General features: G+C 47.0%; 50 protein-coding genes and 2 pseudogenes (1 of these 52 running past the window's edge). 17 read left to right on the forward strand and 35 right to left on the reverse strand.

Going from position 1 to position 57,671, the window contains the following annotated elements; translation table 11 throughout:
• On the reverse strand, nt 1–507 hold a 507-nt coding region (locus J5I83_RS02175), incomplete at its 3' end, for a TlpA disulfide reductase family protein (RefSeq protein ID WP_304052943.1).
• Between the two features lie 219 nt (nt 508–726).
• Nucleotides 727–1,332 (reverse strand): cytochrome P460 family protein, encoded by a 606-nt coding sequence (locus J5I83_RS02180; protein ID WP_304052944.1) that lies wholly within the window; start codon nt 1,330–1,332, stop codon nt 727–729.
• 201 nt (nt 1,333–1,533) lie between these two features.
• Between J5I83_RS02180 and J5I83_RS02185 the strand changes: the two genes are divergently transcribed.
• Nucleotides 1,534–2,136 carry a nitroreductase family protein gene (locus tag J5I83_RS02185; RefSeq protein WP_304052945.1) on the forward strand — a complete coding sequence of 201 codons (603 nt, stop codon included), beginning with the start codon at nt 1,534–1,536 and terminating at the stop codon, nt 2,134–2,136.
• 87 nt (nt 2,137–2,223) lie between these two features.
• Here J5I83_RS02185 and J5I83_RS02190 read toward each other — a convergent pair whose 3' ends face one another.
• From J5I83_RS02190 to J5I83_RS02210, 5 genes are all read right to left on the reverse strand, one after another.
• Nucleotides 2,224–2,892: a tetratricopeptide repeat protein gene (locus tag J5I83_RS02190; protein WP_304052946.1), complete on the reverse strand. Its 669-nt coding sequence runs from the start codon at nt 2,890–2,892 to the stop codon at nt 2,224–2,226.
• Nucleotides 2,893–3,038: 146 nt separating this feature from the next.
• Nucleotides 3,039–3,794 (reverse strand): ankyrin repeat domain-containing protein, encoded by a 756-nt coding sequence (locus J5I83_RS02195; protein WP_304052948.1) that lies wholly within the window; start codon nt 3,792–3,794, stop codon nt 3,039–3,041.
• Nucleotides 3,795–3,878: 84 nt separating this feature from the next.
• Nucleotides 3,879–5,000 (reverse strand): deoxyguanosinetriphosphate triphosphohydrolase, encoded by a 1,122-nt coding sequence (locus J5I83_RS02200; protein WP_304052950.1) that lies wholly within the window; start codon nt 4,998–5,000, stop codon nt 3,879–3,881.
• Nucleotides 4,993–6,102: a 3-dehydroquinate synthase gene (aroB, locus tag J5I83_RS02205; RefSeq protein ID WP_304052952.1), complete on the reverse strand. Its 1,110-nt coding sequence runs from the start codon at nt 6,100–6,102 to the stop codon at nt 4,993–4,995. The genes J5I83_RS02200 and aroB overlap by 8 nt, the downstream gene beginning before the upstream one ends.
• Nucleotides 6,103–6,228: 126 nt before the next feature.
• Entirely contained in the window at nt 6,229–6,813 is a 585-nt protein-coding gene (locus tag J5I83_RS02210; RefSeq protein WP_304053039.1) for a shikimate kinase, read from the reverse strand.
• Nucleotides 6,814–7,304: 491 nt separating this feature from the next.
• Between J5I83_RS02210 and iscR the strand changes: the two genes are divergently transcribed.
• Genes iscR through J5I83_RS02250 form a run of 8 tightly spaced genes read left to right on the forward strand, consistent with a single transcriptional unit; the run spans nt 7,305 to nt 14,056 of the window.
• Nucleotides 7,305–7,772, forward strand: a complete 468-nt coding sequence (gene iscR, locus J5I83_RS02215) for a Fe-S cluster assembly transcriptional regulator IscR (protein ID WP_304052954.1) — start codon at nt 7,305–7,307, stop codon at nt 7,770–7,772.
• 34 nt (nt 7,773–7,806) lie between these two features.
• Nucleotides 7,807–8,160: an iron-sulfur cluster assembly accessory protein gene (locus J5I83_RS02220; protein WP_304052957.1), complete on the forward strand. Its 354-nt coding sequence runs from the start codon at nt 7,807–7,809 to the stop codon at nt 8,158–8,160.
• Nucleotides 8,161–8,162: 2 nt separating this feature from the next.
• Entirely contained in the window at nt 8,163–9,599 is a 1,437-nt protein-coding gene (sufB, locus tag J5I83_RS02225) for a Fe-S cluster assembly protein SufB (RefSeq protein WP_304052959.1), read from the forward strand.
• The gene (sufC, locus tag J5I83_RS02230) at nt 9,596–10,393 is read left to right on the forward strand and encodes a Fe-S cluster assembly ATPase SufC (RefSeq protein WP_304052961.1); all 798 of its coding nucleotides are present in this window, start codon (nt 9,596–9,598) and stop codon (nt 10,391–10,393) included. Before sufB ends, sufC begins: the two co-directional genes overlap by 4 nt.
• Nucleotides 10,390–11,694 carry a Fe-S cluster assembly protein SufD gene (sufD, locus tag J5I83_RS02235; RefSeq protein ID WP_304052964.1) on the forward strand — a complete coding sequence of 435 codons (1,305 nt, stop codon included), beginning with the start codon at nt 10,390–10,392 and terminating at the stop codon, nt 11,692–11,694. The genes sufC and sufD overlap by 4 nt, the downstream gene beginning before the upstream one ends.
• A gap of 3 nt (nt 11,695–11,697) precedes the next feature.
• Entirely contained in the window at nt 11,698–12,960 is a 1,263-nt protein-coding gene (locus tag J5I83_RS02240) for a cysteine desulfurase (protein WP_304052966.1), read from the forward strand.
• Entirely contained in the window at nt 12,960–13,442 is a 483-nt protein-coding gene (sufU, locus tag J5I83_RS02245) for a Fe-S cluster assembly sulfur transfer protein SufU (RefSeq protein WP_304052968.1), read from the forward strand. Before J5I83_RS02240 ends, sufU begins: the two co-directional genes overlap by 1 nt.
• A gap of 53 nt (nt 13,443–13,495) precedes the next feature.
• On the forward strand, nt 13,496–14,056 hold the full coding sequence (locus J5I83_RS02250) for a NifU family protein (protein WP_304052970.1): 561 nt from the start codon (nt 13,496–13,498) through the stop codon (nt 14,054–14,056).
• A 232-nt stretch (nt 14,057–14,288) separates the two neighbouring features.
• On the opposite strand, the gene J5I83_RS02255 is transcribed toward J5I83_RS02250, so the two are convergent.
• From J5I83_RS02255 to J5I83_RS02290, 8 genes are all read right to left on the reverse strand, one after another.
• Nucleotides 14,289–15,668 (reverse strand): NAD(P)(+) transhydrogenase (Re/Si-specific) subunit beta, encoded by a 1,380-nt coding sequence (locus J5I83_RS02255; protein WP_304052972.1) that lies wholly within the window; start codon nt 15,666–15,668, stop codon nt 14,289–14,291.
• On the reverse strand, nt 15,669–15,977 hold the full coding sequence (locus J5I83_RS02260) for a proton-translocating transhydrogenase family protein (RefSeq protein ID WP_304052974.1): 309 nt from the start codon (nt 15,975–15,977) through the stop codon (nt 15,669–15,671).
• Between the two features lie 70 nt (nt 15,978–16,047).
• Entirely contained in the window at nt 16,048–17,175 is a 1,128-nt protein-coding gene (locus J5I83_RS02265) for a Re/Si-specific NAD(P)(+) transhydrogenase subunit alpha (RefSeq protein ID WP_304052976.1), read from the reverse strand.
• Nucleotides 17,176–17,414: 239 nt separating this feature from the next.
• On the reverse strand, nt 17,415–20,951 hold the full coding sequence (locus J5I83_RS02270; RefSeq protein WP_304052978.1) for an FAD-dependent oxidoreductase: 3,537 nt from the start codon (nt 20,949–20,951) through the stop codon (nt 17,415–17,417).
• A 160-nt stretch (nt 20,952–21,111) separates the two neighbouring features.
• Nucleotides 21,112–22,386, reverse strand: a complete 1,275-nt coding sequence (gene cysN, locus J5I83_RS02275) for a sulfate adenylyltransferase subunit CysN (RefSeq protein WP_304052979.1) — start codon at nt 22,384–22,386, stop codon at nt 21,112–21,114.
• A 69-nt stretch (nt 22,387–22,455) separates the two neighbouring features.
• Nucleotides 22,456–23,361, reverse strand: a complete 906-nt coding sequence (gene cysD / locus J5I83_RS02280; protein WP_304052982.1) for a sulfate adenylyltransferase subunit CysD — start codon at nt 23,359–23,361, stop codon at nt 22,456–22,458.
• A gap of 33 nt (nt 23,362–23,394) precedes the next feature.
• On the reverse strand, nt 23,395–24,099 hold the full coding sequence (locus J5I83_RS02285) for a phosphoadenylyl-sulfate reductase (protein ID WP_304052984.1): 705 nt from the start codon (nt 24,097–24,099) through the stop codon (nt 23,395–23,397).
• Nucleotides 24,100–24,128: 29 nt separating this feature from the next.
• Nucleotides 24,129–26,225 (reverse strand): nitrite/sulfite reductase, encoded by a 2,097-nt coding sequence (locus tag J5I83_RS02290; RefSeq protein WP_304052986.1) that lies wholly within the window; start codon nt 26,223–26,225, stop codon nt 24,129–24,131.
• A gap of 356 nt (nt 26,226–26,581) precedes the next feature.
• Here J5I83_RS02290 and cysB point away from each other — a divergent pair, with 356 nt between their 5' ends.
• Nucleotides 26,582–27,544, forward strand: coding sequence for an HTH-type transcriptional regulator CysB (cysB, locus tag J5I83_RS02295; RefSeq protein ID WP_304052988.1), 963 nt, complete (start codon nt 26,582–26,584; stop codon nt 27,542–27,544).
• Nucleotides 27,545–27,595: 51 nt separating this feature from the next.
• Here the strand turns inward: cysB and J5I83_RS02300 are convergent, their stop codons facing one another.
• Both J5I83_RS02300 and J5I83_RS02305 read right to left on the reverse strand, forming a co-directional pair.
• Nucleotides 27,596–28,789 (reverse strand): cytochrome c, encoded by a 1,194-nt coding sequence (locus tag J5I83_RS02300; RefSeq protein ID WP_304053040.1) that lies wholly within the window; start codon nt 28,787–28,789, stop codon nt 27,596–27,598.
• A gap of 89 nt (nt 28,790–28,878) precedes the next feature.
• A complete protein-coding gene (locus J5I83_RS02305) occupies nt 28,879–29,592 on the reverse strand; it encodes a cytochrome c4 (RefSeq protein WP_304052990.1) in 714 nt (237 codons plus the stop codon).
• 23 nt (nt 29,593–29,615) lie between these two features.
• On the opposite strand from J5I83_RS02305, the gene J5I83_RS02310 reads away from it, so the two are divergent.
• The gene (locus J5I83_RS02310; protein ID WP_304052992.1) at nt 29,616–30,110 is read left to right on the forward strand and encodes a DUF3293 domain-containing protein; all 495 of its coding nucleotides are present in this window, start codon (nt 29,616–29,618) and stop codon (nt 30,108–30,110) included.
• Between the two features lie 12 nt (nt 30,111–30,122).
• On the opposite strand, the gene ftsH is transcribed toward J5I83_RS02310, so the two are convergent.
• The 3 genes from ftsH to J5I83_RS14470 form a co-directional block, all read right to left on the reverse strand.
• Nucleotides 30,123–31,937: an ATP-dependent zinc metalloprotease FtsH gene (gene ftsH, locus J5I83_RS02315; protein ID WP_304053041.1), complete on the reverse strand. Its 1,815-nt coding sequence runs from the start codon at nt 31,935–31,937 to the stop codon at nt 30,123–30,125.
• 722 nt (nt 31,938–32,659) lie between these two features.
• Entirely contained in the window at nt 32,660–33,274 is a 615-nt protein-coding gene (locus J5I83_RS14465; RefSeq protein WP_369683381.1) for a hypothetical protein, read from the reverse strand.
• Between the two features lie 133 nt (nt 33,275–33,407).
• Nucleotides 33,408–33,662, reverse strand: a complete 255-nt coding sequence (locus J5I83_RS14470) for a hypothetical protein (protein WP_369683382.1) — start codon at nt 33,660–33,662, stop codon at nt 33,408–33,410.
• Here J5I83_RS14470 and J5I83_RS14475 point away from each other — a divergent pair, their 5' ends adjacent.
• Entirely contained in the window at nt 33,663–34,316 is a 654-nt protein-coding gene (locus tag J5I83_RS14475; protein WP_369683383.1) for a hypothetical protein, read from the forward strand.
• A gap of 148 nt (nt 34,317–34,464) precedes the next feature.
• On the opposite strand, the gene J5I83_RS02325 is transcribed toward J5I83_RS14475, so the two are convergent.
• From J5I83_RS02325 to J5I83_RS02340, 4 genes and pseudogenes are all read right to left on the reverse strand, one after another.
• Nucleotides 34,465–36,237 carry a hypothetical protein gene (locus J5I83_RS02325; protein ID WP_304052996.1) on the reverse strand — a complete coding sequence of 591 codons (1,773 nt, stop codon included), beginning with the start codon at nt 36,235–36,237 and terminating at the stop codon, nt 34,465–34,467.
• Nucleotides 36,238–36,549: 312 nt separating this feature from the next.
• Nucleotides 36,550–38,214, reverse strand: coding sequence for a cation:proton antiporter (locus J5I83_RS02330; RefSeq protein WP_304052997.1), 1,665 nt, complete (start codon nt 38,212–38,214; stop codon nt 36,550–36,552).
• A gap of 87 nt (nt 38,215–38,301) precedes the next feature.
• Nucleotides 38,302–38,612 (reverse strand): annotated as a pseudogene (locus J5I83_RS02335) (transposase); the annotation flags it as partial.
• A 130-nt stretch (nt 38,613–38,742) separates the two neighbouring features.
• Nucleotides 38,743–38,946, reverse strand: a complete 204-nt coding sequence (locus J5I83_RS02340) for a hypothetical protein (protein ID WP_304052998.1) — start codon at nt 38,944–38,946, stop codon at nt 38,743–38,745.
• Between the two features lie 534 nt (nt 38,947–39,480).
• On the opposite strand from J5I83_RS02340, the pseudogene J5I83_RS02345 reads away from it, so the two are divergent.
• The 4 genes and pseudogenes from J5I83_RS02345 to J5I83_RS02360 all read left to right on the forward strand — a co-directional run.
• Nucleotides 39,481–39,579: pseudogene (locus J5I83_RS02345) on the forward strand (IS5/IS1182 family transposase); the annotation flags it as partial.
• Nucleotides 39,580–39,614: 35 nt separating this feature from the next.
• A complete protein-coding gene (locus J5I83_RS02350) occupies nt 39,615–39,860 on the forward strand; it encodes a hypothetical protein (protein WP_304052999.1) in 246 nt (81 codons plus the stop codon).
• Nucleotides 39,806–40,093: a hypothetical protein gene (locus J5I83_RS02355; protein ID WP_304053000.1), complete on the forward strand. Its 288-nt coding sequence runs from the start codon at nt 39,806–39,808 to the stop codon at nt 40,091–40,093. Before J5I83_RS02350 ends, J5I83_RS02355 begins: the two co-directional genes overlap by 55 nt.
• Nucleotides 40,094–40,117: 24 nt before the next feature.
• Nucleotides 40,118–40,450 carry a transposase gene (locus tag J5I83_RS02360; protein ID WP_304053002.1) on the forward strand — a complete coding sequence of 111 codons (333 nt, stop codon included), beginning with the start codon at nt 40,118–40,120 and terminating at the stop codon, nt 40,448–40,450.
• 104 nt (nt 40,451–40,554) lie between these two features.
• On the opposite strand, the gene J5I83_RS02365 is transcribed toward J5I83_RS02360, so the two are convergent.
• The 7 genes from J5I83_RS02365 to J5I83_RS02395 form a co-directional block, all read right to left on the reverse strand.
• Entirely contained in the window at nt 40,555–42,045 is a 1,491-nt protein-coding gene (locus J5I83_RS02365; protein ID WP_304053004.1) for a tyrosinase family protein, read from the reverse strand.
• Between the two features lie 42 nt (nt 42,046–42,087).
• Nucleotides 42,088–42,303 carry a hypothetical protein gene (locus J5I83_RS02370; protein WP_304053005.1) on the reverse strand — a complete coding sequence of 72 codons (216 nt, stop codon included), beginning with the start codon at nt 42,301–42,303 and terminating at the stop codon, nt 42,088–42,090.
• A 144-nt stretch (nt 42,304–42,447) separates the two neighbouring features.
• Nucleotides 42,448–42,924: a hypothetical protein gene (locus J5I83_RS02375; protein WP_304053006.1), complete on the reverse strand. Its 477-nt coding sequence runs from the start codon at nt 42,922–42,924 to the stop codon at nt 42,448–42,450.
• A gap of 205 nt (nt 42,925–43,129) precedes the next feature.
• Entirely contained in the window at nt 43,130–43,903 is a 774-nt protein-coding gene (locus J5I83_RS02380; RefSeq protein ID WP_304053007.1) for a Kazal-type serine protease inhibitor domain protein, read from the reverse strand.
• A gap of 274 nt (nt 43,904–44,177) precedes the next feature.
• Nucleotides 44,178–47,129: a galactose oxidase-like domain-containing protein gene (locus J5I83_RS02385; RefSeq protein WP_304053008.1), complete on the reverse strand. Its 2,952-nt coding sequence runs from the start codon at nt 47,127–47,129 to the stop codon at nt 44,178–44,180.
• Nucleotides 47,130–47,306: 177 nt separating this feature from the next.
• Complete coding sequence (locus tag J5I83_RS02390; protein WP_304053010.1) at nt 47,307–47,762, reverse strand: Kazal-type serine protease inhibitor family protein; 456 nt, start codon at nt 47,760–47,762, stop codon at nt 47,307–47,309.
• Between the two features lie 276 nt (nt 47,763–48,038).
• A complete protein-coding gene (locus tag J5I83_RS02395) occupies nt 48,039–49,523 on the reverse strand; it encodes a sodium:solute symporter family protein (RefSeq protein ID WP_304053012.1) in 1,485 nt (494 codons plus the stop codon).
• Between the two features lie 271 nt (nt 49,524–49,794).
• Between J5I83_RS02395 and J5I83_RS02400 the strand changes: the two genes are divergently transcribed.
• Nucleotides 49,795–52,512 (forward strand): AMP-binding protein, encoded by a 2,718-nt coding sequence (locus J5I83_RS02400; protein WP_304053014.1) that lies wholly within the window; start codon nt 49,795–49,797, stop codon nt 52,510–52,512.
• A 37-nt stretch (nt 52,513–52,549) separates the two neighbouring features.
• Here J5I83_RS02400 and J5I83_RS02405 read toward each other — a convergent pair whose 3' ends face one another.
• From J5I83_RS02405 to J5I83_RS02420, 4 genes are all read right to left on the reverse strand, one after another.
• A complete protein-coding gene (locus J5I83_RS02405; RefSeq protein ID WP_304053016.1) occupies nt 52,550–52,903 on the reverse strand; it encodes a YdbL family protein in 354 nt (117 codons plus the stop codon).
• Between the two features lie 30 nt (nt 52,904–52,933).
• Nucleotides 52,934–53,245, reverse strand: a complete 312-nt coding sequence (locus tag J5I83_RS02410) for a YnbE family lipoprotein (protein ID WP_304053018.1) — start codon at nt 53,243–53,245, stop codon at nt 52,934–52,936.
• Nucleotides 53,246–53,251: 6 nt separating this feature from the next.
• Nucleotides 53,252–56,032 (reverse strand): YdbH domain-containing protein, encoded by a 2,781-nt coding sequence (locus J5I83_RS02415; RefSeq protein ID WP_304053020.1) that lies wholly within the window; start codon nt 56,030–56,032, stop codon nt 53,252–53,254.
• Nucleotides 56,033–56,151: 119 nt separating this feature from the next.
• Nucleotides 56,152–57,671 carry the 3' portion of a glycoside hydrolase family 15 protein gene (locus J5I83_RS02420; RefSeq protein WP_304053022.1) on the reverse strand. The gene runs 811 nt beyond the window's last position, so only the last 1,520 of its 2,331 coding nucleotides appear in the window; its start codon lies beyond the right edge, outside the window; the stop codon is at nt 56,152–56,154.

The raw sequence follows: 57,671 nt of genomic DNA on the forward strand, positions 1-57,671 counted from the left end.
CTGCGCGAGCTCTGCTTCGCCGACCTTTTCTGCAAGCAATGTTGCAATGGATACGCCCAATATAAAATCATTGACATGACCAAATTTGTGTAAGCGTAAATGGCCGCTTTTATCGATCAGGATGGTCGTAGGTGTGCCCTGCATCTGATAAGTCATCATGGTGTGCGGGATGACATGATGCTCATTCGGTTTATCAATTCCGATCGGAAAGCGTAAGCGATATTCATAGGCAAATACTTCAAGTGCTTCCCGCCCCATTACTGAATGATGCTCAAAGACTGTATGGAGGCCAATCACGGCAACTTGGCCTGGATCAAATTCCTCGAATATCCGTTGCGCCTGAGGAATACTCATCTGGACACAACCCGGGCACAGCATCTGAAAGGCATGAAGCAGCACCACTTTGCCACGCAAGGAAGCTAGCGAAATCGGCTCGGACGTATTGAGCCAGCCCGTGGTTTGAAGCTCTGGCGCCAGAATTTTTTTAACAGCCTGATCATTCTTCATTAATTAATGTCCTCTTGGAAATACTAGCAAGTTAGCTATGGATACGAATATAAATAGTCCGATGAACAACTCAGTGAATTTTAGCAAAAAGAAAGGGCAAGTTATTCTGCGCTGCGAAGCGCTGGAAATAAATTGCCCCCATTATTCTAGAACTTGAAGATACTATCGTAGTTTTGGCAAGCTCTCTCTCCTGTTTATCAACTTACCATGATACTTTGTTCATTTTCCGGGTTTGCCAGCACGCAATACCGGGTAGTATTGGGTAAAGACGTTGTCTTCAGCAGCATTTTCTTTATGACAAGCGTTGCAAGATTCATCAGCTTGCGGAGCCGCACTCTTGCTTGCATAGCTTTCATAGCCAAAGTATGCCCAATGGTTGGGTCGATCAGCAAAACGCTTCGAATCCTTGACAGTAGCAGCTATGCCAAGATATTCACCCTGAAAGTAACCTTTACCACTTGCCGCTTCTTTGGTACCGACACTCACCAATTCCTTGACGATAATCGTACCATCACGGAACTTTCCAGTTTGTTTCCAGTGCGCCCAGCTTACAGGATCGATATAAACATTGTGAAACTCAGGAAATGCTGGATTGCCGTCATTCATATCTTTTGGTGTCACAGGCGAGCCAACGAAAATCCATTCACGATAATTTCTTGGAGTCAACAACTCTCCATCCTTGTTGAAATGAGCATATGTTGTTCTTCCCTGCTCATGATGACCATCATGCTGACCAGCAGTAACAGAAGTTGCCTGGCCAACCAACAGACCTGATAACAATAATGGCGATAAACCACCTAACAACGTTCTTTTAAACTGTGACATAATCAATCCCTAAAGTAATTAAATTAGAATGACGCACGGAAAGCAGTTATCAATAAAGTCCGCTCTCTTTTTTATGGTAGACAGAGCAAGGTGCTACGTCAAGGCAAGAATCTTATTACATTTACCGCATTCATACCGAGTTTGAGCAAATTTTATTGATCAGCTTTCCCATATATCTACAAATGGCAAATTAGAAAAAGCATGAATGTAACAACAGCTATTCGTTTACGTAGATCGATTAAAGCTTTCGATCCCGGACACAAAATAAGTGACGCTGAGACAACGCATTTAATGTCACTCGCACTGCTTTCTCCAACCGCTTTTAATATCCAGAACTGGCGTTTTGTGCTGGTGCAGGATCCTGATTTGCGACGTCAACTACGTGCAGCAGCCTGGGACCAGGCGCAGATCACCGATGCTTCACTATTAATCATATTAGCTGCCGACTTGAAATCCTGGCAAAAAGAACCCTCGCGTTACTGGAAAAATGTGCCGCAAGCTATTCAATCGTTTCTTATTCCTGTCATTGATCAATATTACAATGGTCGGGAACAGGTACAACGCGATGAAGCGATGCGTTCATGCGGAATAGCGGCAATGACGCTTATGCTGGCGGCCCAAGAAATGGGTTATGCTTCTTGCCCTATGGACGGCTTCGATTTTGAAGCAGTGGCAAAACTGATTAACCTGCCTGAGAATTATGTGATCTCAATGTTTGTTGCTATTGGCAAAGGAATCAAAGAAGCATGGCCCCGTGGGGGACAACTCCCTTTAGAAGAAATCATCATTTATGATAAATTCTAGCCTCTTTGTTCATGCTTCTTGTAATGTTTGGTAACTAAAACTTCCCACCATAAAACAACAGAAAGCGGCAATAAACGAAAAATTAACCTAATTTCCTGCGGCTCGTATTGCCTCAAGATTTTCTTTAGCATCTTGATTTCCTTGAGCTGCGGCTTTCTCGAACCATTCTATCGATTTTTGAGTATCTTTCGCCACACCCTCGCCTATCAAATACATCACACCGAGGTTATTTTGGGCATCCACATTACCTTGCGCAGCAGCCTTGGAAAACCATTCCACAGCTTTAGCAGAATCTTGGGGAACACCGTGACCTTCTGCATACAATAGCCCCAGATTAAATTGAGCGCCCGGGTGTCCTTGTTCAGCGGCACGATAAAACCACGCTGCAGCTGTTTCTAGATCATAGTCCATAATCTTTCCCGTCGCATCCTTGGATATGGCCTCTCCAGAATAGAACAAGGAACCAAGCGCATTCTGCGCTTCGGCATCACCGGCCTCTGCATCCTGGCGTAATTTTTGGAACCGCTCCTCAGGCGTTAAACCATCATTCGCTGTCGGCATGATTTTTTTTAGCAGATCAGCCTTTTCTTCTGGCGTCAATCCTTCCTGTAATATCGATGGCAATTCATTGATAGCAGTAATCTCATCCGGTAGTTTTTTCGAGGATCCGTCTGTCTTGGATATTTCTGAGGATGTATCTTCACCGCAACCAGCAAGCGCTAACAACGCAAATAATATAAAAGCACGCATATTCATCAAATAATTTCGCTCTTCTTATCGAACAAGTCGTAAAATCAATAAAAATTATAACATTTTGTGTTGCATCACAGTCGGATATAGTCAGTAAATGCCAGCGGCCAGATTAACAAGAAGTTCATAAAATGATGATTCAGATACTAACACTATTTAGCACCTGCCTTTTGTAGCAAATCAATGACGCCCTTATGATCGTATTTTCTTGCCAACAATAATGCAGTCGCCCCGTTTTCTGCTTCGGTATTAATTTTCGCACCACCGGCAAGCAGCGTCATAGTTGCCCCCTGATGACCATTTTGTGCAGCCAGCATCAGTGCAGTCACACCATTTTTTGCCTGACTATTAACTTCAGCGTTTGCTCGGAGCAAATACTGGATTACGACTTGGTTACCCATCTGTGATGCCAGCATGAGCGCTGTAATGCCTTCATTAGTCGTGGCATTGACATCAGCATTTGTGGCAAGCAATAAACGCACCATCTCTATGCGATTTCTTTGGGATGCCAGCATCAATGCAGTCATCCCATTATTGCTAGTCGCGTTTATATCGGCTTCAACAGTAAGCAATGCCTGAACAACCCCTAGACGATCATCCTGTGCAGCAAACATAAGCGCCGTGTATCCTTTATCTGCCTTCGCATTTGCATTTGCCCCCGAGGCAAGCAAAAATTTGACTATATTTTCATGACCATTCTGCGCAGCAGTAATTAATGCCATATCCTTATCACGTATTTCATAATTCTTTCCAGAAGCTGAAAGTAGCTCTTTAACTTGGGATAAGTTACCACGAGCAGCTGCATTGACCAGATCGCTGTTTTCTAGACTGGCCCATACATTATTTGGTAGATGCAGCCATCCTATCAGGGCACATAAAACATATAAATGATTCCTTGACCAGCGCATTTTACTTCTCCTTCTTCTATGTAGTATTTACCCAATAATCGGCTCATTCCATCTAACATCCGGCACCCACCAAAGGAATGGACTTTAGCTTTCATTGATGACAAACAGTCGCTGGTATTCCTTGATTGCAAAACGATCAGTCATGCCTGCAATATAATCAGCGATAGCCTGATGTCCATATTGAGAAAATTTAATTTGGTAAGCTGCAGGTAGCAACCGAATATCTGAATTAAACGCATTGAATAACATTTTAATCGTATGTTGTGCTTTATTACTCATGCGTATCACTTGAAAATGCCGATAAAGATTCTCATGCAAAAAGCTTTTTAATTCTTGCTGCTCTTGTTTAATCTTTTCGCTGAATTCAATCAGACAAGGCGCTGATCGCACCGCAGCCGGACAAGTTGGCCGCACGTTTTCGATATTGATTTTGCTTTGCAGAGTTAAATCGGTAGCGAGAGTATTGATCATGCCACGTATCGTTTCATGAATTAAACGTCGGCCTGCTATACTTGGATAATCCTTTTTTACCTGATGCAGATGCCTGGAAAACATCTCCACTTGTTCCAGTTGTACTAAGGCAATTAAACCAGAACGCAAACCATCATCTACATCGTGATTATTATACGCAATTTCATCTGCAAGATTGGCGAGCTGCGCTTCCAGTGAGGGCCTTTGATTGTTTAGAAAACGCACTCCTACCTCACCCAGCCTCTTAGCATTTTTCCTAGAAGCATGCTTGAGGATACCTTCACGTGTTTCAAAACATAAATTCAAACCATCGAAAGCACCATAACGCTCTTCAAGAACATCAACTACCCTTAAAGACTGTAAATTATGCTCAAAGCCGCCATACTCCTTCATGCAATGATTCAGGGCATCCTGTCCTGCATGACCAAAAGGTGTATGCCCCAGATCATGTGCCAGCGCTATCGCTTCAACTAAATCCTCGTTCAGCTGTAAGTTACGCGCAATAGAGCGCCCAATCTGGGCTACTTCCAGGCTATGTGTCAGACGCGTGCGAAACAAATCTCCCTCATGGTTAACAAATACTTGCGTTTTATACTCAAGTCGACGGAAAGCCGTGGAATGAATCACTCGATCACGATCACGTTGAAATTCACCGCGACCAGAAGGTGCTGTTTCTTTGATGGAACGCCCACGCGAATTACTAGGGGATACCGCATAAGGCGCCAGATCACTCATTTGCCGTACAAGTTAGCAGCGTCTCTGTCAAAATCGATGCGGGAACATCATGACTCATCACTGCCTCACCAATACGCTTCAGCAGAATGAAATGCATATTTCCCTCCTCCACCTTTTTATCAAGCCTCATCAAGCTCAAATAATCATCTGGAGAAAATTTGGGCGCAATGACCGGCAGATCTGCCATTTGAAATAGTCGACGTATGCGCCCGAAATCGCTTTCACTAATTAGCTTTAGTTGTTTCGATAATTCTGCGGCCATGATGGTGCCGGCAGCAACCGCTTCGCCATGTAACCATACACCATAACCCATTGCGTTTTCAATTGCATGCCCAAAGGTATGGCCAAGATTGAGTAATGACCGCACACCACTTTCACGCTCATCCGCTGCAACAATCTCCGCTTTGATCTCGCAACTGCGGTAAATGGCCTTACTCAGAGCATCTGCATCACGCGCAATCAACCTGGTCATATTTTGTTCCAGCCAATCAAAAAAATGGGCATCACGTATGAGACCGTATTTGATCACTTCAGCAATCCCTGCACGCAACTCTCTGTCCGGCAAAGTGTCAAGCGTTGCACTATCTGTCAGCACCAGTCGCGGCTGATAAAATGCACCTATCATATTTTTGCCAAGCGGATGGTTGATGCCCGTCTTACCGCCCACCGAAGAATCCACTTGTGCAAGCAATGTCGTAGGAATCTGAACAAAGGGCACGCCCCGCAAATAGGTTGCTGCCGCAAACCCTGTCAGATCACCAATAACTCCCCCACCTAACGCAATGAGTGCAGTCTTTCGCTCACAGCGTTGCTCCAGCAAAGCATCAAAAATCAAATTTAATGTTTGCCAATTTTTATGATCTTCACCATCAGGTAAAACAATTGATACCGAGAGGATCCCATGTTTCTCAAGCGCCGCACGCAATCTATCCAGATAAAAAGGCGCTACAGTAGTATTAGTTACAATTGCAACCCGTTTTTGCAGCAAATGAGGCAATAATAAATCTACCCGCTCTAATATTTCCTTCCCAATGTGGATAGGATAACTTCGATCCTGCTCGGCAGAAAATAATGCCACTTTAACAGTCTGTATGTCATTCATATGAAGTAATTAATTTCAGAAAAAAATGACTAGCCAGAATTTCTCATTGATTTGATTGATAAACCGCGATCATACTTTTTTTGAGTTAAATTGCCTCCGGCAAAGCCGGGGGATTACCTCGTTTATTTACCGCTTCGGCCTTAATTTTTTTAATTTGAAGAAAAGCAGCTTTCGGGCTAGCCGCTGCACCAAAGAACGTACCCCCTGCTTTCCGCTATCGATAATGATATGCGCTGTCTCACGGTAAAGGACATCACGTTGCGCATGAAGCTCTGTTAATCTGGCATGCAGATCCTCGGTCTGAAGTAATGGTCTGTTTTTATCAGAGCGCGTCCTTCGCTGCAACTCATCCACGGAAGCACTCAAGTAAACCACGATACCATGCTGTCTTAATAAGGCGCGATTGTCAGCACTCAGCACTGCGCCACCACCAGTAGCCAGCACAATATCCTCTGCCTGCACCAATTCTTGCAGCACCTCAGTTTCCCGTCTCCGAAACCCAGCCTCTCCTTCAATTTCAAAAATCAAAGGAATCTTAACACCAGTACGCTGCTGAATTTCATGATCGGAATCAACAAATGTTTTACCTATATAGTTTGCCAGTAATTTACCAATCGTGGTCTTACCGGCACCCATCATACCTATAAGAATAACATTCCCCTGTAAAAATTTTACTTCGTTATTTTTTTTAGTGGTCTTGATTAATTGCATAAATGCAATTGTAACGGAAATACCCCCACCTACGCAGGGATTCCAGGCAGCGCACAAAAAATTCATTCTCTTTATACCCTTACCAGTAGCCGTAGTCATTTTCCAGCAAACCAAGAAACAATAACCTCATCACATCCACTTTCAGAGAAAAATGAAAAGCTTTTTATTTGAATTTAAACAATTATTTTGAATCTTAAATTATTATAGTTGACTAGTTCAGTAGGGTATTATATAGTTGATAAAAATAATCAAGTATTATTTACAAACTTTTATTATTTATCTATATAAATAGCGCAGGTTCGCAAATAGAGTGAATTTCATGTGTTCTTCGGATCTGAAAACGCACGGAAAAAGACGATGCAAGAAAGCACAGTCCGGCGATATATCGCGAGGACACCAAAGCTTACTTCCAAGATCCCTTCGTCAAATATACCACCTGAAACTATTTGTGGATCCGATCAACAATTTTTTATTGTACTAAGGAATCTAGTATGAGACTGACAACGAAAGGACGATTTGCAGTGACGGCACTTTTGGATCTGGCGATGCAGCATAGCAACGGGCCTGTCACACTCGCTGACATCAGCCAGCGTCAGAAAATTTCACTGTCATATCTTGAACAATTATTTGCAAAATTACGCCAGCGTGAACTTGTCGACAGTGTGCGCGGTCCAGGCGGAGGTTATTGCCTAGCTAAGAGTTTAGAGCAAGTATCTATTGCAGATATTATTCTCGCTGTCGATGAGCCGATTGATAACACGCGATGCGGTGGCAAAGAAAATTGCCTGAATGATGGTAAATGCATGACCCATGACTTATGGGCAGAACTCAATGACATTATTTTCAATTATCTTGGCGGCGTAACATTAAAGCAGTTAGTCGATGAACAAAAACAACGTGAGCAACAACGTGAGCAAGCTGTTGTCAAATTGTATGACATGCGTGAAGCAGCATTTTAATGCTAACTAACTGATTAACTGATAGAGAAAAATCATGGCGATCACATTGACTGAACGTGCAGCCAAACAAATCCAACAGCAACTGGCAAAACGCGGTAAAGGATTAGCTTTACGAATCAGTATAAAAAAATCCGGATGCTCTGGTTTCACTTATATCTTTGATTATGCTGATGAGATGCAAGAAGATGATGAGCTTTTTGAGTCATACGACGCAAAAATCATCGTGAACCGCGATAATCTATCTTATTTCGATGGCTCGGAGATAGATTTTGTTAAGGAAGGTCTAAATAGTATTTTTAAGTTTAACAACCCCAATATTGAAAATACTTGTGGCTGCGGTGAAAGCTTCAGTCTCAAAACATCTGAAAAGTCTAAGGAAAATATATAAAAATGAGTGCTGTACTACAAAATCTTGTAAACCAGCCATACAAGCATGGTTTCGTCACAGAAATAGAAGCTGATATTGCACCCAAAGGACTTAACGAAGAAATCATTCGATTGATCTCATCTAAGAAAAATGAGCCTGAATGGTTACTTACATTTCGGTTGCAGGCTTATGAAAAATGGCTGAGCATGCCGCAGCCGGGATGGCAAAATGTCAAATATCCTGAAATTGATTTTCAAGCAATTAGTTATTACTCGGCTCCCAAGCCGAAAAAGAAACTAGCCAGCATGGATGAGGTGGATCCTGAGTTGCTACGCACCTTTGAAAAACTTGGTGTGCCCATGCATGAACGAGCAGCACTTGCGGGAGTGGCTGTTGATGTCATTTTTGACAGTGTATCTGTGGCAACAACTTATAAAGAAAGACTCGCTGAAATAGGGATTATTTTTTGCTCGTTTTCTGAAGCGGTGCATAGTCATCCAGAACTCGTTAAAAAATACCTTGGGACTGTCGTGCCAATTGGCGACAATTTTTACGCAGCCCTTAATTCAGCAGTATTTACCGATGGCTCATTTTGCTTTATTCCCAAAGGCGTCAAATGTCCAATGGATTTATCGACTTACTTTCGCATCAATACTGAAGAATCGGGACAATTTGAGCGAACGCTGATCATTGCTGAAGAAGGCGCCTCTGTTTCCTATTTGGAAGGATGCACTGCACCTAGATTTGATACCAATCAATTGCATGCAGCCGTCGTTGAGTTGATTGCACTGGATAATGCTGAAATCAAATACTCAACTGTGCAGAACTGGTATGCAGGCGATGAAAAAGGGGTTGGCGGAATTTATAATTTTGTTACTAAACGTGGTTTAGCAAAAGGGGCTAATTCGCGTATTTCCTGGACCCAAGTTGAAACAGGCTCCGCCATTACGTGGAAATATCCCTCCTGCATTTTACGTGGTGAAAATTCAGTTGGAGAATTCTATTCAGTTGCTGTTACCAATCATTATCAGCAAGCTGACACTGGTACTAAAATGATTCATATCGGAAGAAATACGCGTAGCACCATTGTTAGCAAAAGTATTTCAGCTGGATATTCTAACAGCAGTTATCGTGGGCTGGTAAGAATTGCGCCTACTGCCGAGAATGCTCGTAATTATTCGCAATGCGATTCGATGCTCATTGGCGATCAATGCGGTGTCAATACTTTTCCTTATATCCAGGTGCAAAACAATAGCGCTAAAGTCGAGCATGAAGCATCCACATCACGAATTGGCGAAGATCAACTTTTTTATTTCTTACAGCGTGGTATTGGTGCTGAAGAAGCGGTCTCAATGATTATCAATGGATTCTGTAAAGAAGTATTTCAGCAATTACCGTTGGAATTTGCGGTTGAAGCAACAAAATTACTCAGTTTTAAATTGGAAGGGAGTGTCGGATGATCAATCAGAACAGTAAAATACTCCTGGAGGTGCGAGGATTGCATGCAAGTGTAAACGGCATTGAGATCCTTAAAGGCGTTGACCTCACAGTCAAATGCGGAGAAATCCACGCGATCATGGGGCTCAATGGATCTGGCAAAAGCACATTCGCCAAAATTCTGGCTGGCCATCCTGCATATGAAGTGACCGCAGGGGCTATCATTTTCAACGAGCAAAATTTGTTTGATCTTGAACCAGAAGAACGTGCTCGTGCTGGCGTATTTCTTGCCTTTCAATATCCAATCGAAATTCCAGGCGTCGCAAATAATCAATTCTTGAGACTAGCATACAACACGATTCAGTCCCAACGCGGCAAAGAAGAGCTTGACCCCCTTGAATTCGATGATTTTATACGCGACAAAATGAAATTGCTCGAGATGAACCCAGATTTTCTGGATCGTAGCGTCAATGAAGGATTTTCAGGTGGGGAAAAAAAACGTAATGAAATTTTACAAATGGCATTACTTGAACCAAAACTCGCCATATTAGACGAAACTGATTCAGGGCTTGATATAGATGCCCTCAGGATTGTAGCCAATGGTGTAAACCAACTGACCAATAAAGATAATGCAACCATTTTGGTGACGCATTACCAGCGCTTGCTTGATTATATTGTGCCTGATTATGTCCACGTGATGGAAGCTGGGCGAATCATCAAAACGAGCGGTAAAGAGCTTGCGAAGGAACTGGAGACACATGGTTATGATTGGATAAATGCAGAAAAGTCTTTTAATAAGACTGGGGTGCGATTATGAGTACAGTGACCAATGCAGCAGGTTATCTTGAAAACCTCGTTCAATCATGGCGAAGGCCGCCGGCAGCCTCGTTATTCTGGCTTGATCAGCTACGAGCACACGCAATGAATAGTGTCGGTACACTTAGAATGCCGACAACTCACGATGAAGAATGGCGTTTTACTGACATTTCACCCCTTGGCCGGCTGCCTTATCCGGCAGCTCGTGCCGCACCAAAAACGCAATTTTCGGATATTAGTCACTACTATCTCGAAGAAGCTATCTATCGCTTGGTATTTGTAGATGGTCAATTTGCACCCGATCTCTCAAATGTTGCCAATAAGGCAGATGCTATTATTGGCAATTTATCCTCACTCATTACTACTCACGGGGACACAATTGCTCGCTATCTTGGCCAACTAGCAGAACTCCAGAACGATATTTTTACAGCGTTAAATACTGCCTTTCTTCATGATAGCGCCTGCATCATCATTCCGCAGAATGTGTCAGTAACGACGCCCATCCATTTGCTGTTCATATCCAGGCAAAAAGAGATTACCAGTTATCCGCGCTGCTTAGTGATCGCTGAATCTGGTAGCAATGTAACGATAGTCGAAGATTACGTCACTACTGAACAAGCTGCCTACGTCATTAACTCGGTGGTTGAAATGAGTCTTTCTGATACAGCGCATGTCAACCATATTCGAATACAACGCGATAATCAGCAGGCCTTCCATATTGGCAATTGCACAGTAGCGCTTGCCCATGCCAGTCAGTATCGCTCGGTCAGTATAACGCTGGGAGCTCATATTTCCCGTTATAACCTGAATGTGGCATTGGCGGGTGAAGGTGCTGAATGTACAGTAGATGGATTGGCACTGATTTCTGGACACCAGCTTGCCGATACACATACGTTTATTGATCATGCGAAGCCCCATGGCAAGAGTCGCCAGCTACATAAGTGTATCGTCGATGGCATTGCGCATGGAGTGTTTAATGGAAGGATCATGGTACGGCCACATGCCCAGTTAACGGATTCATCACAATTAAGCCGTAATCTCTTAATGACCAATAAAGCACGTATCGATACCAAACCACAACTTGAAATATTTGCTGATGATGTCAAATGTGCACATGGCGCGACAGTAGGTCAGCTCGATAAAGAAGAAATTTTCTACCTGATGAGTCGCGGCCTTTCCGATTTAACTGCGCGTAACTTACTAACCTATGCATTTGGTGGAGAAGTTATTGATCGTATTGCGATTCCTTCACTCAAGAAACAACTCGAAGAAATCATACTTGCAAGAACACAGATATCCTGAAACATGAAAATTGTTGATGCCTTATTAGACATGAATATTCTCGCAACATCAGAGTTGGCGGCACGCTATCGTGCTGATTTTCCTATTCTCAATCTCAAAGTAAGCGACAAACCGCTCGTTTATTTAGACAATGCCGCATCAAGCCAGATGCCACAAGCAGTGATCGATCGCCTGGTGCGTTATCAAACAAGCCAGCATGCAAATATTCACCGTGCAGTGCATTACCTTTCTGAGGTAGCCACACAAGAATATGAAACAGCACGGCGAACATTGCAGCACTTCATCAACGCGCGTGAAGATAGAGAAATCATCTTTACCAGCGGCACAACAGATGCCATCAATCTAGTCATGCACGGCTATGGTCGTAAATTTATCAAAAGTGGTGATGAAATTATTTTAACGAACCTGGAACATCACTCAAACATCGTACCATGGCAAATGCTAGCAGAAGAAAAAGGTGCAATAATCCGCGTCGTACCCATTAATGATGCAGGCGAGCTGCTGGTTGACGAATATGAAAAATTATTTAATCCGAGAACCCGCTTTGTTGCCATAACGCATGTATCGAATGCGCTAGGTACGATCAATCCGATCAAAAACATGATTGCCTTTGCCCACAAGCATGGGGTTCCAGTTTTAATTGATGGCGCGCAAGCTGCTGCACATATAAAAATCGATGTGCAAGAACTTGATTGTGATTTTTATGCCTTTTCTGGACACAAATTATGTGGTCCAACAGGTATTGGCCTCCTCTATGGCAAAGCCAAGTTACTGGAAGCAATGCAGCCTTTCAAAGGGGGGGGCGATATGATCGCTTCGGTAACCTTTGAAAAAACGACCTATAACACTATTCCGTATAAATTTGAAGCAGGCACTCCTCCTATTGCTGCGGCAATCGGTTTCGGTGCTGCAATAGATTACCTATCGGGGATTGGATTAGACGCGATTGCAGCTTATGAACATGAACTGCTCAATTATGCCACCGAGCAGATCGCGGCTATTCCTGGCGTACATATCATTGGTAATACACCTACCAAAGTTGCTGTCTTGTCCTTTACCATTGATGGCATCCATCCGCATGATGTGGGTACACTGCTTAATCAAGAAGGAATCGCTGTACGTACAGGTCACCATTGCGCACAACCGATTATGCAACGCTTTAAAATACCTGCTACCTCACGTGCTTCATTTTCTTTTTATAATACCAAGGCAGAAATCGATACTTTGATAGCAGCTATTCATTCTGTACAAAAGGTTTTTTCATAATGAATTTAAAATCAATTTATCAGGAAGTTATCCTGGACCATAATCGTAAGCCACGTAACTACGGTACACTTGACAATGCGAATCATCACGCCGTAGGACATAATCCTTTATGCGGTGATCGTATCGATCTTGCGCTGCATATGGAAGGAGAACTGATTGATCGTATTGCATTTCATGGAGAATCATGCGCAATCTGCAAAGCATCCGCTTCAATGATGACTGCCAATGTTAAAGGAAAATCACGCACAGAAGCAGAAACATTGATTAAAGAATTTCGGGAAATGGTGATTGGCAATCTTGATCTTTCAAGACCGCACCACCTAGGAAGGCTTGCTGTATTTGCCGGCGTACGTGATTTACCCACGCGAGTCAAATGTGCAATTCTACCCTGGCATACCTTGCAAGCCGCTCTGAACTCTGTCGCTAGCATCTCGACCGAAACAGCTGATGATCCAATTCAAGCTGCTACGAGCAATGGCTAATCGGAAACCGAGTTATCTAGCCTATGACAGCACACTATACAAATAACTAAGAAATGCCGAAAATAGCTGAAATCGAAGGTACTCCCAATCCTAATGCATTAAAGTTTGTTTTGAAAGAACCACTTACGTGGGGAACAAGTCATTCCTATGATAGCGCCGAACAAGCAAAGGATGATCCACTTGCGTCAGCATTATTTGAAATAGACCATGTAACCAACGTCTTTTATGTCGACCGATGGATTACCATTACTCAAGATGGCGAGGCTGATTGGCAGGATCTCGCGCGCGCCGTTGCTGATCCAATTCGAGCAGCACCTGCAGCCGATGTGCAGTCAGCCGAGACAGTGGCAACTGCCAATGAATTATTAGCCAACTTGAGTCCGGAAGATCAAAAACGACTTGAGCGGATTAATATCTTACTGGATGAAGAGGTACGCCCCTACTTACAAAATGATGGCGGAGATCTTCATGTAGTAGGTCTTGAAGGAAATATCCTGAGAATTCATTATCAAGGCGCATGCGGTACTTGCCCTAGCTCCATTTCTGGAACCCTCAGAGGAATTGAACGATTACTGAAAACAATAGAGCCCGATATCGAGCTTGTTTCCGCTTGAAGTGTTTTCTTTGTGAAATTCTGGATTTTAAACTTCAGTAATAAATAAACCGCCTAAGGCGGTTTATTTATTAGACTGCTTTCTTAGTTTCCTTTGTACGCAACTTGGCGTACATACCATTTACCAGTTTATTTAATTTGTCGATTACTGAACATTGAGCAAGCTGCTCAGTCCGCGCGAAAGTAATACAAGCGCCCGCGGTACGAAACAGCCAGCCCAATTCGAAAAAGTATTACACCGCTTTGACCATATCTTCCACCACTTTCTTGGCATCACCAAACACCATCATGGTCTTATCCATATAGAACAAATCATTGTCAAGACCAGCATAGCCAGCAGCCATACTGCGTTTGACAACGATTACTGTGCGCGCCTTGTGCGCATCCAGAATAGGCATACCATAGATAGGACTACCTGGTATATTAGCAGCCGGATTGACGACATCATTTGCTCCCAATACCAAAACCACATCGGTATTAGGAAAGTCGCTGTTGATCTCGTCCATTTCTAGCACCTGCTCATATGGTATTTCCGCCTCTGCTAGCAACACGTTCATGTGTCCCGGCATCCGACCTGCCACAGGGTGGATAGCAAAACGGACATTCACCCCTTTCTGATGCAGCACTTCCGCCAATTCATTGACCGCATGCTGCGCGCGCGCTACTGCCAAGCCATATCCAGGAACAATAATAACACTGTCCGCATTACTCATCAGAAAGGCTGCATCATCCGCGCTACCGCTACGATAGGCCTTCTGCACCCCATCTCCTGCAGCTTGACTACTACCGTCACTACCAAAGCCACCTAATATAACCGAGAGAAAAGGACGGTTCATGGCTTTGCACATGATATACGACAGAATCGCACCAGAGCTGCCTACTAATGAACCTGCAATAATCAGCATTGAATTGCCAAGCGAGAAGCCGATGCCCGCTGCTGCCCAACCGGAATAAGAATTCAACATGGAGATCACAACTGGCATATCTGCTCCTCCGATAGGAATAATGATGAGGAAGCCGAGCAAGAATGCGATAGCTGTCATGGTAATAAATGCTGTCCAGTTGGTGGTCTCACTAAAGAAGAACCACAAGCCGAATCCAATCATGACCATTGCGAGCAGCAAATTAATCACGTGCTGCCCAGTGAAAATAACTGGAGCTCCGCTCATACGACCAGATAATTTAAGAAATGCAATTACCGAACCAGACCAAGTCATGGCACCAATAAACGTTCCCAGGAACAATTCCAGCTTACTGCCAGCTGGCAGCAGCTCAGGTAGGCCGAATGAAACAGGATTATTGACGGCGGCTATCGCGATGAATACTGCAGCCAGACCAACCAATGAGTGCATGAAAGCAACCAGCTCCGGCATGGCTGTCATCTGGACCCGTTGAGCCACGAGAGAGCCTATGATTCCACCGATTGCAATACAACTCAGTATCAATGTCCAATTCTGGGTGATAGTCAGCGTAGTGCCAACAGCAATAGTCATGCCAACCATGCCAAACAAATTACCACGTCGAGCGGAAAGGGGTGAACTAAGCCCTTTCAACGCCAGAATAAAAAAAACCGCTGCAACCAGGTAGGCGAGTGCAATCAAATCAGCAGACATTTAAGCGCTTCCTTTTTTATCTTTTTTTCTAAACATTTCCAGCATACGTTGAGTGACAAGAAATCCACCAAATACATTGATAGAAGCAAGGATTACAGCCCCAGCACCCAACCAGACGCCCCAATCAGATTCAGCAGGTCCTGCTGCCAACATTGCACCCACTAGAATGATACTCGAGATGGCATTTGTTACTGACATCAGCGGTGTATGTAAAGCTGGTGTCACATTCCATACCACGTGATAGCCAACAAATACCGCCAACACGAATACTGTCAGATGTATTATCGTTGGATCAATTTCACCAATCATGTTTGTTCCTCTTGAATTCGTTAACTTTTATAGATTTTGAGGCGAATGCTAACGCAATGCTTCACTTTTTTTACGCTTTCTTAATAATTTCTCCGCTCGAACAAACTAGTGTTCCAGCAATAATCTCATCTTCCTGGTCTATTTTGAGTTCACCACTATTGGCATCAAGCATCAAATTAAGGAAATTCATAAGATTACGTGCATAGAGTGCGCTTGCATCTGTCGCCACCAAACCCGGCAGATTAGCAATACCAATAAGATGAACGCCATACTTAACGACGGTTTTATTCAATTCAGACAAAGGACAATTCCCACCTGCCTCTACTGCCATATCTACAATCACCGAGCCAGGTTTCATCGCCTGGACTGTTCCTTCCGGGATCAAAACTGGCGCTGGGCGTCCAGGTATCAACGCAGTCGTAATTATGATATCCGCCGCTAGCGCTCTTTCGTGAATTAATTCACCCTGCCTACGCTTGTAATCATCCGACATTTCGGTAGCATAACCACCCGCTGTCTCAGCTTTTGCCTTTTCTTCATCGGTCAACGGTACCTCAACAAATTTAGCCCCTAAGCTTTCGACTTGTTCTTTAACTGCAGGGCGAACATCAAATGCTTCAACCACCGCGCCCAGGCGCTTAGCTGTGGCAATCGCCTGCAAACCGGCCACCCCTGCCCCCAGCACTAATATTCTTGCAGCTTTGACCGTCCCTGCTGCCGTCATTAACATGGGAAAGAATTTCTGGTAAACATTGGCCGCCATGATAACTGCCTTATATCCACCAATATTTGCCTGAGAAGATAGCACATCCATACTTTGAGCACGAGAAATACGCGGTAATTTCTCCATGGCAAATGCTGTCAGGCCATAGCTGGCAAGCGCCTCGATTCTTTCTTTCTGATGAGGTGTCAGCAAGCCAATCAAAATCGCATCTTTACGCATCAACGTTAGTTCTTCTGCTTCTGGAGCACGCACTTTAAGTACGATCTGTGACTGACTGTACAACTGCGAAACATCGTTAACGATCACTGCACCCGCTTCCTGGTATGCAGTATCAGGAATACTCGCACCAGCACCTGCACCAGACTGGACCAGAACAGTATGAAAACCTTTGGCAGTATATTTCTTGACCGTTTCCGGCGTAGCTGCTACACGTGTTTCTCCTGCATGAATTTCTGCAGGTATGCCTATGTGCATCGATTATCCCCCTTATCCTCTATTCAAACTTGAAAATACCTTATGCTTTACATCATTGACTTCGAATGTGTGATTATAAATCAATCTAGGTATATGCATTACTTTGATTGAGACGATCACATCTCTTTTCTATCCGTTGCCACAATTTTGATGCAATATCATTAACTCGCAAAATGCACACTCACACTATCCGCATTCTAGAACTCAATGGGTGCAGTAAAAGCGCGCGCTCTTTTTGTTCAATTTAAACTTTTCAGGCAACGGTCTAACCATTGGCTAGTTAATTTTTCCTGCACACTGTTTTGCCGCAAACGCGACGCCAGACTGCCAAAATCAACCCAATCGAGTGGCTGATCCTGATTGAAGCACGAAAAAACATACGTAATCTCACCCGTTACAGGATCTTTGTGTGGTTGCAAGCACTGCGCGCAAATTTCTTTCATCATGCATTGCATTGGTGAATTGATCGAGCCTATGGCAAAGTGATCCCCTTTCAAATAAGGTTGCAGTTGATGATGGCGTGCAAAACCGACTGCTGCCATCATCCGGTCGGAGCCAATCGCGACGATACGATCGGCCTCTGCCAACGATATAGGTTGGGCACCAAGAGCACCGCTGCCATAAGCCACCATCGCCTGCACTATATTACCGACAAAACTAAAATCACCCGGCCTGGACGGTTCAAATCCAGGTGCCTCGTCACAACACCACACGACCGTATCCGCAGCCGATTCAATTTCTGCGACCTTATACCGATCAGCCAGCTTTTTGTAGCCGGCAAAATACAAAACCCGGCATCCTGCTGCCCGCGCCGCTGCGCCGATGGAAAACAAGACCGCATTTCCGAGTCCGCCACCTACCAGCACGATGGTTTCATTATGCAAAATCTCAGTCGGCGTGCCGGTCGGCCCCATCAATACCACGGGCTCTCCTGGCTTGAGCAACGTACATAAATTTGCTGATCCACCCATTTCAAGCGCAATCAGTGAAACATGTCCGCTTGCAATATCTACCGATGCACCTGTCAATGCGATACCTTCCATCGCTAGCCGGGTATCCCCTATCGTGGATGAAAGGGTTGCAAAATTCTGAAAACGGTAAAACTGACCCGGATGGAAATGTTTCGCAGCCATCGGTGCATGCACAACCACTTCGATGATGTTAGGCGTCAATCTTTCTACCTTATGCACAGTCGGTCTCAACTGACGATTCATTTCAGCAAAGAACTGCGTATTTGATTGAGTGGATGCAGGCTCAACACGTGCCAACACCCGGCTGACCACTGGATATCCCTGTTTAGCGCTCGCCATGGCTTTGACCACATTTCCTGAATAGGACGGATGCAAATCACCGAAAAAACTGATAAAACGTCCTTCTCCACAACGACTTAGCAGAACCGCTACTGTTTCTGGTTTAGGATTGCCTTTGGATAGACTTACCGGATTGCCCTGATCATCGCAGGCAGCAAAATACCGTCCATCCAGTTTGAAATATTTTTCGTCCTCTCGGGCCAACACTGTGTTCGGCTGTGTGCCTGCAGCTACCAGAATGGCACGGGCAGGCAAGCCGACTTCCCTAATTTTTTGCCATTTCCCTGTTTCATCCATTGACTGAGCAGAGAATTTGATCGACTGAACATGCTCCCACTGATCGACATCTACTCGCAATGGGGTAAGCCCTTCCGCAAACCAGATACCTTCTTCCAGTGCTTTCTCGACTTCTTCATGGTTCAATGTATAAGAAGGGCTATCAATTAGACGCTTACGATATGCAATCGTCGCGCCACCCCATGATTGCAGCAGCTTCAGTATATCCGGCGCTCGCCCTTCCAGAGCCGCCTGGGTACGCTCGGCGCGAATGGCTCGCGCGTGCGCCAGAAATTCTTCAGCGATTTCCCGCTCTTCTTCGTCCCAATTATTACGAACTGCAGCTTCACCCTGCTCTGACACGAGCGTTTCATAACGCTGCAAAAATTTCTCAACTTGTACTGGATAATACGCCAGGGCCTCCGTTGCCGTATCGATCGCAGTCAATCCTCCCCCAATCACCACAACAGGTAAGCGTAACTGCATATTAGCAATAGAATCAACCTGTGCTGCGCCGGACAACTGAAGTGCCATTAAAAAATCAGAAGCAGCGCGCACACCTCGCGCTAGACCATTCGGTAAATCAAGTATCGTCGGACGTCCTGCGCCAGCAGCCAGAGCAATATGATCAAAACCTAACGTCAGCGCATCATCAACTGTCATAGTCCCGCCAAAGCGTACCCCACCAAACAGCGCAAACTCTGGCCGTCGCTCCAGCAAAAGACGGATTAATTGCAGAAAATTCTTATCCCAGCGCACGGTGATGCCATATTCCGCCACCCCGCCAAAACCACCTGCTACTCGTTCATTCAGATCGACACGCAGGCTATTAATATCTTGAACAGCGCTAAAGGGAACGTGCTCCCCATGCAAGTCGACACCACAAATCTCTGCAGGCAATGGTTCAATTTTGAGACCATCCATTCCTACCACAGTATGGCCATCATTCATTAAGTGATGCGCCAAAGTATAGCCAGCGGGTCCCATGCCCACCACCAGCACTTTTTTACCTGTTGCTGGTTTGGGTAAAGGTCTGCGTAAATCAAGCGGATTCCAGCGTGTCAGTAAACTGTACACTTCAAATCCCCAAGGCAATTCGAGCACATCTTTGAGCGTGCGGGTTTCTGCTTGTGGAATATCAACGGGATCCTGTTTCTGATAAATGCAGGATTTCATGCAATCATTACAGATACGATGCCCGGTCCCCGCACACATGGGGTTGTCCAGTACAATCATTGCTAAGCTGCCAATCGCCACACCTTGCGATTTGAGTTTGTGAAATTCCGAGATACGCTCTTCCAGTGGACAACCCGCGAGCAAAGCGCCTAACTCACTTCTCTTAAAAGAAGGCGGTTCTTCTGCATTTTTAGATTTGACGATATACCCTTTTGAGCAGGAATCCTTACCTTGCTCATGGCACCAGATGCAATAATTGGTTTCATCGAGTGCGCCAACCAAATCGGTTCCCTGATCCGTCAACGAGAACCCTTCCCGGTGACGCAAGTGCTCGAGACGATGCATAGTATAGCCCGCATGATCATCGGTCACCAATGACAGCAAATGCAAATAATCGAGTTTTGCCGGGGACTTGAATAACACCCCTTGCCGAGTATGCTTCTGACCTTCGCTAGTGCGTAGCGCCCAAGCTGCATAATGCAGCGCATCAGTCAAGCGTGCTGCATTGCTCGCTTCATCTTCTAGCCATCGTGCGACATGAGTTGCAAATACTAATTCTGAAAAAGGTTCGCCAAATTCAGCCGCTAACTTCTTTTCTAACGCGATGCCATCGATTGCTTGTAAGATATCATCGCTTACCTTAGTTTTTGCGCGGCGCTGCACAAATTGCCGCTTGCAAAAATAAAGCGGTGCAAGTTCATGATGGCGCGCCGCCAGCGCACGGACTTCCTTATCAATACCGAATAGCTGTGCGATAAAATCTTCCAGCCAGGGCGCAAGATCTATCAAAAATGCAGATTCGTCTTTAGGCGCCAATCCATCCGGATGCAGACGTGCATGATCTAGGCGGGCGCGCAGTCCAGCGTCTCCTGTCTGCAAAAAATCAAGAAATGCTTGATCCAGCTTTATCAAACCATCACGACAATACAAATCTGCAAAAGCCATACCAAATTTAAGATCAGGAAAAACGGCTTCTATCGATGGTTTGCTAAATATTGCTGCTGAATTTGTCATAATTATTGGTTGATATTTTTATATAAAAATAGGGGATATAAGATGAAAAGTGGTGTCAATTGATCAAGACCAACTCAAGCCAAAGCTGAATGAAAAGCTGATACCGCGATTACCTCATCGCCATTGTAAAAACTCTATTGACTCGCTAGAACAGGGAGGTCTAGCAAATCATGCCAGCCGCGACGGTATTATTACTGGTTTCATCAATAATGATAAAACTACCAGTAGCACGATTACGCGCATAACCATCAAATACAATGGGTTGCTGCACCTTCATCATTACACGAGCGATATCATTCATTCTCAAAAAATCTATCGTCTCGTGATTAAATGTGTTGACATCCACCCGATAGTCAATCTGATTCACTACTCCCTTGACTACTCGGGTTGTATGCTTGACGATATATTTGCGTCTGGGGTCAAGTGGCTGCTCAGATAACCAGCATACCATCGCAGCAAACTCATTCTTCATTTGCGGCTGCTCGCCCGTTTTTACCAACATATCACCCCGGGAGATATCCAAATGATCCTCAATGGTCAAGGTAACGGACTGTGGGGCAAAAGCATCCTCGAAAGAGTCCTTGTACAGAAGAATCTCTTTAATGCGTGAGGATAACCCAGAAGGAAGAATCGTCACCTGATCACCAACACGAATAGAGCCTGACTCAATTCGCCCCATATATCCCCGAAAATCATGCAATGCTTCAGTTTGTGGACGGCAAACCCATTGTACTGGAAAGCGGAAATCATCAGTATTGACATCATGCTCAATGTCGATATTTTCCAGTAAATCCATCAAGGTGTGCCCCTCATACCAAGCCAGATTATTACCTCTTTCCACTACCATATCGCCATTCAAGGCAGATAGAGGAATATATTCAATATTGCTGCTTAAATGGAGCCCTTTGGCAAAAGCAGCAAAATCGTTGCAAATACGCTCGAATACTTCGCGTGAGTACCCCACCAAATCCATTTTATTAACCGCTACGACCAAATGGGGAATCCCTACCAAACTCGCTAGATAAGCATGACGGCGAGATTGCGTAAGCACTCCCTTACGTGCATCAATCAGGATGATCGCCAGATTAGCGGTGGAGGCGCCCGTTACCATATTCCGGGTATATTGCTCATGACCAGGAGTATCTGCAATGATGAACTTACGCTTGGGTGTCGCAAAGTAACGATAAGCCACATCGATGGTAATGCCTTGCTCCCGCTCCGCCTGCAAACCATCGGTCAGTAAAGAGAGATCCACTCCTTGCATCCCACGCTTATTTGAGGTGCGCGCAATAGAACTCAATTGATCTTCAAAAATTGATTTTGAATCATGCAGCAAGCGTCCAATCAACGTGCTTTTTCCATCATCTACACTTCCGGCGGCAATAAAGCGCAACAGTTCGGCACGATTAAGTCCAAAATTTTCAACTACTGACATTTAATAAATCGCCTTTAACAATTATTCTAAAAAGAGAAATAACCAGTACCATCCAGAAAGTTTGTTACGTTAAAAGTACCCTTCTTTTTTGCGTAACTCCATTGCGGCTTCTGAGGCTTGATCATCCATACGCGTTGCCCCCCGCTCAGTAATGCGGGTCATGGCCGTTTCAGCGATAATCTCACTTACGCTCTTAGCGTCGGAAGCAACCGGGCAAGTACAGCTCATATCGCCAACGGTGCGAAAACGTACCATCACTTTTTCTACGTGCTCACCCTCTTTGGGCTGCACCAGATGCGACACCGGTAACAAGCCAGCATCACGCGGAATCACTTCCCGCCAATGCGCAAAATAAATGGAAGGAACTTGCAGTTGCTCGCGCTCAATATATTCCCATACATCCAGCTCGGTCCAGTTGCTGATAGGAAAAACACGCATGTTCTCCCCTGGATGAGTACGCGTATTGTAAAGACTCCATAGTTCAGGACGCTGATTTTTAGGATCCCATTGACCAAACTCATCACGGAATGAAAATATGCGTTCCTTAGCACGCGCTTTTTCCTCATCGCGGCGCGCTCCGCCAATACAAGCATCAAACCGGAATTCTGCAATAGCATCCAGTAAGGTAATCGATTGAAAGGGATTGCGGCTTTGATTCTCGGATCGCAATACAACTCTACCTTGCTTGATGGAGTTCTCCATACTGCGCACGATCAAGCGTTCACCCAGTTCTTTGACTCGACGATCGCGAAACTCAATCACTTCCGGAAAATTATGCTCGGTATCGATATGCAATAACGGAAAAGGAAAACGCCCTGGCCGGAAGGCCTTTTCGGCCAATCGCAGCAAAACGATGGAATCTTTCCCTCCAGAAAACAGTAATGCCGGATTGGTGCATTCGGCTGCCACCTCCCGCATGATATGAATCGCTTCGCTTTCTAAGGCATCCAAGTGAGTAAAAGTTCGATGGCTCATTCTTCTTTACCTTCTAAAAAAATTCAACACTCTCTATTTTATTGGGGCAACTTTACCCACATGCAAACCACATTCCTTGAATTCAGGATTCTCCCACCACCAGCGCCCAGATCGAACATCCTCTCCAGGCGTAATGGCACGCGTACAGGGAGTACAGCCAATACTCGGATAAAAGCAATCATGCAGCTTGCTATAAGGCACGTCATGCTCCCTGAGATACGCCCATACCTCGGCATAACTCCATTCGCAGAGAGGGTTGAATTTTTGCATGTCATTTTCAGCATCAAACGAAGATATTACCAGACTGTCACGAGTGATCGCTTGTTCGCGACGCATGCCTGTAATCCACGCACGCTTACCTGCCAATGCACGCCGAAGCGGCTCTACTTTGCGAATGTAACAGCAGCGCTTGCGTAGCTCGACACTTTGATAAAATCCATTAGGACCATATCGCGCAACATAATTCTCCACTGTAATCGCCTCAGGAAAATACACCTGAATCGAAAGACCATAGTGCTCTTTCACTGTCTGCATGAGATCATAAGTTTCCTGAGGCAACCGGCCGGTATCCAGCGTGAACATAGCAATATGCGGATAGTGTCGCGCAATCAAGTCGGTCAACACCATATCTTCTGCGCCAAAGCTGTTGGCGAACACAGCAGGCACATATTCCTGTTGTATTTTTGCAAGCAAGGCGTGTAATTGCTCGACCTTCTGTACCACATCAGATTGACTCATCTATTTTCAGCTTGCTATAACACATGTATCTATAAGGCCGTAGCTGACTGCGACATTTTCTGAAATTGCAATGGCTTGATAATGGCTTCCGGTAGTGAGCCTGCCAAGTCGACTTGTTTATTGAAGTCAGTGCAGAACTGAGCCACATCGAGTGTCCATTCATCCAATTCAGCATACCATTCAGCCAACAAGGCATCAGTCAACTCATCTGCCGGGCGCGCAAAATCCTGAGCGAGCTTAGCCAATGTTTGAGCCAACTGAGGCTTGGCTGGCAACACACGTTGCAGCTCCTCCGCTTGCTCCAGTAAACTATCGCATTTTCGGCCTCCTACCAATTGGGTCAGTCCCTGGCCAATCAGACGCACAATTTCTTCAGCGCACTTAACAGAATCCTCAAATTTACGCTGAAACTTAAGCGCGTTCCGGTAATTACGCTCATTTGCAGCATCAAAGAAAGCAGTACCAATCTGCAATTGTTTCGCTCCCGCACACTCCCCGCCACCAAGCTGCAATACCTTGAAATCATCTCCTTGACCATGATCGCGTAAAACTGAATGCAAGTCTTCTTCCTTAACTTCCGCGATATCGGCCAGCAATTCAGCAAAATAACTCTGACCTACCCGCCGGGTCCAGTTAAAAAATGATTCTCCTGCTTCCCGGCCTGTGTCATAGGCCGATCTCACACGATCCACCGCTACCTCAATGCGCGCACTCGGTACCGACGGACCTTTAAACGCCAAACCGCCATTTGCCATGCCATTGCCACCGAAATACATCTGATAGTGAGGTACCAACTTACCATACATGCGCTTGCCTTCACCATAAATGCCAATATCCCCGCTTTCCGGCTGAGCACAGCCATTATGGCAACCTGAAACACGAACACGCAAATCATGATTTCCACCTGATAATTTACCGCCAATAGTCGGACTAGAAGTGATTCCCAGGCGGCATGTGGACGTTCCTGGACAGGCCACTACATTATCACCCGCCTTGGGTAAGCCTAGACCTAAACCTGCTAATGCCGACTGGATAGCTGCAATATTTTCTTGTGGCACTCCAACTAACATCAGGTTCTGATCCTGCGTGGTACGGATCTCTTGCAAGTCATATCGCTCCAGTATTTGAGCAATTCCGCGCATCTGCGCTGCAGTCAACTGCCCCAAACGCACACTGATTGGCACTACAAATAATCCCGGTTGCTTTTGCGCAAAGAGTGAACGCGGTGCACCCGGACCAGGCACTTCACTATCCTTGCCACCGACCCATACACCCTTGGGATAATCCTGTTCTGCCAGCACTTCCTTAACACGCACAAGCTCTTCACGATATTTCTCAATAAAACCGTCAACGCCGAATTTATCGACCAGAAACTTAATGCGTGACTTGGCACGTTTAGCTCGATCAGAATACTTATTGTGCAGTGTAAGCACAGCTTCTATCACCAACAATAAATCCTTTTCTTCGATGAATGGCTCAATCACAATCGCTTCATGAGGCTTATGTCCTAACCCCCCAGCCGCCAGTATCTTGAAACCAAAACGCGTTCCCTGCCTGACTGCAACCACGCCCAGATCGTGAATCATGCCCTGCGCACAATCCGCTTCGCAACCAGAGAAACTGATTTTGAATTTACGCGGCATCAACTGATTCAAAGGCTTACGCAAAAAATGCCTGACAACTCCTTCGAGATGCACATTGACATCGGCATGCTCACGCGAGCAGACTCCTGACAAGGGACAAGCCGTCACATTCCGTATCGTATTCCCGCATGCTTCACGCGTTGTCAGTTTGCCTTTTGCCAGATGACGCATCACAGCTGGCGTATCCGTCAGCGGGACATAATGCAATTGAATATCCTGGCGGGTGGTGATATGCGCCTCACCATGTTGCGCATACTCTTCCAGCGCATCAGCAATCGCATTTAGCTGCACGGGTATCAATCGTCCGCCAGGAATCTTGATACGCACCATATTGACGCCTTCCTGACGTTGCCCGTAAATTCCCATTTGCAGCCGGGTAGCAGTAAAACGATCGACATCCATACGTTGCGCTAAAAAATCCTGCAATGACTGATCGTATGAATCGATTTCCTCATCATTAGCGAGATCGGTTAAATAATCCATCTTATTTCTTCTCTCCATAGTTTTTTTACCACACCAGCTTGCTGCCACTGAGGATAAAAAATATTAATAATTTTTATTGCTATTTTATCCGATATCTACTCTATGGCGTTAGTGGTTATCAATACATTCATACCTTCCAGTTAGGAAGGTAATACTAAACAAGCATCAAGTCACCCTAATGTTATTTACTGCCCCGCACAATTTTCCACTTGCTAAAATGCTGATCTACTTGGCAGAAAGAACACTTACTTACAAGATCACTCTTTTTAAGAAAAGCGTATCATAGCAACACTATCATATATCTCAAAATAATATAAAATTAGAACAATATAACATTATATTATATACATACTCCGATGAGACTCCAGCAATTACGGTACCTATGTGAAATAGCCAATCACAACCTGAATTTATCCAAAGCAGCCGAGAGTCTGCACACTTCACAGCCTGGGATCAGCCGGCAAATACAACTACTTGAGGAAGAACTGGCTGTGGATATTTTTGTTCGCAATGGTAAGCGTATCGTCAAAATAACTCCGCCAGGACAGGCCATTATTGAAATTGCTAAAAAAATGCTCAGTAACGCAGAAAGCCTGAAGCAGATTGGCCAAGAATTCAGCGACAAGGCAAGCGGTACGCTGGTTATCGCCACGACTCATACGCAAGCACGTTATGCGCTTCCTCCTGTCATTAAATGCTTTACCGAACGATATCCCAAGGTCAAACTTATTCTGCGGCAAGGCAGCCCCACCCAGATCTCAACTTTAGTTTCCTCTGGCGAAGCTGATCTGGCAATTGCCACCGAAGCCATCGAATTATTCCAGGAATTGGTCATGCTTCCCTGCTATCAATGGAACCGCAGCATCATTGTTCCCCCTAAACACCCCCTGCTCAAACAACAACCGTTGACATTAGAAGCAATCGCCCAATATCCCATCATTACTTATGATTTCGCATTTACAGGCCGATCAAAAATCAATCAAGCCTTTGAATCAAAAAAGCTGACTCCGAATGTAGTGCTTACCGCAATCGACGCCGATGTAATCAAAACCTATGTGGAGCTTGGTTTAGGTATTGGCATTCTGGCGAAAATGGCTTTCGATCCGCAACGCGACAAACAGCTTCGGGAAATTGATGCAGGCCATCTATTTGAGCCCAGCACAACTCGTATCGGCATCAGTCGTACCAGCTATCTTCGCAGTTATGTCTATGATTTCATCGAAATGTTTGCTCCCCATCTCAAACAGGATTCGGTTAAAGCTGCCATGAAAAGCAAGCGCATCATCCCTGCGCAAGACTCACCCGCAACAACTGAATAGCCGAATCATGCAACACAGCCATATGTTTGTGCAAGCAAGTAATCAACGCCCCTAGTGACTACCTTCCCTGCTCTGCCCTACATCAACCGCTGACACCAGACTGCCATGATTTCCCCATGCATTCCTGATGAAAGACACGACTTGCGCGACCTCTTCATCACGGATAACCTGCTGAAACGGAGGCATTCCATAAGGTCTTGAATTTGCTCTAGTAGTAGGCGGGTAGCCACCATTCAACACAGTGCGAATGACATTCGTGGGAATCACCATGATCACACTGCGATTATCTGCCAGCGCAGGATAAATGCCTGGCGCACCTTGACCTGATATACCGTGACAGTCCTGGCAGTATTTCACATATATCTTTTCGCCCTGCGCCAAGTATCTCCGCACATTGTCCGGCATTGGCGGATAATTCACCTCAGGCTGTACATTATTGCTTTCTGGTAATGACTTCAGATAGATAGCCATGGCGCGCGCATCATCTTGCGACAAATACTGCAGGCTTTGCCTGACGACTGTTGCCATCGGTCCTGACATCATAGCGCGCCGAGAGACACCGGAGGAAAGTAGCGCAACGATTTCCTCAATCGTCCAGTCCATGCCGCCCGCTTCTCGCCGAGAAGTAAGCGATGGCGCATACCAATTTGACCCCATAATTTGCCCACCCGCCATCGTTTCATCTTGACTTGCGCCCAGCACATTTCTGGCAATATGGCAAGCATTGCAATGGCCCAGTCCCTGCACCAGATAAGCGCCTCGATTCCATTTCGCACTTCTGCTTTGATCCGGTTCATAGACCCCTTGCTTAAAGAACAGTGTACGCCAGATATACAGGAGCGGTCGATAGTTATAGGGAAAGCGAATTTCATGAGATGGATTTACTTGGGAAACAGCTGGTATCGACTGAAGATAGGCAAAAATAAGGCTAGCGTCTTCGCGTGTCACCTTAGTATAGTCAGTATAAGGAAAAGCGGGATAGAGTAATCTGCCATCACGCGATTTGCCCTCATGCATCGCTTTCCAGAAATCTTCCTCACTCCAAAGACCGATACCCGTTTCTTTATCAGGCGTGATATTAGGTGTGACAAACGTGCCAAATGATGTAGACAATCGATAACCTCCCGCAAACGGCTGCCCACCCTTGGCCGTATGGCACCCCAGACAATTTCCCACGCGCACAAGATATTCACCCCGCTGCTGTCCCGATAGGGATGTTTCTTCAGTAGAAGCATTGACGGCCATGACATTGGCGGCAAACAACATGGTCAACATATAGCCAAGAAATAAAAAGGCATTTCTCCATACGCCAAAAATGGCGCGCCTCACTTGCATCATCGAGCTTCTCCATTTTCCAGCGCTAGATTGGCACAACGTTGGCTCATCTCAACCGATAGTTCACCGACTGGCTCTCCTGAAACGGGTTGAACAGCCAGCCATTTCGCAATTGCATTGATTTCTTCATAGGTCAACTGCTTGGCAATGTCTGCCATGCAATTCGCCACCTTCCCGCGGATCAATCCCCCGCTATGCCAACCCCCTAATTGTGCTGTTATGTAAGCTCGAGGCAACCCCAACAGCCCTGGCACGAAAGGCGCAGTACCCATCAGTTCTTTTCCATGACAGGTGCTACATGCCGGAATATTTCGCCTGGAATCTCCTGAGTAAACAAGTCGCCGCGCTAAATTTGCCTCCACAGGCTGCAAGGTAATAGATTCAGGCGATGGATAAGGCAAGTTCAATACAGCAAAATACCGGGCGATTTCCCGCAAATATTCATCCGACATATTTTCCAGCAAAATCGCCATTGGCTGATAATAGCGTCTACCGTCCCGAAAGTGGCGTAGCTGGTTAAAGAGATAGCCCTCTAGCTTGCCTGCAATCCGCGGGTAATAGCTATCTCCGTCATGTCTGTCCTCTGCACCGTGGCAAATCGTGCATGCTTTGACACGTTCAGCAAGTGTATCGGGAACATCGACTGGCAGCGTCTCTGCAGCATTTGCCAAGCAGGCGAGAACAAATAATAGGATTAGAATAAAATACTTCATGTCGTCATTTTTTGTAGATAATCGTGCCTATATCCAATACCTCTCCGCAAGATACATATCGACATAGTGCGGTCATTTTGGATGAAAGTTTAAAACAATCCACCATTCCGACCAAACTCATCCAAAACTATATTGCCGCTCATTACCAGGCAACGATTGATTCAAACACGCTGACATTACACATTGGCCGGCATTGCGAGCCATTATCAAAACTCATGAAAAAATCCGGCGCACAGTGCGCGCTCTATATCACGGCCTGTAATCCGCATAGCCAGATTCAACTTCCAGAAATAAACTATGCGGCTAATCACCGCTTGCGTAACCACCTCTCTCGTTATTCCAACCACATTTTCACAGGCACAAGTCTGGATCAAGCGACCAAATGGCCAGCAGAACCAAGCTTCCTGGCATTGGGCATCGATTCTGCCACCTCTAAAACACTTGGCAAACAGTTTGGTCAAAATGCCATCGTATGGGTTAACAAGGACGCGATTCCCAAACTCATTTTGCTGCGCTAAGCTCTACTCATATTAAGCCTCATGAACGATTACCTGTTTTAATGCATCGATTTGAGGTTGATTGAGTGTCTCCGTTTTGAGCAATTCTTCAGCAGTTTTCTCGATAAGTGCACGATTCTTGCGAAGGATACTTATTGCCCGTTCAAGCGCTTGATCCACGAGCGCACGCACAGCCGCATCGATCTTGTTGGCTGTATCTTCGCTGTAATCGCGGCCAAATGGCACCGGGAAGCCTTGCTGCAAGAAAGCGGAACGCTCGCGATCATACGCCACATGCCCCAGTGCATCGCTCATGCCATAACGCAATACCATAGCGCGGGCCATATCGGTCGCACGCATCAGATCATCCGATGCTCCCGTGGACACTTCATTGAAAATCACCTGCTCGGCAGCCCGTCCGCCCAGCATCACAGCCATCTTGTTTTCCAGCTCTACTCGCGTCATTAGAAAACGGTCCTCGGTCGGGCGCTGTATGGTATAACCCAGCGCACCCACTCCACGCGGAATGATTGATACCTTATGCACTTCATCAGTACCGGGCAGTGCCAGCGCCACCATGGCGTGCCCCAGCTCATGAAATGCCACGATGCGACGCTCCTTTGGATTGAGCAGACGATTGCGCTTTTCAAGACCCGCAACAATCCGCTCAATTGCGTTATTAAAATCCTCCATCGCTACGGCTGACGCTTTACGCCGGGTAGCCAACAAAGCAGCCTCATTAATCAAATTGGCCAGATCCGCACCTGTAAATCCGGGAGTCAATGCAGCAATCTGTTCCGGCTTGACATCGATATTTAGTTTCACTTTTTTCAGATGAACAGCCAGGATCTGTTCGCGTCCTGTTTTATCGGGACGGTCTACCAGCACCTGACGATCAAAACGCCCAGCGCGCAACAGTGCTGCATCGAGGATTTCCGGGCGATTTGTCGCAGCCAGCAATACGATGCCACCTGAAGGATCAAAGCCGTCCAGTTCTGCGAGCAATTGATTTAGTGTCTGCTCTTTCTCATCGTGCCCGCCCCACGCATAAGCGCCTCGCGCGCGTCCCAATGAATCGAGCTCATCGATAAAAATAATAGCGGGCGCCATTTGTCGTGCCTGCTCGAAAAGGTCGCGCACTCTGGCCGCACCCACACCGACAAACATCTCGACAAACTCCGATCCCGAAATCGAAAAAAACGGTACACCTGCTTCACCAGCCACCGCACGCGCCAGCAAGGTCTTACCCGTTCCAGGCGGCCCTACCAGCAAAACTCCCTTTGGCACTCTTCCACCCAGTCGACTATAGTCAGCAGGATTCTTCAGAAAATTGATGATTTCGAGGAGTTCTTCCTTAGCTTCATCGACTCCTGCCACATCAGCAAAAGTCACTTTGGTTTCCTTCTCGACATACACCTTGGCGTGACTCTTGCCAATCGACATCAATCCACTGCTCATACCACCACTCATACGGCGCACGATAAACAGCCAGATGCCAACAAATACCAGCATAGGTACAATCCAGGACAGTAAATCGCGCAACCAAGTACTCTTGATGATCCCGGTATAAGTCACATTATGCTGATCCAGAATTTCAGCAAGCCCAGGCTCAACTCTTGTGGTAACGAATTCTTTGACGCCATCGGCACCCGTTTCTTTCAACGTACCGTAAATTTGATTTTCCGTAATCGCCACCTCGGCAACCTTGCCCTGGTTCAGGTAATCCTGAAACCGACTATAGGGAATCGGCTCAATCCGGGTATATTGCGTATAAAGATTCTGCAAAAACATCATGCCAAGAATGGCGATAACGATATACCAAAAATTGAACTGCGCTTTCTTGTCCATTAAATTATTATCCATAAGACTTTTCCTTCTTCATTGGAAAAACGATTAATAAATCGTAAGAATCAACAGACCAACCACAGGTCAGATTACTCTCAATTCCTCTATTTATGATCTTATCGTATAAGGATCAACCCTATTTGGGTTTTTCAAAACGAAAAATAAATTACAGAAAATAATGTTCATTATCTGTAATGCTTAAGCCTAAATTTGACTCAGTTTCTACTAAAAAATCGTGCTTCTTGCATTATTTTTAGGAAAATATCACAGATAAAACCCAAATCAATTAACTATAAAAGAATCACCCGGAACCTATCCATGATAGCGGTCATTTTGACGATATGGACTGCATCATTGCACCAATAAATATTTCACTGGGTCAAGACCAGGCAATTTGCTCTTTAGTTTTGAAGACTCAACCGGTACTCATAGCTCAACCTATTTCTGTTCACTATTGGCACTTTATTGCTCAATGCACCTGCTCACAACATGTTTATTTCAAGTGCTTTAGTTTGCACTAAAGTTCTCAAAATTTGTACCGATAATAAAAATCAATAGGAAACTCCCTGTCTTTAATTCTGCATGAACTCTCTCTTGCTGTTCGGATCCTTTTTAAAGCTGTCACTCATCAGTGCCGGCTCGCAGAAAAAACAATCGAAGCAGCATTAAAGAAAGGAATTCGAGAAAAACTACGAATCCCTATTAATTTTTTAAAAGGAAATAAATCAAATGACAACATTACTTTTGGGTGACTCGAACGAAAATTTTGCACTTACCGGAAATAAAAAAGGCAAAAAGCAGTCATTGACTGGTACAGATAATGATTCCATCAATATGATTTCTGGTGATGTTGGATTTATGTATGATCGCTCCAAAGGCGGTAATGATGTATTGCAGGGCGGTAACAACACTAGCGGGATGCTTGCTAATGGTCTAGCCGGCGACAGTGTGCTGATGTTTGACTCTGCCACAGGCGGTAATGACAAGCTACAAGGCGGTAACAATAGCGGCGGAATACTTGCTAACGCTCTAGCTGGTGACGCCGTGCTGATGTTCGACTCCGCCAAAGGCGGCAACGACAAGTTACAGGGTGGTAACAATAGCGGAGGAATGCTTATTAACGGTTTAGTCGGTGATGGCACTCTGATGCTGGAATCTTCCAAGGGCGGCAATGACAAGTTGCAGGGCGGTAGCAACAGCGGCGGAATACTTGCTAACGCTCTAGCTGGTGACGCTGTGCTGATATTCGACTCTGCTAAAGGCGGCAACGACAAGTTACAGGGTGGTAATAATGATGGTGGTGGAATTCTTGTTGAAGCTCTAGCTGGTGACGCTGCCATAATGTTCGGCTCTGCTAAAGGTGGCAATGACAAGCTATGGGGTGGTAACAATAGTGGTGACGGAACTCTTGTTAATGTTCTTGTCGGCGATGCGCTTACTATGCTCGAACATGCTAGAGGCGGTAATGATACGCTATGGGGTAGTAACAACAATGGAACAGGAAATGTCACCAACATTCTTTATGGCGATGCTAGAGACATGATCAATCCTACCCATACCGACAACCTCCATCGTGATAAAGACGATTATAACGATGACGAGGCTGAAGACGACGATCATGATGCCCACCGTAATGACCATCGTGGCGATCACCATGATGACCACATAAGCGATTCCACCCACGCCGGCAATGATCACTTGATTAGTGGAATCAACGCAACAGATCATATGTATGGTGATGCCAAAAATATCATATCGAATAGCACTCCACTCAGTGGCACTGAAATCTCGGGCTTTATCAAGGCATGGATCGATACATTTGGAATCAATCTTATTGATCGTTTCCTGCGATCAGGTGAGAACGAAATTAACTTTGACGCAGCCAATCTGGATTCTTTTGCTAATATCAATAGCATTGTGAATCAGCTACCTCACATTCCCGGCGCCAATATCGCTGATTTCATCAATTCATTGATTGATACACTTGGATCCAATCTCATTAATGAATTCCTGCAATTGGCTGGAAGCAGAATTGACTTTGATGCATCCAATCCAGTTTCACTTGGCAATATCAATAACATTGTGAATAAGTTACGTGACATTTTCGAGAGCAATGAAAATTTAACCTTCACTAATCCCAGCAGTGGCGGCGCTGATACCTTCATCTTCATCGACACATTTGGCAATGATTACATTTATGATTTTCGCCAATCAGATAAGGATCAAATTAAATTTGATGTGACTGGCGTAGATTCTTTCGACGATCTTGATATCAGTGATAATGGAAATGATACGATGATCTCGGTTGCTGATCACGGCACAGTCACCTTGGTAGGCGTTACCGGGCTGGATTTATCAGGAAACATTAGCTTTTCATCCTGATTTCACTCACAAATATTCAAATCTGACAGATAGTTGTTTTTTTAGCTATCTGTCAGAGTAAATCTACCACATTTAGCACAAGCATTACCGGACCATATACTCGTTTCAGCCTGCGCAAGTCTGGCGCACAGGCTGAGAAACAACTTCTCTACGGTTTACCAGATACAATGGGATTTGCATTGAGAAAACCCCAAATAAAATCTGTTTGCATCACCACCATTTTTGGCCGGCCGTTGTTATCGTTGTAAAACCAGAATGGATCAGGAATGCCATAATGACTGCGCGCATAGCCAAAATCTGTTAGGCTGCGCTCGAATACTGAAAGTGCGAGAAAATTGGCCGAACCATCGCCATTTAGTGCCGCACCAGCCCTTGCATGACAGCTGATACAGCTGGAGCCATCCATAAAACCAGCCTCGGTGACTGAATTGCCCAACAGCGTCGATTGCCCAATCGAGTTGACAAACTCCACTTGCGATCCTTTAAGACGGAAGTTACGCCAAGCAATATCCTCGGGATCAGGCTCAACTTGACTGGTGCTGCTACCGCTGCCGATATTCAATTCAGTGAGCAGCTTATTCCAGTCCGGGCGAATTATTTCCAGCGGATAGCCCTTATCTGGATTGAACACGATACTAGATGAGTTCAATTGATCGCTGTGCTGATTGGGTTTGACATAGTTATCTGCGGTACCGACTGGGCGATTATTGTCACCACTTGCATAACCGTAAGCATCATTGCAACCAGTGATATCACAACGACCAGGCAAGCTAATATGCTCGAAAGTGGTCCATACCCAGTTAGGAATGTCTTTCGAAGAAATGTGGAACGCTACCAGATGATGGATACCTTCCAGATTGCAAGTCAGCGGCAATTTACTGACACCAAGCGCTTGCAGATCAATCTGTGTCTGCAGCAACTTACTGATGTACTGTTTAGGATCAGCCGGCAACCCCAGGGCCACGGCAAGATCATGGTGCAGCCAATTGCTCTTGATCATGATAGCATCCGGCGGCAAATCTACGCGTGACAGTGAAGCGGGCTTTCCATCCTGAAAAGATTGATTGGCACGACGATAAGGTGCTTCGCTTTGCAGATTCTGTTGATTGATTTTGAATATATCCGTCACACCATTGGCGTTATATAAATTATTAGTAAACAGATAGTCATGGAACACTTTGTTACGGATAGTCAACTCAGCATTGGTTTGACGGATGACGCGGCCAACACTTTCCGCATCGGCAGGATTAAATTTCCTAATGATGTCTGCTACCAGATTCTCAGTCTTACCATCTACAGCTACTGCTGCACAAGAAGGAATAGGCGCATCAGCAACCCCCTTCTTCATAGACTTGAGTTTCATCATGCTGCTTAGGGGAGTCAATGTATCGTGGAAAGGCAAACGGGTATCACGCTGCAAGACAGGATCACGTGCTAACTGATGCGCTTCTTCTGTCAGCGCATCAGTCAAGCTTTTGAGTTTGGCCGCGTGCTGAGTACCTGGATAAGCTGGACAATGATTAGGATCGTTGTTTGCTGCTCCAGGTTGGCAGCAGGCATCTTTACCGGGTGCCTGGCCAGCTTGGCATAGTGCATAAGGCTGTGCCGGCCAGTTGTCATTCTCGTCAGCCCAATTTGACCAGAATTTATCCCGAATCACTTCAGCAAACAGCTTCCAAGAAAACATATCCGGACAAGTCATGGCAGCATTACTCAGCACCTTGCCAGTATGATTATTGATGGCAACTAATTCGCCGTTTTTAACGGCCATTGCACAGTACTCAGCATCTTTAATGGCAGCCTGGAAATACAAAATAGAATCGATACCAGTAGGTTTATAGCTATCCGCGTGAACGGGTAACAGGCTGCTTAAGACAATACAAATCAGGACATTAAACAATAAACGAAAACGTATGACCATAGCGCTCCTTCCATTAAATTGTAGGGATAAAGACTGACTGGTAGATCATAAAATGAAATTCCTATAGTTCTCTCTTCGAGAATAGCACCTTAACCAGGCTTAATTATTGTTATTCCAATCGAAGAATATGTTAGAACACTGGCATGTTAACAATGATCCTGAGCTTCTTGGTTGATCGCTTCCTGTATTTTCTGAGTCAATAAATACAGCTGAAACCGAAGAAAAGCAAATACTCCCTGGATTATAAAAATTAGCTGATTTCTATGAAAACCAGGCTAAAGTAGACGCTAAAATAAGCAAATCCTGCTTTGATTATGATTTTTCCTTCTCATCAGCTTCGATTTCTCGCGCAAGATAATCAGCTGCATGACCGGCCGCTTCTTGAAAAATATTGACTACTCTCGTGACACCAGCCTGCTGTAAAGCCAAGGCATGCTCATCATCCCGCACCAAACCAATGATACGCCCTTTAAATCCTGCTTCATCAAGCGCACGGAGTAGCGCTTGATTAGCACTCCATTCCGGAATGGTCGTAACAATCCAATCAACGTTTGCAAATGGCAATGAGCTGAGAAATGCTGGATCTTCTGCATCCCCATAGCGTACTGGCATGTCCCGCTGTCTCAGCCCTCTAATTGCTTCTGGATCGAAATCCACACCCAATGCCCCAACACCGTGGTTGCACATATGTATCAAGACTCTAGCTCCATGCCGCCCCAATCCAAAAATAATGATCTTGGGGTCATTAACAATTGAACGTTGCTGCTCCATTGAAAGTTCTCGGTAGGGACGAGCACGTTCAAACACACTCAACCAGCGTGAAAGGTATTCATACAGACGCTGAGAATACAAAATCATATAAGTGGACAAGGCGATGGTTACTACACCAACTAGCGTCGTCAAGCCTAGTGCACTCTGCTCCAAATGGCCTAGGCTTATTCCCATCGCGATAAATACGATAGAAAATTCGCTTATCTGTGCCACTGTCAAACCCGCCAGAAAGCCAGTTCGTTTGCGGTAACCCATATATCCCATGATCACCATCACAATAATAGGATTACCAATCAGAACAAAAAACGATAGCGCCGCAGCAGACCAGAGTTCAGCGCCAAGCATAGAAAAATCAAGTTTTGCTCCCAGATCAATAAAAAAGAACAGCAGCAGGAAATCACGAACACCCGTTAACCGCGCACTAATGGCGTCACGGAAATGGGTAGACGCCAGCGAAAAACCCGCCATGAATGCACCCGCTTCCTTGGAAAAACCCACCCATTCGCCCAATGCAGCAAGCGATGTTCCCCATGCAATTGCAAATATAAGAAGCAGTTCCTGGGAGCGGGCGATAAATCGCACTAATGATGGCATGACATACCACATAACAAAAAACATCAAGAGCACAGTTAAACTAACGCGGAAAATAAGTGATGCCGCGATCATCCATCCACTCAGACCAACCGCATCCATATCACCCCGTATTGCACTCATTACCATCATAGCTAAAACAACTGCAATATCCTGCACAATCAGAAAACCAACAGCAATGCGTCCATGGAGAGAATCAAGTTCGCGCTTGTCGGTCAATAATTTGACAATGATAATTGTGCTAGAAAATGTAAGCGCAATGGCTACATAAAGAGCTGTAAGCCAGTCTTTCCCAAGCAAAAGAATAAGTAGAAACCCAAATATAATGGTAAACCCAAGTTGACCAAGTCCAGTTGCTAATGCAACGGGACCTATATGTCGTACGTGTTGCAGATCCAGTTTCAGTCCAACCAAAAAGAGGAGAACTGTCACACCAATCTGAGCTAACAGATCGACTTGATCATGAACCTGAACGAAGGAAAAACCTGCAGGACCTACCACAATTCCCACAATGATATAGGCAATGAGCACCGGCTGTCGTAAATGAACAGCGATAACTCCGACTGCACTAGTTATAATGAGTAAAAAAGCCAGTTCTGCAAAGGGTTCGTGCATCTGAGTACCTTATTTCATTCTCCCACGGAATACATTAAGTGTAAGGGGTTTAGCGCATAAATTAACGTGAGTTCGGTATAAAAATCATCACACCACATCTGGAAGAGCCTGAGAAAATCTAATATTAAGGGAGGGTTTCTTCTCGCGGAATGTATAAGCTACCAGTCCGGCTATCAAATTAACAAAGAAGTTAAATGGGCTGCGATGGCGGGAATGTTCGATTTGTGAGATGTTTTTCAATTGATCGTTGAGAGTCTCAATGATCGAGCATTTACGCAATAAGAATTTATCAAACAGTGGTAATAGCTTGTTTTTCATGCTCTCTTACGCACCTTGGTAACGAGCTGTACGCCTTGCTCCCAGAGTTGCTCAAAGAGCGGCTGAGAGATGTAACCCCGGGCAGTAAACTCTGCTATCACTTTATGCGACCAAATACGGCGTTGTAGCACACACTGATCTTGGTCGAATCAATAAAGCTGATCCCACTGCTGCGCCCAAAGCGGCTAACCAGAAAACAGCACAAAGGCATCAGGCTATACCTGGCAGCAGCTCAACAAAGCGGTTGTAACTTACTAACCCCGGATAATAGGGCCGCTGATATCTCAACACCTGGTCCAGATAATAGGACTTAAACGTCCGGTAACCCGACAGATGAAACCCCACCACGATCGTCATGACTCCACTTAGACATAACCTCCCTCGCCGCCAACGCTTCAGCGATAACTCCAACAAGCATTAAACTCCCTGCCCCAATAATCGTATCGATGAACTACTACCGCTAACACTGGAGTTCATTAAATCACTAAGCCAGAGAGAATGACAAGTGGTGCCGTTGAGTGCTTACGCAATAGCATCAGTTTATTTTGTTGTTATTTTTAACGGAGCGTAATATTGTCGCCTACTGGAATAATCAAAGGATCTCGTTAACAGAATCACAAAACGGGAAATTGGCTTTTCCTTGTCGCAATAACGACAAGGAACACGACTAATTGAGGTTTATCGTTCCTGATAAGTTTTGAAGCTGCACTTTTACTAGCGGATCGTTTCAGTAAAATATCTCCTATTGACGGTGAGCTTGTTGAGCCACTAAACAACTGACATCGACCTTCGACAGACTCAGGCCGAATGGTGTCTTGTGCAAATGTTTTACTGAAACGGTCTGCTAGGGCCTGTTGACGTTTTAAGGTAAGTATTTAATAGATAGAAACAAACTCGTAATATTGGGGTTCCTATACCTTCCTATACCACCAACAAAACGAGTTTGCGATGCCCCGATTGATGCTCAGTGATGAGTTCTGGTCGAAGCTGGAGAAGATTCTGCTTCAAGAAGCGATTGATAATAAGCGCAATCTGCGCATGACGGTATAGCAAAGCTCAAATAAATTGATTACGATCCATAGATGACTTATCCATCATCATTTCGCTGCAAAGTTTTGTCCGTTCGTAAGAAGGAAGGACTTACAATTACGCAGGCGGCAGCGCATTTTTGCGTGGGAATTGCCAGCGTGACGCGCTGGGTGAAGAATCCCAATCCCAAGCAGACCCGTAACAAACCGGTGACGAAGATCGACATGATCGCGTTGGCCCTGATGTGCAGGCGTTCCCGGACGCCTATCAAGCCGAACGGGCTCGTCGACCAGGTGTAAACGAAAAAGGTATCGACCATGCGCTGCGGCGTATGAACATCAGCTATAGAAAAACACTGCGGCATCCCAAAGCGAACGAAGACAAACGGCACACCTTCCAGGTGACGATTAAGGTGTATGAAGCTCAAAACTGCGTCATCGTCTATATTGACGAGAGTGGTTTTGCGCACGATATGCCACGAACACATGGGTATGCGCCCATTGGCAAGTGGTGTCACGGTGTGTGTAATTAGCATGCCAGTGGCCGCATCAATGTTGTGATCGGCGCGTTAATCGGCAAATGTCTTCTGACGGTGGGATTGTTCAAAAGCAATATTGATGCAGATACTTTTTTCGGCTGGACGGTATACGATCTGTTGCCAAAACTCCCGCCAGCATCAGTTGTGGTCATGGATAACGCAATCTTTCACAAAAGGCAGGATATTCAAAATGCAATCACACAAGCCGGACATACACTTGAATATCTGCCAGCATATTCACCAGACCTTAACTCCATTGAACACAAATGGGCACAAGCCAAAGCAATCAGAAAACAAAAAAACCAAAACGTTGAGCAACTCATTAAAATTGAATCATTTTATATGACTTAGGCTATACCTCAAAAGGTGGCAAGGCACCTGGATTTCACCATCTGCTACTCCTCTTTTAAGTTATCTTCTAAAAGTATACTGGATTATCGCTATATCAGTCAGTATCATCCCCGAGTTACCTGAATGGAATAGGGGCCTGTCCCTACAGGCGAATAGTGTCTTATACGGACGAAATACTCACCTGGTGAGAGCTGACGGCGAATCAGGGCGTTGAAAGAAATGCCTGAATCGTCGTTGCTGGCGATTTCCGGTGTTTGGCTGTTCGGGCCATGCAAGCTCATAAAAGTATCTGTCGTCCCGTTTGTTTGGATGGTATAGAAATCTTCATTGGTCACATTAAACCGATACACGTCGCTTTCATTTGCTGCAGAAATCGACGCATTGATGCTTACGCCGTTTACCATGAGCTCAGGAATGGGCGTTGGAGTGGGACCGGGAGCTGGGCCAGAAGTACGCACACCAACTGCATAATTTCCTGTTGAGTTCGGATTATAAAGGCGAATACGCAGATAGTAGGTGCCTGCCGAGAGATTGCGGGTGATTTGTGCATTAAAATTCTCGCCTGCATCGTCGTCTGATGCCACTTCGAAATTCTGATCGTTGGGACCAAACAGGGTCATGAAAGTATCAGATGGTCCAGTGGTGTACATCGTGTGGGACCCAAAAGACGGGACTTCAAAGCGGAAAACGTCGGTTTCTCCTAGCGTTCCAATATCAGCCGGTGTTGGATTGGCATCAACAACAATGAACGGTATTTGCGGTTGAGGCTGAGGACCAGCACCGTCGTACACAATACCCAAGGCGGTGCTGTCTAACACATCGATAGGACGCGGACCAATCTGCCCGGAAGGGGTGTTATTCATTGGGTCAGTCAAATTTTGTCCAAAAGGTCCGCCGTTTGCTGGCAGATAACCTTGACTCGGGAAGCGTAATTGCCACTCATGCCAGACCTTATCAACCATACAATGATGCATGAAAAACACCGGATCATTCGGCGAGGTCATCGGCAACATAGAGCCGCCGACCCAAACATGTCCCCGGTTGTGGAGGTTGGGGCCAATCCAGCCTTCAAGTTGATTGCGGAAACTCGGATTGCTGTTCATGTTCCATGGAGATACATCATAGGGCGTAACAGCCATGACTTGATTAATTTCGGCCTGGGTAGGTAAGGTTGGCAGTCCGTTCTGACCAAAAGCGCGCGTGAGTGGACCAGCCGGTAGTCCACTAGAATTGATTACTGTCCATTGGCCAGCCCGGAATGGGCCGGTCCGGACGACACCACCAGCATCGCCGTCTCCCCCGAGAAGGTCATCATTCCACATGGAGGCATTCGCCCCTCCCGATGGCCAGTTCCAGTAGGGTATGCCGAGATTGGGGTTGCCTGATACGCGCTGAAGTTCCAGCTCGAGATCGAAAAGAAAACGGCGGTGCCAGGGCAGGAAGGCAGGACATCGATGAATGGCGCTCATGATGGCGTTTGCATGCCTGAGCACAAATTGGTCGTAGATCCCCTCTGCTTTTAAAGTTCGAATGGCGGCAACGAATTCTGACCGTTCAGCAGCAGTCAGGGTGTTTGCATCTTTTCTGATAGCCATGAGAATTTCCTCCTTCTCTTAGTCTGCTTGAGTTTGTTTGAACTATTTTTTTACCTTAGAAAACTCGACCGTATGCCGGGCGATCGCTCTCGCCAGTTCCAACAACGAATCGTATTGGGTATAAGGCAGATATCTCGAAGAAAACTTATTTTTTGTCCCATCATATTCGTAATTAATCTCCTTTCCATTAATTGACAGGTTGGCATCATCTTTTATTTCAATATTGCAACCTTCAAAATTTTCTTTATGGTGTGACATTGTGAGACTCCTTTTTTGCATGATGAAAAATTGATCCGTCCTTCCTCTATATTTCTTTTTAAAAAAGAATTTTTTCTGTAACTCTGACCGGGTTAACCACCATTACATTATGATAAGCCGGTAAAAGAATGATAATTGGCAGTCCTATTCATTCACCTCGCATTGCATTTTTAAAGTCATGATGTTTTCTGGATGACGCCCATATCCCCGAATTACAGCAGATATGTCAACAAAAAAACCATCCAGCGTACTGTAATTTAAATTTACAAATCCAAGCGTTCTCGGAAAATCTGGCGCCGTATCTTTCATTCCCACTGTTTTTGTAGTCAGGAGTTCAAGGCTGATTATTTCTTTGAAACGAGATGTCTGAAACCTCCCAGATTTTGCTACTTTCTCAACCATGAAACATCCATGGTAATGCGCTTTCAGTTCAAAAGTTCCTTCTTTCGAAATGACCAGCTCGCCAGAATGAAGCGTAGGAACTCCGGTGCAATCACTTGTTTGCGTTGATTCAATATGGCAGGTCATGTTTTTCAGAGCAAAAGGCTGCTGTGACATTGCGGTGGAACTTGTCTTAGCAAGCAGCGCGACGCTCATGAAAATCACAACAAATGGTTTCATGTAGTCTATCCTTGAGAGTGTAAAGTGAGCGTGCAATGATGTATGCAAAGAAACACAAGAAGCTTGTCAATAAGCAACAATCGCAATTTTTTCGGAATGCTTTGCGATTAACATCACGCACACTCACGGCCGACGGAGTGAATTATCCCAAGAACAGTTTAGCTGATGCATTCTTTACAAGATCCATTGTTACGCCTGCATGCAGTTATTTCACACAGATACCTGCACAATCGGCACCACCTTTAGCAGGATCGCAATTGTCCGACGGATCATCCACGCACTTCATCCCTTCAGGACAAGGAAATGCAGCAATGCCGCCACACATTTGTTTGGGTTTCTGATCATGGTAAGCAGGACTGCCTTTGGGTGGATAATCCATACGTTTTCCTTCCCCTGCCTTGGTGGGTTCCGCTGGTCCTAACTTAACGCTCTCCTCAACCCTTCGTGGTTGAATTGTTTCCACATCAATGGATTCAACTTCTCCCTCGCTATGCCGGGCGGTATATACGCCAGCAACATCCAATGGAACAGGGCTTTTCACAACCAGAAATCCTTCCAGAAAGGCGAAATCCACACAAACACCATCAATCGGACAAAAGTAGCCTGCAATGTCAAAACAATTTACGCCAACCGCCCCATCTGGCTGGAGCACTATTTTCTTGAAAGGTGTGACATCGAAGGGGCCTGGTTCAGAGCCAAACTGTGTTGCCAGTGCCACCTTGGCTGCAAGAGTGATTTTCTTGTTCGTAGGATTGTGGATATTGACGACTGTGCGGTAAGTGCCTCTCGCCAGGGCGCCATCCTGGTGCGGTAACAAGAGCGAACAGGTAACTTTTGCTCCATATTGATACTCAGTTTTGACTGTTTCTGAGTATTTCGTCGTTTCTGCCTGAGCGATTGACTGAGTGCCAATGAGACCAGACCAGCACCCTGATCCGAGCAGAAGAGAGAGAAGTTTGATCATATTGTGTCGTTTCATGATAGTCACCTCATTTGGTTTCATGCCCCCTCAGCAGAGAGCGTCTTTTTAGCCCGCAGTGGTTTTACCTAGGCTGATGGTAGATCACTTTACCTTGTTCAACCTATAAGATAGAGTAACCCAACTTAACTTACTGTTTAAAATATCGGCAGCATGTCATTTTTGCAGCTTGTTTTATACCCTTGTTTTCATGAGAATATCTCCTTGTATAGTGTGGTTATTAGGGCATATGCCTCATTGGCGCCACCATGTTTTCTTACTATCAACTATAAAACTAAGTAATCATTACAAACCTCGCTTCTGATGGCACTCCCTGATTATTGACGATAAACAGCATGTAGTATCCTGGTGGCGCAATATTGCCATGTGCTGGCGCTTCGATTTCTATGGTGGTGGCAGTCTGCGGATGGACAGGCAGTTTGATGTAACGCTGACCAGCATCAGTATGGTGTGTTACCGCAATCGGTGCGATCAATACCACTGCATTGATATCAGTAGCTTGCGGCGTTTCGATCACAAAAATGCTCGCATAGGTGACAGAGGATGGCGCATTCGATATGACTGGCCGTGCACCCAAGCTAAGATAATCTGGTGAATAAAGCTCCACCGAGTTCTGGTTTTCATCTGCGGTGCCTGGCGCGACGCCGCCTGCTGCCAGCACTCTGCCGTCCGGCAGCAGAATACATACCGAGTGATACTGACGTGGGAAGTTTAATGGCGCGCCTACTGTCCAGCTATCCGTAGCTGGATCATAGCTTTCTGTTTCCAGCACCGGCGTGGGTGACCACTTCTGGCCATTGCTGTGACCGCCTATGATAAGTACCTTACCGGTAGGCAACACTACAGCATTCACATTGGTGCGACCAAAATTCATGTCGGCGATCCGTGTCCATACCGAGCCGGCAATGCCGCCGCTGAATTCGATTACTTCAGCAGTCGCATTATTGCGCGCAATGGCGGGGCCTGCTACCCCGCCGCCAAATACGTACAGGCGTGTACGTTCCGGATTTACGGTCGTATCAATCATGAGGAGGCTCATGCCTTCCTGGCGGTCGTAAAATTGCTGCTGTCCATAATCGGTCCAACTGCCATTGTTCGGTCCGGTCAGGGTCAAATAAGCGGTCTGGGTTCCTGCTGCACCGGCCCAGCCAGCACGCGTATAGAAAATTTCTCCGGAAGGCAGGAGATGCATGCCGGGATACAGTTCATCGAATAAGCGGTTTGCCCCGGCGATTGCTGTCCACGCGCCGCCGTCGAATACCTCTACTTCTGCTGCGACAGGGTGTCCGCCAGAAAATGCGAGTACACGTCCGTCATTCAGGCTCAACGCTGTCGGATACCAACGCGCGTGTGTCATGCTGGCGGCTGGAGCAAACGTTCCGCTATCGGGGTTTGTGGTATTGGGTGTGAAAATGTAACATCGATTGTTAGTATGTCCCTGACCCGTTGGAGTTGTGTCTCCACCGATGACGAGTAAGCGTCCATCGCTTAAAAAAGTGTGGCCGCTGCAGAAAAGATCTTCCGGCAGAGGGATGATTCCAGGCATGATCTGCTTGCTTGCCGGATCCCAGATACGGGCTTCAAGTGGAAACTCGACTCGATCAGGGCTTTCTGTTGCGCCTGAAAAGAGTAATACATGACCCGTATTCAATAATGCTCCGTGAACCACGAAGATTGGCGATGGATCCAATAGTTCCCAACTGTCATGGCCATGTGCGCCGCATGGATGAGGATCTACTTCCGGGCATTGGTGCACATGCACTGTCGGCAGCTGGTAACAGATTTTGTCAAGTTCCTCGTTGCTCAGCTCGACTTCCTGAGTAGCACGCAGCACTGCCGCCATGCCTTCCATCATATGCATCTCTACATGGCAGTGAATCAGGAAATCACCTTGTAGCCGGTATTTTTTACGCTTTTCCTTATATTGCTCAGCGTAAGCATCTGTCGATGAGTATTTAGGCTGATCCGTAGACTGTAAAAAGTGCGCTGGATGTTCCTGTTCGCTTGCGGTTGAAGAAGAATGATGATCTTCTTGGCCCTCATGCGGTTTGCACTCGCATTCAAGCGGCACAGGCTGGAGGATTACCGGTGGCACGATGGTATCGGCGACAAACGACTCGGCAGGTCCGAGCGAGCGTGTATCAACCCATTCACTGCCCCATCGCCACCGTTGCCCATGCAAATGGAAATTGTGCCATACCATACTCAAATCCAGATTGAACACATACCAGCGCACGCGCGCGCCGTATTCAGCCACAATAGTAGGGGTATTTCCCACGAAGGTGCGCCCGTTGATAGCAAATGACTCCAGTCCGGCACCGCTGCGCTCGGTGACAGTATGGGGTTGATTACCCACATGATTCCACGTAACCACAGCGCCCACGCCAACTGTTATATCATCAGGTTCGAAACGTGGTGGCGTATCCAGAATATTGATGGTTGCTGTCAGAGGTCCTGTCGCCGTGACGCGCACACGTCCCTGCATCGGATGGAAACGGCAGTAGTATTCGAAAGTACCTTCCTGGTTGAAAGTGAAAGTAAATAGATCGCCTGCATTAAGTGAACCACTATCGAAAAGTGCATTTCCAACCTTAGCCGTGAGGCGGTGAAAAAAAATGGGCACTTCAAGGTCTGCTTTCTCGCAGTGGGGATCACGAACCACAATACCACCGAAAAGTCCACGCTTTACAACTTCCTCGATGTGCATATGATGGTCATGGAAAGGCCATGCTCCGATGGCGTCTTCTTTCACATCGAAGATGTAGCACCACTGGCCGCCAGGACAAATCGCATCGCTGCGATTAAATCCAGCATGGTCCTGCACGCCAAAAGGCCAAGAACCATCTGAGTCTATGCCGTAATGCAGGCCGTGCACATGAAGACTGTGAGGCTGGCTATCGCCGTTTAGCACATGGACATAAAGCCTCTCACCCGGCTGCGTATAGATGACTGTTCCGGGAATTCTCCGCTCGACCCGAGGTTCATTGATATCCGCAGCAACGAGGGGCGTATTTTTTATTATGGTATAGGCGTCATCCAGATATTCGCGGTAGACCAAGGCATCCAGTGAACGCCGGTCTACTTCCGCTTGTGGAATGGTAGCGTCCAGATGCGCCATGTTTCTCATGCAATCAAGCCGATGCTTATGATGCTCGGCATCGTCGGGGGCAACGGGACTGTAGTTCGATACTGCCTCGATTTTGAGGTAGATATGTCTTACATTCATGATTCCATCTCCTATTCAGAGGGGCAGTGCACAAACATAAAAGTACGTTTATTCAGTGACGATAGTCACATCACAGTGCCCTTAAATCACTCTGCTGTCATTGGATGCATCTCTGATCGTCAGATCAAACTCAAACAGTCATTCCTTAGCGTTCATTTTTTCAAATTCTGAAGCTATCTACTTAGCCATGCATACTCCTGGACAATCCGCTCCACCTTGCGCAGGGTCACAGTCATCACTTGGATCATCAATACAAGTCTGATCTTCTGGACATGGAATGCCTGCAATACCACCACACGCCTGGGGTTGCGCTGGTTTGCATTCGCCCGCATGATCAATGGAAATACCTGCAGCGGCCGCCTCACATGCATTACCATAAGTCTTACCGTCGCAGCCACAAACCGGGTTGTACTCCCTTGTGCATATCGTTGGTTTAGTTTTGCAGACCCCTTGCGCATCAGCAACTTGGCATTGGCCGACACCAAGATCACAATACTGCTGATCAGGGCATGTCAGTCCCTGGATAGTGCCACAAATTATTTCAGAAGGCTGTGGTGGCTTGGAATCTTTGCAACCTACCAGCAGCATAGAGGAAATCGAAAAAGCAGCTAACAAAGTGATGAGTGCATTCATGATACTTAACCTCCTTCTTCGTAAATTAGCGCTGATTTATCATGATATGTACCAGCACCTTAAATAACTTGGATTAAGCCAGAAGCCTGATTGCAAATTTAATCTACTAAGATCAAAAAGTACGCTTCCTTGATCAAAATTAAAATAAGCAAAAACCTTAATTTGATCTCAGGAAAATGCTTAGAAAATAAGATCAGGAGTTTTTTATAAAATAATGGGGTGCCAGACTTTGCGGTATTCCCTGCAATAATTTTTGCCTGGCTTGATAGGAAGCAGCTAGCGCGGCGTCACATGATGCGTCTTCATAGCCGCATGATGCTGCAATTCGTGCAAAGGCCGGCCAGGCGTTTTGTGCTCAACCCACTGTGGCAGCAACGAGCCGGCGAGCATGCCCAATGCCGAAATGCCAAGACCAATCAACTGCGCTGGTACGAGGCTTTCTTCGCCAATCAGGATTTCGATCATGAGCCAGGAGAGCAAACCACCGAAAATAGCTGCAAGTGCACCTTGAGTGGTCGCACGTTTCCAGAGTATGCCACAGAGCAGTGGTACGAATGCGCCGGCCAGCGTGACCTTGTAGGCGCTTTCAACCATTTCGAATATAGTGGAAGAAGAATACAGTGCAAAAGCGAGCACAGTAGCGCCGAAACCAAGCAACGTCGCGCGCATGACCCAAAGGAACTGGCGATCATTCATTTTTGGCCAGAAACCACGGAGCACATTTTCGGCAAAAGTGACTGAAGGTGCCAGCAGGGTGGCTGACGAGCAGCTCATGATCGCAGATATCACTGCGCCGAAGAACAGCACCTGAGCAGCCAGTGGCGTATGCTGCAATACCAGCGCAGGCAGTAACAACTGCGAATCCTCTAGTAGCAATTTTGAAAATAATGTTGGATCGATCAAGGTAGCAGAATAAGCGATGAACATCGGCACAAAGGTGAAACTGAAATAGATCAAAGCACCCAGCACGGAACCCCACAGGGCGACATGAGCGTTCTTCGCCGAGGTGACGCGCTGAAACACATCCTGCTGCGGAATGGAACCGAGCATCATAGTGAGCCAAGCACCGAGGAAGGCAATCCATTTCAGTGGGTCCATTTCCGGGAAAAAATTAAGCTTGCCTGCCAGACTGGCATGATCGATAACCGCGGTGGCACCGCCGCTGACTTTGCCGCTGATAATCCAGGCGATAAAAAACAGGCCGCTCATCGATACAAACATCTGCACAAAATCCAGGATAGCCACAGAGAACATGCCACCGAATGTGGTGTAGGTGAGCACGATAGCAGTACCGAGTATCATGCCGGTTTCCTGGCTTACCGTGCCATCGGTGACGACATGAAAAATCAGGCCGAGCGCCTTGATCTGCGCTGCGACCCAGCCCAGGTAGGCCGCAACGATGCAGAGCGAAGTAAGCACTTCGACTGTGCGGCTGTAACGCATGCGGTAAAAGTCACCGAGCGTAAGGATATTGAGCCGGTAGAGGTAGCGTGAGAACAAGATACCGGCGATAACCAGGCACATCGAAGAACCAAACGGGTCAGCAGCTATGCCGGTCAGACCTTCCTTTACGAAAGTAGCCGGTACACCGAATACAGCTTCGGCACCAAACCAGGTAGCAAACACAGTAGCAGTCACTACTGGCAGCGGTAGGGAGCGGCCGGCGACAGCAAAGTCTTTGGCGTTGTGTACGCGCGTTGCCGCATAGAGACCAATGCCCACAGAAACCATCAGATAGAAAATGACGAACCACAGCAGCATGGCAGTATTACCAGGAAATGATAAAAATTAATATTTAATCGTATGTTAGCAAGGGCAGGATTATACTGATGGAGAAGAGGAAAATAAATGTTCAATTCTGCTACAAAACTTTGTAAAGAAAAGTCTTCTTACTATTTTTCCTGTCAGAGTTGTCCGTTGGTATGGAAAGCAGGTCAGTTAGGCGGAAGATACGAAAGAGTCTAATTCGTTGATCGCCATTTTTTAAGCTGACTCAATTGAGGGTAAACCTGCCGTCAATAGGGGAGAGATCATGTCCAAGCGCATTCAGGGATGCGAAATACCTCATCTCGCAACGCTCAGCACGCTGATTGACTCGTTCGCGGGGCGTAAATCTTCGGCTATTTACGTATTGCAGAAGCAGGGAATGCGTGTGTGGACCTATAGTGAGCTGCTCGACCAAGTCTTGACGCTTGCGCGCGGGTTATCCAATCTCGGCGTGGGCAAAAGTGATCGCATTGCTTTGCTTGCTTTTAATCGTGCCGAGACCATACTGGCGGCACTTGCGATCTTGAAAACGGGTGCAGCAGTAGTGCCAATTGATGCGCAACTCGGCACACAAACACTCGAATTCATGCTTGCTGATAGCGAAGTGCGCATCGTATGCGTAACAGCCGATCATCTATCCCGGTTCGAGGCCTTGACCGGTGGCCAGGATTTGCAGCTTATCGTGTTGGACGGAGATGAGAAGAATTCGCGGCACTGGCGCCAGCTGCTGAGGAATGAAAGTGTGATTTTGCCCGAAATCAACCCAACCGATCCGGCGGCACTGTTTTATACTTCGGGCACCACCGGCCGACCCAAAGGCGTGCCGCTCACTCATGCCAACATCACTTTTTCGCTCAATGGACTGTGCCAAACCCGCGTCACTATGCCTGACGACAGATTGCTGCTGCCATTGCCTTTGCATCATGTTTTTCCTTTCGTCTGCGGCATGCTGTTACCGCTTGCGTTAGGTTTGGCAATGGTCTTGCCGTATGCCCTGACTGGCCCTCAAATTGTGCGAGCCTTGCAACAAGGCAAGGCCACGATCATCATCGGCGTTCCTCGTCTCTATGATGCACTGTACACGGCGATCGCTGCGCGTGTTCGCGCTCAGGGCAAAGCCACCCACGTTTTCTTTTCCAGCATGCTTAAGGTATCCATGTCTATGAGGCGTGTGTTTGGCTGGCGCATGGGACAATGGTTGTTCCGGCCGATGCACCGGCACTTTGCGCCCACATTGCGACTAACCGTTTGCGGCGGCGCGGCGCTCAATCCTGAGCTGGCATGGAAGCTCGATGGGCTGGGGTGGCAACTGATGATCGGTTATGGTCTGACCGAGACCTCACCCGGCATTAGCACTGATCATCCTGCCAGCCTTCGTATCGGCAGCGTCGGAAAGCCGTTTCCTGGCGTGCATGTCCGCCTGGCGCCGCTCGCGGAAATGAGCGGAAAAGAGGAGGCGTATGGCGAAGTGCAAGTGCGCGGGCCCAACGTCTTTGCAGGTTATCATCATCTGCCTGAGGAAACGGCCAAGGCATTTACCGGTGATGGCTGGTTCCGGACGGGTGATCTCGGCTGGTTCGATGCAGATGGCTATCTTTTCCTGTTCGGACGGGCCTCCACGCTGATCGTGACAGAGGGGGGTGAAAACGTTCAGCCAGAAGATGTCGAGGAAATTTATCAACGGCATCCCGTCATCCGCGAGCTTGGCATCCTGGCGCAGGCAGGACGGCTCGTTGCTGTCATCGTGCCGGAGATGCGCGAGGTCCGGCGTCGAGAGAGCGATATTGAAAGCGCTGTACGCGAGGCGCTCGTGGCAACGGCACATGCCCTTCCTTCGTATCAACGCATCACGGATTATGGCATCACACGTGATCCTTTGCCGCGCACCCGCTTGGGCAAACTGCAGCGCCACCGCCTGAAAGAGTGCTATCTGGAGGCGAAAAAAGCCATGAGATCGGTCGCGACAGTCGCCGGATTTTTTTCTTTGGAAGAACTCGCTGAGCAGGATCGGGCGTTGTTCGATGATCCTGCTGCCCGCAATGTCTGGGAGTGGCTCACGGCACGTTATGCATCGAAACATCTGACGCTCAATACCAGCCCACAACTTGATCTCGGCATCGATTCGATCGAATGGCTGAATGTGACACTCGAAATCGGTGAACGTACCGGCATCGACTTGAGTGAAGAGGCCATTGGTCGTATCGATACAGTGCGCGATCTGCTGCGAGAGGTGAGCGAAGCTTCTGCAGCTAGATCCGCTGCCACGCCGCTCGATCAGCCCGAAGAATTTTTGTCGCCGCAGCAGAAACGCTGGCTGAAACTGCACGGCCTGTTTCTATCGAGTGTGGCTCGGTCGCTCTATGCGATTAACCGTCAGGTGATGCGATGTGCTTTTCGCGTGCGTGCAGCGGGGCTGGAACACGTGCCTGCTGACAGTCAATTTGTCCTGGTCAGTAGCCATGTCAGCAATCTCGGCCCCTTTGTACTCGCGGCAGTCCTTGATTATCATCGCTTGCGTCGCACCTACTGGGCTGGCTTTACCGGCGCAGCATTTCGCAATATGGTTTTTCGTTTGGTGAGCCGAATTGCGCAAGTGGTGCCTATTGATCCTGAAAGCAAAGCTATTTCGAGTCTGGCCTTCGGATCAGCGGTTCTGCGCAGAGGAGGTAATCTGGTCTGGTTCCCCGAAGGTAGTCGATCGGCCAGCGGACGCCTGCAACCGTTCAGGCCGGGCATCGGCATGCTGCTATCGCGCTATCCGGTCACGGTGGTGCCTGCTGCCATTATCGGTGCCTACGAGTCCCTGCCGGTGGGCGCGGTGTTACCGCATTTCCGACCCATCACCGTGATCTTCGGACCGCCACTGCAGCCACAAGATCTTATGTGCCATGGCAAGGACGCAAGTCCGGAAGAGTACATCGTACATGGACTTGAGCAGGCAGTGGCTAGCGTGCTGGCAAAGGTGCCGCGGGAAGCGGCGTAGCCGCTCAACATCGATCAGTATTTGCCTGATAAAGGTGTCATTTCTGCACCCATTGCCCATTGTCTTTTTGCACCCAGGTACCGGCAGGGATTTTCTTGAATATTTCCGCAGCATAAACTTTTGCCACCTGATCGACGCTTACACCCTGGGCAGCAGCTTTTTGCTGATAAATCGCTCTGCGCTGGGCGTTAATGGCATTCGCCTCTGCCTGGGCGCTGGGATTTCTGGCGACGACGTAGCCGCTGAGGCTTTCACCAATCGCGCCCGAGGCACGCAGCTGTTCAAGGTTGTCGGCCCACGCTGGCGCTCCATAGAGTGCCAGTGACAGTAAAGTGGTGCAAACGATTTGCAAAATGGGTTTTTTCTTCAGTATGCTTGGCATACGCAGCATGATGTTCTCCTTATTGATCTAATTCGGGCGCTAAAAGACATTCGGATTGGCTTCAATATCTTTCTTCGCTTCTTCTTCAAGTTTTACGCGTATATCGGCATCCAGCTTGACATTGAGGTTAATGGTGATGGGCTCTTGCGGTGCTTCGACTTTGACTGTTGGCGCGCAGGCGGCAATTGCCAGGCAGCACAGCAGCAGTGATGCGCTGGCCGATGAAATTTCTTTGATTCGATGAGTTTTATGCACGGTTGCATTCCTTTTCTGATTGATTGCAGATGCGATGTTGCTGTTCATTCTGGCAGTGATCATGACAACATACAATATAGCGATAGTTTGACTCAATAAAATTTAACGCAACCTGAATAACTCGCGCAAAACTTCGTTGGATAGCCTGTAACCCTGACCAATGGCCTGCAGAATCTGGCCGATATTACTTTCAAGATTGAGATTCAAGCGAAACATCTGTCCCTGTTTCACATTGGGATTATTTCCCAGCAAGGAGAGGGTGGCTATCAGGTCATGCGTTGCAGACTTATCCAGCTGGAGTGACAATTCAGTGTAATGAAAATCCTGCAATGCCTGAAGCAGCAGATCCATTTCTTTACCTGCACCGGCTAGTAGTTGCGCGGCTTTCTCGGAATGGAACTGCAGCGTGCCAGGCGTTTGTGCCGCGAGATGGCTGTTTTGTATGATGATCTGATTGCCTGCGAACGTGATCGGAATATTGCCAGCGAGACGGCCGCTGCCGGTCAATCCTTGCACCTGTATCTGATCGAACAGAGCTGCGAGATCGAGGTTGTCCACACCTATCACCACATCGTTGCGAGCAGAGGTCGGATCGATGACCGTGGGTCCAAGAGATACGATTCCCCCAAGCAAGAACAGGGTTGCTTTATCAATGGCCAGTCGAGGCGGGGAGCCTCCGATCTGGTAAGAGAGCGCCAGGCTTTCCATGGGAATGCCAGGATCAATACGTCGAATGGTGAGGGTCTGCTGCGGTGGCGTCCTGGGCGATAATAAATCAGTTAAATTCAATATCGCATTCAGATTGCTGATGCTGGCAGCTTGATGAACAAACGATACATTGTCCAGATCAAGTACGCCACTGCTGTGGATGCTGTTCTGTGACCACTTGAACTGAGCGCTGGCGCTAACCGTGCCGCTCACATCCTCCAGCTCGCCAAGAGCGGGTGCAAGCGCTTGGGGTTGCAAGCCGCCTGCTGAAAAAGTTAAGGGAGTGATCGTTATTGTTGCCATGCCGTCACCACTGGCCGGCGCCTGCTCGCCAGTGAGGGTCAAATAGCGTGTGCCCGGGATGCCGCCGACAGCACGGAGCGAATACACGCCGGCTTGTCCTTGCGCAGATTTGTTTCTGATGCTGCCGGAAATGGAAATCGGTGCAAAGTGGGGCGTCGCTGCCAGATGCTGCAACTGACTGATAGTGAAATCGGCAATCTTGTCCGTGCCTGTGACACCTAAGGGGAACGTTGCGGCTATATTATTCAGCTGTATCTGTGATTGCGCCAGGGTAAGGCGCATACCGCTGATGGCGAGCTGGCCTTGGGATGGTTTACCTGTTTCAAGCTGTCCGCTCAGGACTATTTTCCCAGGGTGAATCTGTGCCTCAATTGCTTGAGCCTTGTCCTGTTCGGCCAGCAGGGTGAAAGTTGTTGCTGTTGCTGTCAGGCGATGTTTGAGTGCCATGCCGTGCGGTTTTTTCACCAGTTCGATTTCCAGTTGGGGAATGGACAGGCTTAGAGGATCCTGCAAATGGACAGCATCAGTGGCGGCGATTTTATCAAGTTTGACCTGTCCCGCCCTTTGCAATCCGATACGCCAGTTGTCATGATCGAGGCGGATCTGCAGCGGCAAGACAGCAGATGCCCGGTGTGCAACCAGCGATCCGGCAGCCAGCCTATTCGCATCGGTATGCAGATTGAGCCTGCCAGAACCCTGGGCGAGGGCTACCTCAAGCTTGAGCTGACTTGTTAGCCCGGTTACTTTTTGTGGATAGCTGAGCGTTTGTACTTCAAGCTGAGCTTGTCCGGTCAGCGTACTGTGCCGCAGCCAGCTCAAGTCATGCAGGCCATGATGGCGAAGTTCCTGGAAAGGAAGTCTCTGCCCCTTGATTTTCATCGCTAATACCACTGATCCTGCACTGGGCTGTGCAACGCCAAGCCATTGCCATGGATAATGACTGGCTGCGCCGCGCACGTTGAGAGCAAGCTCGATGTCGGGTGTGGCAGGATAATCACGTGCTATCGCATGTAAATGCGCAACCAATGCATCATCAGCGGCCAGTAGTTCGCCAGTTAATCGGGCATCAGTGGCATCTATTTGTAAACTGATGCTGGCTTGCTCAAACACCTGCGCTGTCTGGCCGGTAGCAGACAGATGGATATCGGCTAACATGAATTCAGCATTGATAAGCTGCGGATGCATGCCTGTCAGTGTGAAAGCTGCCTCGCCAGTAAGGCTGGAGATTTGTGTCTCGGGTAAGCTCAGCACGCCTTCTGATACTGTGATCTTGCCTTGCAGGCTGCCATCATGGTCCATGGTTGCGGTCAGTGTGCTTCTGGTCCGGCCCGCTGGGCTAGCGATTTCAGTGATCAGGCGGGCAGACAGCATGCCTGACCGAGCTTGCTCAATATCGCCTGCCAGCGCGATGACGATATCACCCCAGGCTGAACGCGCATGAATAGCTGAATCCCTTAGTGCGATGGCAGGCAGGATAATCGCGTGCGAATTTCCGCCGTTGGCAGAAAGCAGGGGCTGCAGCGAACCCAACGGAGGACGTTCACCGCTCAGATCGAGCGCTATTTGCAGTCCGCTCACTTGAACTGAGCCTATCATGCCTGCGAGCAGGTCGCGTAAATGCCAGGAGACATGAATTGTGTCAACATGCAGCTCGTTAGCAGTACCTATTGTCAAGTCGTGCAATAGCAGGCCATCAAGCGAAATCTCTACAACTGAGAGAGATTGCAACGGAATGTTTTGTTCGCGTAACTGGTAGCTGATGAGCGATGCTAGCAGCGGAGCGCGAAATAGATAGAGACCCATGCCGGTTATAATGGCAAGGCTCGTCAGAGTCAGTAACCAATTAGCTAAATGTTTGTTTGGCTTGCTCATCAATACTGTTTGAAATAACTAATAAAATCTATTGTGGCAATTAAGCGGATCATAGATTCCGGCAATAGTATTCAGAGATATTACCGGAGGGAATGCTGATTTTGCCGGAATCCAACTATCTATTCTTTAACCACTACCTCATAGTCAGTGTTTTCCCATATTTTTCGGTCCAGCCAGTAGAAAGTAAACTGGACAGTATCACCGCCTCTGAGCATGGTGACCGGTAGATCAACCACGTGGATTTCAAGTCCCGTATCCCTGGTGTTTATCTCTTGCACATCGTTCCATGAATTGATACCCCAATGCACGCGAGCTGGCATTCTGAGTGCAATGGTCAGAATGTTGCCAGCACGAATGTGGCGCAGACGGTACCGTGGACCCCAAATCTCATGAGTAATTTGAGGGCGTATTCCATGATAGCGGTTCCAGGTGGCGACAGGTCGGTCGACCGGGTAGCCACGTGCACGGCTATAGCACAGTTTGATAAATTCACTATGCGCCCAAACAAGGGGCATGGCGGAACCGCTTGGCTTCCCCGGATACAGATGACGTGCAGGAATAGGTGCACTATCCCATACCTGTTCCGGCAGAAGGCCGCTTATCCCGGCCATAGCTGCCATGGCTTCAAGATAGGAGAGTGGATCTGCGCCCGCCACAAGCGCATAGTGACCCCGCTCTCCGGTCAAGAGTGGCCACCCCCGCCCGCAGCCGACACCATTGAAGGCACTACCGTCCCGGTGTTCACCATAGCCGTCTCCGTTATAGCGGTGCCAGACAGGGCCGCTTGGGGTATCAATTTTCAGCAGTTGATCTATGGCTATCAGGCTGTCAAGAATGCAGGAATCTTCCGCTCGGCGCAACCCGTAGCGTACAAGTTGCAGGAAGTCGGTTGCAATCTGCTCATCGGCAGGTAAGTTCGGATCCTGGGCACGGTTCTTGATCAGAACATGCTCGGCCTGGGCACCTTCGTGCACCAGCACATCGTCCGGTGCGATCCGTATGTAATAGCCGGTGACGCCAAGCTTTTGAGAAAGAGAAGTATCGGTTACAAATGTCCATTCCTCAAGACGGGCATTCCAGTTATCAGCAAGCAGCAATGAAAATTCCCGTGCTTCTCCATCGAGAAAAGTGCTGCCCTCAACCAGTGCAGCAATAGCGACTGCGAGTGTGAAAGTATTTACGCCCGAATCCTCTTCCCATCTATCCTGTCCGGTGACAGGGCCTTCGCGGGCGATAAAACATAACGCCCGCTTGACCATATCCTTGCATGGGATGCCTTCCAGTGCACCGCATTCGCGTAATGCGGAAACCAAAAGGACTGGAAAAGCAGCTTCGTCCAACTGAATTCCCTGCCAGAAAGCATTACCCCCAAGCCACTGATTCTGCAACCAGTGCCCATCCGCCTGCTGGGTAGCAATCAAGTAGCGCAGTATGTCACAGGCATCTTCAAGCAGACCCATGGCAACCAGCGCACCTGCAGTTTCTACCAGATCACGGCACCACACCAGGTGATAGCCGCCGCGGCTTTGACTATCTTCACCCCAGGGTACAGCGAGGCTTGCCACCATGGCGCCGCAATAAGTACGGTCTTCATGAACCTTGAGAACCATGCCGGAAAGGGCAAGCAGTCGTTGCAGAT

The organism is Nitrosomonas communis, from assembly GCF_024102715.1.
Classification (GTDB): domain Bacteria; phylum Pseudomonadota; class Gammaproteobacteria; order Burkholderiales; family Nitrosomonadaceae; genus Nitrosomonas; species Nitrosomonas communis_B.

Excerpts from the sequence above, each read along its gene's own strand:
- J5I83_RS02390 (WP_304053010.1), bottom strand. The coding sequence starts at position 47,762 with ATGAATGCACTCATCACTTTGTTAGCTGCTTTTTCGATTTCCTCTATG.
- J5I83_RS02260 (WP_304052974.1), bottom strand. The coding sequence starts at position 15,977 with ATGATTGGTGAAATTGATCCAACGATAATACATCTGACAGTATTCGTG.
- aroB (WP_304052952.1), bottom strand. The coding sequence starts at position 6,102 with ATGAATGACATACAGACTGTTAAAGTGGCATTATTTTCTGCCGAGCAG.
- sufB (WP_304052959.1), top strand. The coding sequence starts at position 8,163 with ATGAGTGCTGTACTACAAAATCTTGTAAACCAGCCATACAAGCATGGT.
- J5I83_RS02255 (WP_304052972.1), bottom strand. The coding sequence starts at position 15,668 with ATGTCTGCTGATTTGATTGCACTCGCCTACCTGGTTGCAGCGGTTTTT.
- J5I83_RS02350 (WP_304052999.1), top strand. The coding sequence starts at position 39,615 with ATGACTTATCCATCATCATTTCGCTGCAAAGTTTTGTCCGTTCGTAAG.
- cysN (WP_304052979.1), bottom strand. The coding sequence starts at position 22,386 with ATGTCAGTAGTTGAAAATTTTGGACTTAATCGTGCCGAACTGTTGCGC.
- J5I83_RS14465 (WP_369683381.1), bottom strand. The coding sequence starts at position 33,274 with ATGGCAGCGTCACCAGCTAGAGCTTCAACAAGAATTCCACCACCATCA.
- J5I83_RS02190 (WP_304052946.1), bottom strand. The coding sequence starts at position 2,892 with ATGAATATGCGTGCTTTTATATTATTTGCGTTGTTAGCGCTTGCTGGT.
- J5I83_RS02180 (WP_304052944.1), bottom strand. The coding sequence starts at position 1,332 with ATGTCACAGTTTAAAAGAACGTTGTTAGGTGGTTTATCGCCATTATTG.
- J5I83_RS02265 (WP_304052976.1), bottom strand. The coding sequence starts at position 17,175 with ATGCACATAGGCATACCTGCAGAAATTCATGCAGGAGAAACACGTGTA.
- J5I83_RS02250 (WP_304052970.1), top strand. The coding sequence starts at position 13,496 with ATGCCGAAAATAGCTGAAATCGAAGGTACTCCCAATCCTAATGCATTA.
- cysD (WP_304052982.1), bottom strand. The coding sequence starts at position 23,361 with ATGAGCCATCGAACTTTTACTCACTTGGATGCCTTAGAAAGCGAAGCG.
- ftsH (WP_304053041.1), bottom strand. The coding sequence starts at position 31,937 with ATGGACAAGAAAGCGCAGTTCAATTTTTGGTATATCGTTATCGCCATT.
- J5I83_RS02270 (WP_304052978.1), bottom strand. The coding sequence starts at position 20,951 with ATGACAAATTCAGCAGCAATATTTAGCAAACCATCGATAGAAGCCGTT.
- J5I83_RS02380 (WP_304053007.1), bottom strand. The coding sequence starts at position 43,903 with ATGAAACGACACAATATGATCAAACTTCTCTCTCTTCTGCTCGGATCA.
- J5I83_RS02285 (WP_304052984.1), bottom strand. The coding sequence starts at position 24,099 with ATGAGTCAATCTGATGTGGTACAGAAGGTCGAGCAATTACACGCCTTG.
- J5I83_RS02395 (WP_304053012.1), bottom strand. The coding sequence starts at position 49,523 with ATGCTGCTGTGGTTCGTCATTTTCTATCTGATGGTTTCTGTGGGCATT.
- J5I83_RS02400 (WP_304053014.1), top strand. The coding sequence starts at position 49,795 with ATGTCCAAGCGCATTCAGGGATGCGAAATACCTCATCTCGCAACGCTC.
- cysB (WP_304052988.1), top strand. The coding sequence starts at position 26,582 with ATGAGACTCCAGCAATTACGGTACCTATGTGAAATAGCCAATCACAAC.
- J5I83_RS02220 (WP_304052957.1), top strand. The coding sequence starts at position 7,807 with ATGGCGATCACATTGACTGAACGTGCAGCCAAACAAATCCAACAGCAA.
- sufU (WP_304052968.1), top strand. The coding sequence starts at position 12,960 with ATGAATTTAAAATCAATTTATCAGGAAGTTATCCTGGACCATAATCGT.
- J5I83_RS14475 (WP_369683383.1), top strand. The coding sequence starts at position 33,663 with ATGTATGGTGATGCCAAAAATATCATATCGAATAGCACTCCACTCAGT.
- J5I83_RS14470 (WP_369683382.1), bottom strand. The coding sequence starts at position 33,662 with ATGATCTGTTGCGTTGATTCCACTAATCAAGTGATCATTGCCGGCGTG.
- J5I83_RS02330 (WP_304052997.1), bottom strand. The coding sequence starts at position 38,214 with ATGCACGAACCCTTTGCAGAACTGGCTTTTTTACTCATTATAACTAGT.
- J5I83_RS02325 (WP_304052996.1), bottom strand. The coding sequence starts at position 36,237 with ATGGTCATACGTTTTCGTTTATTGTTTAATGTCCTGATTTGTATTGTC.
- J5I83_RS02415 (WP_304053020.1), bottom strand. The coding sequence starts at position 56,032 with ATGAGCAAGCCAAACAAACATTTAGCTAATTGGTTACTGACTCTGACG.
- J5I83_RS02300 (WP_304053040.1), bottom strand. The coding sequence starts at position 28,789 with ATGGCCGTCAATGCTTCTACTGAAGAAACATCCCTATCGGGACAGCAG.
- sufD (WP_304052964.1), top strand. The coding sequence starts at position 10,390 with ATGAGTACAGTGACCAATGCAGCAGGTTATCTTGAAAACCTCGTTCAA.
- J5I83_RS02385 (WP_304053008.1), bottom strand. The coding sequence starts at position 47,129 with ATGAATGTAAGACATATCTACCTCAAAATCGAGGCAGTATCGAACTAC.
- J5I83_RS02375 (WP_304053006.1), bottom strand. The coding sequence starts at position 42,924 with ATGAAACCATTTGTTGTGATTTTCATGAGCGTCGCGCTGCTTGCTAAG.
- iscR (WP_304052954.1), top strand. The coding sequence starts at position 7,305 with ATGAGACTGACAACGAAAGGACGATTTGCAGTGACGGCACTTTTGGAT.
- J5I83_RS02185 (WP_304052945.1), top strand. The coding sequence starts at position 1,534 with ATGAATGTAACAACAGCTATTCGTTTACGTAGATCGATTAAAGCTTTC.
- J5I83_RS02200 (WP_304052950.1), bottom strand. The coding sequence starts at position 5,000 with ATGAGTGATCTGGCGCCTTATGCGGTATCCCCTAGTAATTCGCGTGGG.
- J5I83_RS02195 (WP_304052948.1), bottom strand. The coding sequence starts at position 3,794 with ATGCGCTGGTCAAGGAATCATTTATATGTTTTATGTGCCCTGATAGGA.
- J5I83_RS02370 (WP_304053005.1), bottom strand. The coding sequence starts at position 42,303 with ATGTCACACCATAAAGAAAATTTTGAAGGTTGCAATATTGAAATAAAA.
- J5I83_RS02240 (WP_304052966.1), top strand. The coding sequence starts at position 11,698 with ATGAAAATTGTTGATGCCTTATTAGACATGAATATTCTCGCAACATCA.
- J5I83_RS02305 (WP_304052990.1), bottom strand. The coding sequence starts at position 29,592 with ATGAAGTATTTTATTCTAATCCTATTATTTGTTCTCGCCTGCTTGGCA.
- J5I83_RS02365 (WP_304053004.1), bottom strand. The coding sequence starts at position 42,045 with ATGGCTATCAGAAAAGATGCAAACACCCTGACTGCTGCTGAACGGTCA.
- J5I83_RS02210 (WP_304053039.1), bottom strand. The coding sequence starts at position 6,813 with ATGCAATTAATCAAGACCACTAAAAAAAATAACGAAGTAAAATTTTTA.
- J5I83_RS02405 (WP_304053016.1), bottom strand. The coding sequence starts at position 52,903 with ATGCTGCGTATGCCAAGCATACTGAAGAAAAAACCCATTTTGCAAATC.
- sufC (WP_304052961.1), top strand. The coding sequence starts at position 9,596 with ATGATCAATCAGAACAGTAAAATACTCCTGGAGGTGCGAGGATTGCAT.
- J5I83_RS02290 (WP_304052986.1), bottom strand. The coding sequence starts at position 26,225 with ATGGATTATTTAACCGATCTCGCTAATGATGAGGAAATCGATTCATAC.